Here is a 57,671-nt window from a genome sequence, read left to right on the forward strand (position 1 = left end):
CACGGCATGGCGGCTGGGCAGTGCTCGAGATCGTCGATCACGGGCCCGGGCTGCCGGAGGAGGCCATGGACAAGGCCTTCGACCGGTTCTGGCGCGCCGAAACATCGCGCGCGCGGCACAGCGGGGGCAGCGGCCTCGGCCTTTCGGTCGTTCGCGCCATTGCCGAGGCGCATGATGGAACCGCGACATTGGCGAACCATGATGGCGGCGGCGCGATCTTCACCTTGCGCCTGCCGGCAGGCATCGCGCCCGATACGGCCTGATCCGCAGGCGCTGGCCTCCTTGGGCAGAGGCTCGCGGAAAGCCGCCCCATGTTGCCGAAATCGAGTATCGCGACAATTCGTACAAATAATCGTACAATTTTCTCAAAACCGCAGCATTCGCGGCCTAGATCAGCGCATGGACGGGGCGATGCGGGGTTTCATGATCGCATGAAGAGATCGGCCACAGAACGCCGTGTGGATCATGGTGCAAAGTCGTGAGCGAAGGAGAGCGTAGCCGTGCGGTGGCACTTTCACTGATGCGAATGGCATTGGCGCTGCTCGATCGGTACGGCGATCCCGTCGCAGCCGCGCGATTGCAATATGCGATCGACACGGAAGAGGAAGTGCCGGACCACGCACCTTCCGCGGATCGAAACACTTGACCAACTTCCGGGCGGCACCGCCGGATATTGCGGCAGGCGCTTGGCAGGGAGACCCGCCCTTGCCTCATCTTCGCTGCAACATCTCCTGATCATGGTGCTCGTCGCGGCCTCTCTCTTCTGCGGCCTTCTGGCCGGCCTCACGATATTCCAGCTCTGCCTCATCGCCGGCGTGCCGATGGGTCGCTTCGCCTGGGGCGGGCAGTATCGGATACTCCCCGCGCGCCTTAGATTCGGCAGCGGGATGGCGATCCTAATCTATGGGCCGCTTGCACTCGTCATCCTCGACAGAGCCGGTCTGATCGCAATTCTGCCCAGCGCCTGGTCGGCTGGCTTCGCCTGGGCGACAGTCTTCTATCTCGCGCTCGCGCTGGCGCTGAACCGGATCTCGCCGAGCCGCGCCGAACGCCGGCTCATGACGCCCGTCGCCGCGCTTCTCCTCTGTTGCGGGCTGGTCGTGGCGGTGGGGCCTTTGGCAACCTGAGACGGCGACACGAGGCAGCGCTCCCGGCCCGGCGGCTTGACCCAGGCTTCGTGCGGCCAGCCTCCACAATGGAGGAAACCACGAGCCTACTCGTTTCATCACCCCGTCAAGTATAGCCCCACTCTCGACGAGGCTCACTCGATCGAATGCCGCGGTGACAACATGGAGCGGACAAACTCCCCGTATCGACCTGGGCAACGAGGATGCCAGTACTCCTTCCGACGGCGCTCGACATAATCACGACCCTGCCATGGCCATGATCCCTGCCCATGGAAATTCGTTACTTTCCGAGGAATCGTTATGGAGTCGCGCTCTATTTTACACCTCTCCTACGGTAGAATTCTTCAAATATATCACGAGTCGCCATCTTCAACATTATAACATCTATCTCAAATCGTGGATGAATCCGTCGCGTCAGCGCGCTGCCTTCATTTTTTTGAACGCATTAAATCTCTGGATTCAAAAAGATTTCATCGATGTCGATGAACAACACACCACAATGAACACAATAGCATTTTTACAAAAAATTGATTCTGATAGATTTGCGGCGACAATTTTAATCACGATCAAATCTCCGTGAGAGGAACTTGAGACAGAAATCTCGAGCAATCTCCCACGGACGAATCCGTTCGATATTTCATGACAATATATCGGGGGTGTCTCGTGAGCTACCTTGTTACTGCGGGTCCGCCAACACCTAATGGCGACCTTCATCTCGGCCATCTTTCCGGCCCCTATCTCGCAGGTGATATTCTGACGCGCTATTTGCGAATGATCGGCGAACGCGCGACTTACATCTCCGCCGGTGACGATCATCAAAGCTATGTCGCGCGAATGGCCAAGCAGGAGGGGCGCGATCCTGCAACCGTAGCCGCGGAGAATGGCGCGCGAATTCGCGAGTCGTTGGCGAGCGCCGGCATCTCGCTCGATCTGTTCGCCTCTCCGGCGCAATCGCCGCGCTATTCGGGATTCATCGAGCGCTTCTTCCGCACCCTGCTCGACCGCGACGCGCTGGAGGAGCGGACCACCGATCAGCCCTTCTGCATCACCTGCGACCGTTTCGCGTTCGAAGCGCATCTGCGTGGCCGTTGCTCCCATTGCGATGCCGAGAGCGACGGGGGGATCTGCGAGGCCTGCGGCAAACCGAATGCAGGCGCGGATCTGATCGATCCCGCCTGCGTCACTTGCGGCGGCACGCCCGAACGCCGCCCGCTACGCCAGCTCTGGTTTCCGCTCGAGCGCTATCGCAGCGCCGCCGAGTTTACGTTCGCCTGCGCCTGGCTGAACCCGCGGGCCCGCGCCCTGGTGGCCGAATTGCTGGCGCAGCCGCTGCCCGACGTGCCGGCCACCCAGCCTGCCGAATGGGGCATCGCGGTTCCCGCGAGCGGCTATGACGATCAGCGCATCTCCGCCTGGTTCGAGCTCGGCCCGCACTATCTGGCGCTTACCGACCTCCTGCCCGAGGCGAGGGGCAACCCCGGCGGCTGGCAGACGCCGTGGACGGGATTCGACAATGTCGTCCAATGCTTCGGATTCGACTCGATCTATTTCCACGTCGTGCTGTTCCCGGCCATCTTCCAGGCTTTCGATCCCCGGCTCCGCCCGCCGATCGGGTTCATCACCAACGAATTCTTCCGCCTCGACGGAAGCAAATTCTCCACCAGCCGCGGCCACGCCCTTTGGGCCGGCGCGTTCCTGCGCGAGCATGATGCCGATGCGTTGCGCTTCCATCTCGCGCGGGTCGCGCCCGAGATCGAGCAGACCAACTTCACGCTCGACGAGTTCGAGGCCACGCGGCGCGACGAGCTGATCGGCATCTGGGACGACTGGCTCAAGGACCTTGCGAAGCGCTGCGAGGCGGCGGGCGGGATGGTGCCGCTCGCGCCGGCGCCGCGCAGTGCGCCGCTCGCCCTCGCCCGCCTCGCCAGCCTGTTTGGCGACCTTTCGCACTGCTACTCGGTCCAGGGCTTCTCGCCCAGTCGCGCCGCACATCTGCTGAGCGAGATCGTGCGCGTCGCGCGCCGCTTCCGCGCCGAGCATGCGGTGTTCGACGGAAAGCCTGCCTCGGCGCTCGAGGCGGCCGGCGCACTGGCAGTCGAGCTGGCCTTTGCCAGGGGCCTGGCGCTCGCCGCCGCGCCCATCCTGCCCGGCTTCGCCGATCGCTTGTGGCGCGACCTTGGCGAGCGCGGCGCGGTGGCGGAGGCACGCTGGGAGCTGCTGCCGGCGATGCCGACGGCGGGCACCGCGATCTCGCTCTCGACCACGGGCTATTTCGAGCCCGCGCGGCCCGGCAGCGAGCCGGCCCCTCCCGAACCGACTTCCGAAGCGGAAACGACACCGCCCGCGGACGACATCGAAACCGCTCCGTCCGAGGCCGAAGGCGAACCGATCGACGCGAACGCCGAGGCCAGGGCCGAAGCGCCTTCCCCTGCGGAGCGCACCGAACCCGCACCGCGTGCCAATCGGAGGAGGGCTCGATGACGATGACGGCGGAACGGATCTATATCGACGAGGAGCGCGCTTCCTTCGCGCAAGAGCGGCTATGGTTGCTGCAGCAGCTCGATCCCTCCGACAGCGGCTATAACCTCGTCATTCCCATCCCGCTGCCGCCCGGCACCGATGCCACGCTGCTCACCGCGGCCATGGCCGACATGATCGAGCGTCACGACAGCCTGCGCACGCTGTTCGAGGACCGCGACGGCGTGCCATGGCAATGCGTGCTGGCACCCTATACGCCGGCGGTGACGGCCCATGACTTCGCGGAGCTCCCCTCGGAGGCACGCGAGGAGGCGCTGACCGGATTGATTGCCGGTGAGATCGCGACTCCCTTCGATCTTGCGGCAGCGCCGCCGCTGCGCTGCCACCACGCGGATCTCGGCGAGGCCGGGACGCTGGCGGTGATCGCGCTCCACCACATCATCGCCGATGGCTGGTCGATGCACCTGTTCGCACGGGACCTCGCCGAATTCTGCGCCGCGCACGTCGCCGGACGCGCGCCCGTGCTGCCGCCGCTCGACTATCAATATGTCCATTTCTCCACCTGGCAGCGCGACCAGGTCGAGCGTGGCGCCTATGCCGAACAGCTCGACCATTGGGTACGCACGCTTTCGGAAGCGCCGCCGGTGCTCGACCTGCCCCTCGATCGGCCGCGCACGCCGCAGCCCGAAGCGCGCGGCGGCACCTGGGTGGTCCATTTCCCCAACGCACTGCGCAACGGCCTCAACCAGCTCGCACGGGCGGAGAATGCCACGCTCTACATGGTGCTGATGGCAGGCTATCAGGCCTTGCTGTCGCGGCTGGGCGGGCAACACGACATCATCGTCGCCTCGCCGGTCGGCAGCCGGCCAAGGGCCGAGTTCGACGACATCTTCGGCTGTTTCCTCAACAATGTGCTCGTGCGGGGCCGGCCTGCCCGCACGCAGAGCTTCCGCGAATTCCTTGCCGCGACGCGCGTGGCGGTGCTCGACGCCTTCGCGCACCAGGACGTGCCGCTCGAAGTGGTGATCGAGGCAGTCAAGCCGCAGCGCAGCCGCACCCATACCCCGCTGTTCCAGACCATGCTGGTGCTGCAGAACGCCCCGCGCACGATGGCGGAGGCAACGCCGGAGAGCGAGCCCGTCGACGGCCCCGGCCTGTCGCTCAACGCCAAGTTCGAGCTTTCGGTCGCACTATGGGAGAGCGCCTCCGGCATCACCGCCGCGTTCGAATATCGCAGCGACCTGTTCGACGAAGCCACCATCGCGGCGATGGCCAGTGCCTATCGCGCGCTGCTGGCCGATGCCGTCGCCCGCCCGGATGCGCGACTGGGCAGTCTCGCGCTGCTCGATGCGTCGGCGCAGCGGACGATGCTGCACGACTGGAACGCCGTGCAGCTCGACTATCCCGACACGGCGACGATCCACGGCCTGTTCGAGGAACAGGCGGCGCGCGATCCCGACGCGGTCGCGGTGATCTTCGAGGACCTGACTCTCAGCTACGCCGCGCTCAATCGCGCCGCCAATCGCATCGCCCACCAGTTGATCGCACTGGGTGCGGGGCCGGAGACTTGCGTGCCGGTGGTCTGCGAGCAGAGCATCGAGATGATCGTCGCGCTGATGGGCGTGCTCAAGACCGGCGCCGCCTATGTGCCGATCGACCCGACATTGCCGCAGAAGCGCATCGAATATCTGATCGACAGCGTGGCACCCAAGGCAGTGCTGACGCTCGAGCGCTTCGCGGAGCTGGCCGGCGATCCGGGAGCCCCTGTGATCGCGATCGACGGGGCGCATGCCGCGGCCGGAGCCGATATCGGCAACCCCGAAGTCGCGGTCTCCGCCCGCACGCTCGCCTATGTGATCTTCACTTCGGGCACCACCGGCCTGCCCAAGGGCGTGGAGGTCGAGCATCGCAGCGTCATCCACCATCTCTGGGGCATGCGCGAGCAATATGCGGTGACCTCGGCCGACCGTTTCCTTCAGAAGCACCCGTTCAACTTCGACGTGTCGGTCTGGGAATTCTTCCTCCCGCTGGCAACCGGCGGCAGCACGGTGATGGTGCGCCCGGGCGGCCAGCGCGACCTCGACTATATGATCGACCGGATCGTCGCCGAGGGCGTCACCATCGTGTGCTTCCTCCCCTCGGCGCTCACGGTATTGCTCGAGCATCCCCGCATCGCGCTGCTCGACGCTTCGGTCCGCTGGATGCTGTGCGGCGCGGAGACCATGGCGCGCGACGTGCCGTCGCGCTTCTTCGAGCGGCTCCATGCCAGGCTGCACAATCTCTACGGCCCGACCGAGACGACCGTCCACAACAGCTGGTATGAATGCCTGGCCGGCGAACAGCCCGCGGTGATCCCGATCGGGCGACCGATGCCCGGCGTGCGCCTGTACGTCCTCGATCCCGACCTGCAACCCGTGCCGGTCGGCGTACCGGGGGAGATCCATATCGGCGGCGCCAGCGTCGCGCGCGGCTATCGCAACAGCCCGGAGATCAGCGAGGCCCGGTTCGTCGCCGACCCCTTCACCGACGGGCCTGATGCCCGGATGTATCGCACCGGCGACATCGGCCGCTTTCGCGCCGACGGCAATATCGAGTTCATCGGACGGCGCGACCGGCAGTTCAAGATCCGCGGCTTCCGCATCGAGCTGGGCGAGATCGCGCATGCGCTGCGCCAGCACGAGCAGGTCCGCGAAGCGCTGGTGATCGTCCGCGAGGACATGCCGGGCGATCTGCGCATCGTCGCCTATGTCGTCGCGAGCGAAGCCGGCCTGGGGGAGGCCGCGCTGCTCGATCATGCGGCGCAGCACCTCCCGCGGCACATGGTGCCGAGCGCGATCGTGATGATGGACAGCTTGCCGCTCACCGCGAACGACAAGGTGGACATGCGCGTGCTGCCGGCGCCCGGCCGGTATCAGCGCGATGCGGGCCGGGCGCCCGAGGGCCCGATCGAGACCGGGCTGGCGGCGATCTGGAACTCGCTGCTCGGCTCCGCGGTGGAAGGCGTCGAGGACGATTTCTTCGACCTTGGCGGCCATTCCCTGCTCGCCGCGCGGCTCGTCGCCCATGTCCGCGCGCGCCTGGGCCGGGTGCTGCCGGTGCGCGCGGTGTTCGAGACGCCGAAGCTGGGTGCGATGGCGGAAGCCGTCGCCGCGGCGCCGATCGCGGAAGACGATCTCAGTGCGATGCTGCGCCGGCCGCGGCGATCCCTTTGACCGAATCCAGTACGGGGCTCTGCCAGATGTACAACGAAACCGGATTGAAATCCGCCGAAGTCCTCGAAACCGTCGCCGAGCCGGCGGTCACTGCCATCGACCTTGCCTGTATCGGCTTCGGCCCCGGCGGAATAAGCCTCGCCGCCGCCTATAGCGATTGGCGCGACGTCCAGCCGCAGGGCGCCTCGGTACCCAGCCTGCGGTTCATCGAGCGGCGCCCCGGCCCTGCCTGGCAGCCCGGGCTGCTGATCCGCGGCGCCGACCTCAACCATCACTTCCTCCGCGACTTCGCCACGCCGCGCGACCCGCGCAGCCGCTTCACCTTCGCCTGCTATCTCAAGGAAACCGGCCGATTGTTCCAGTTCGGCCATCTCGGCGGGCGCGTGAGCCGGGTCGAATGGAACGACTATGTCGTCTGGACCGCCCGCCATTTCGATCCGCTGGTCCGCTACGGGCTGGCGGTGCGATCGATCGCCCCCGCGGCCATGCGCAACGGCGCGCCGAACCTGATCGAGCTCGAACTGGATGACGGCAGCCGGATGGCGGCGCGCAACCTGGTGGTGAGCACCGGCCAGTTCCCGCGCGTGCCCGAGCCGTTCCGCCCGCATCTGGGTCCCCGCATGTTCCACAGCGCGGGGTTTCTCGACCGGATCTCCGCCTTCGATCGCGCGGCGCCGCTCAAGATCTGCGTGCTGGGCTCGGGCCAGAGCGCGGGCGAGACGCTGCTCTGGCTCTACGACCATTTCCCCAACGCGCAGCTCACCTCGGTGCATCGCGGCCTGCCGTTCCGCCTCGTTGATATCGGCCATTTCAGCAACGAGGTCTTCTTTCCCGACCAGGTGCCCTATTTCCATGCCCTCTCCCCCGAGAAGCGGCGCATGGCCGCACAGGAATATCACCTGACCAACTTCTCGGCGGTGGACATCGACATCAGCCAGGGCCTCTACTGGCGGATGTACGAGGACCGCGTGCTCGGCACGACGCGCGCCGAAGTCATCGCCCGCCACGCCGCCAGCGAGATCGAACCCGTCGGCGAGGGATTCCGGATCCGCTTCGTCGACGGACTCAGCGGTGCCGAACGGATGGTGGACGCCGATATCGTGGTGCTCTGCACCGGCTATCACGAACCCGCCTTCCCGCCGCTGCTCGAGCCGCTGCGCGAATGGATCGTCACCGATTCCAGCGGAGGGCCCGAAGTCGCGCTCGACTATCGCGTCCGGACCGCGTCCGGCTTCGGCCCGGCGCTGTACCTGAACGGCGTCACCGAGCGCACCCACGGCGCCAGCGACGCCTCGTCGCTCAGCATGACCGCGCTGAAGGCCCAGACGATCCTCGAATCCTTCCTGACCAACCGGAACCGCTGAACGGAGCCGCGCGCATGTCCACCTGGCTGTTTACCTATGGCTCGAGCACCGATCCGGATCATTTCGCGGAGGATTTCGGCAAGCCCGAGGCCTTTGCCGCCGCGCGCGTGGCGGACTATCGGCTGGCCTTCGTCAACTATCGCGAGGCGTTCGGCGGCGGCACTTCGGCGATCGTGCCGGCGCCCGGCGCGGAGGCGATCGGCGTCGCCTATCGCATCACGCCCGAACAGCATGCGAAGCTCGCACAGGCCGATCCCGACTATGCGCTGCAGCCGATCCAGGCGCGGATCGGCGGGGAGACCGTCGAGGCGGAAGTGCTGCTGCCGCGCACGATCCATGGCTTCGCCTCGCCCACCGATGCCTATATGGCGCGCATCCGCTACGGCCTGACCGGCTTCTACCCGGTCGCGCAGGTCGACGCCGTGATCCGCGCCGCGCTGGACCGGCGCTGGCTGTTCGACGGGCTTCCCGCGCAATGGGCGGCCGATGCCCAGCCGCGCATGGAATATGGCACGCTGTTCCGGCGTCTGCTGCCGTGGAAGGGCGGGGTCCGCACGCCCTGGGGCGGCGCCGTCGCCACCATCGCGCCGGGCACGGCCAGCGAATTGTTCCCCCATGACGAGGAAGAGCTCGCCTTCGTGCTGTCGGGCAGCGGCAGCCTGCGGCTCAATGCGCACGAGCGCGCGATCGGCCAGGGCGACCTCATCTATTTCGAACCCGAATGCGAGCACGTCGTGACCAACGACCAGCCCGGGGAGCCGCTGGTCGTGCTGTTCCTCTGGTGGGGCGGTGCCGATGGCGTCGCGTGGGCGGGACACAAGATCTGACGCGATCCTTCGCGTTTCTGGCGGGAGCGGAGCAATGACGGACCTGAAGACGGCAACTCTAAACCGGCGCGGTTTCCTGGGCGCCCTGGGCTCGACCGTGGCGGCCGCCGGCACGGCATCCGCCCGTGCGGCGATCGCCGCGCAGGACACCGAATTCGACTATATCGTCATCGGCATGGGGTCGGCCGGCTGCGTCGTCGCCAACCAGCTGAGCGCAAAGGCGGGCCTTCGCGTGCTCGCGCTGGAAGCCGGCCCGACCGACTATACCCCGATCATCCAGAACCCCGACAATTACTACAAGGCCAAGGGCTCCCCGATCTACGACTGGAACTATCAGACGATCCCCCAGCCGCACATCGACGGCCGCATCATCCCCGCGCCGCGCGGCAGGGCCTATGGCGGATGCAGCTCGATCAACGCGATGATCTATATCCGCGGCAACCGGGCCGACTATGACAATTGGGCCTATCAGGGAAACAGGGGCTGGGCATATGAGGACGTGCTGCCGCTGTTCATCGCGGCGGAGGGCAATCGCAACATCCGCGGGCCGCTGACCGGCAACAAGGGGCCCCTCACCGTCCAGAACTATCCGCACAAGAGCCTGCCGGGCACGGCCTTCGTGCAGGCGGCGGTGCAGATGGGCTTCAAGGGGCCGGACTGGAACTTCAACGGCGCGATCCAGCAGGACGGCGCGGGCTTCTATCAGTTCACCATCCGCACCGAGCTGCGCGACGGCAAGCCAAGGCTGGAACGGTGCAGCCTGGCCAAGGCCTATCTCCATCCCGCGATGGGGCGCACCAACCTCACCGTCCGGCACGATGCGCCGGTCAAGCGGCTGATCGTCGAGGGCGGCCGCGCGGTGGGTGTGGAATATGTGCTCGACGGCCAGACGCTGCAGGCGCGCGCAAGCCGCGAGATCGTCCTGTGCGCCGGCGCGGTCACCTCTCCCGCGATCCTGATGCGTTCGGGGATCGGCCCGGCCGACGCGTTGCGCGCGCTCGGCATCCCCGTCGTCCTGGACCTGCCGGGCGTCGGCGAGAATCTGCAGGACCATCCGGTGCTGCCGGTCGCCTATCACGCCCTTCCCGCCTTGCCGCCGCTCTGGGCCAGCGGCGTCCAGGCCGGGCTGTTCGTCAAGACGCAGAGCCACGCGCCCTCGGCCGCGCCCGACCTCCAGTTCCATTTCTGGCAGGGCGACGACGACGACGCCAATTCCTTCTCCTTCTCGCCAACCGTCGTCCGGCCGTCGAGCCGCGGCCGGATCCGGCTCAAGTCGGCCGACTATACCGTCGCGCCCCTGATCGACCCGAACTACATGCAGACCCAGGCCGATATCGACGTGATGATCAAGGGCATGGAGCTGTCGCGCGAACTGGTGCGCCAGCGGGCGTTCAGGGGCATTGCGGGCGCGCCGCTGCACGACTTCGGATCGGCGAGAACGCCCAGGGAAATGGCCGACTATGTCCGCAAGAACGTGCGGACGATCTATCACCTCGCCAGCACCTGCAAGATGGGGCTCGGCGCCGATGCCGTGGTCGATCCGGAGCTCAAGGTCTACGGCATCGCCGGCCTGCGCGTCGCCGATGCCTCGATCATGCCCGAGGTCGTCAGCGGCAACACCAACGCCGCATGCGCGATGATCGGCCAGCGTGCCGCCGACATGATCCTCGGCAGGGGCAAGCGCCCGTGAGCCGGCGCGCCCGCGCCGACGCCGCGACTGGCGGGACCGCATCCTTCGCCCGGCTGGAATCGGAAGTGCGCGTCTATTGCCGCGACTTCCCCGCGGTATTCGCGCGGGCGCGGGGCGCCGAGCTCTTCGACGAGGAGGATCGGCGCTATCTCGACCTGCTGGCCGGCGCGGGGGTGCTCAACTATGGGCACAATCCGCCCGAGATCGTCGCGGCTGTCAGCGGCTATCTGGCCGATGGCGGGATCGTCCATGCGCTCGATCTGCACACGGTGGCGAAGCGCCGGTTCCTGGACGCGTTCGAACGCCATATCCTCGCGCCGCGAAACCTGGACTACAAGATCCAGTTCACCGGCCCGACCGGCACCAACGCCATCGAAGCGGCACTCAAGATCGCGCGGCGGGTCACCGGCCGCCACGCCGTGATCGCCTTCACCAACGGCTATCACGGCGTATCGCTCGGCGCGTTGGCGACGACGGGGAATGCCGCCAAGCGGCGCGCCGCCGGCATTCCCCTCGGCGGCGTCGACCGGCTGCCCTTCGACGGGTATTTCGGCGGCGAGATCGATACGGCCGCCTATCTCGCGCACATGCTCGCCGATCCCGGCAGCGGGATCGATCCTCCCGCGGCGATCCTGCTGGAAGTCGTCCAGGCAGAAGGCGGCATCAACGTCGCGTCGGACGCCTGGCTGCGCTCCATAGCCGAGATCGCCCGCGCCCATGACGCCCTGCTGATCGTGGACGACATCCAGGCGGGCTGCGGGCGTACCGGAAGCTTCTTCAGCTTCGAGAAATCCGGGATCCGGCCCGACATCGTCTGCCTGTCCAAGGCGATCGGCGGCATGGGACTGCCGATGTCGCTGGTGCTGATGGCGCCGGAACATGATTGCTGGCGGCCCGGCGAGCATAACGGCACCTTCCGTGGTCACAATCTCGCCTTCGTCGCCGCAACCGCCGCCATCGAGAACCATTGGTGCGACGAGCGGCTGGAACGGCGCATTGCGGCAAGCGCTGCGCAGCTCGATGCGCGGCTGCGCGCGTTGCCGGGCCATGGCAGGCCGGGCGGCTTCGAGCTGCGCGGCCGAGGCATGATCCGCGGCCTGGCCTGGCGCGACCCGCATGTCGCCGGACGAGTCTCGGCTGCCGCCTATGCGCGTGGCCTGATCGTCGAGACCTGCGGCCCGCACAGCGAAGTGCTGAAGCTGTTGCCGCCGCTCACGATCACCGCGGCGGAGATCGACGAAGCAGCCGATCTGCTGGGCGAGGCGATCGCCGAGGTCGTCCCCGCTCCCGCCACTGCGCTCGAGACGGCCTGACCGGCAATGCGCGGGCCCAGCCTTCTCGTGGTGGGGGCTGGCATCAACGGCCTGTGGACCGCGTGGCGCTTCCTTCGCGCCGGTTGGGACGTGACGCTGGCGGATGCCGGACCCTTGCCCAATCCGGCGGCGGCCTCCTGGGACCAGCACCGGCTGATCCATCCGCTGGGCGCGGAATCCGAAGCCGACGTCCATGCCATCGAACGGGCGCTGGGCGGCTGGGCGGAGCTCTGGTCGCGGCTCGGCCACAGCCATTACCGCCAGACCGGGGGCCTGCTCGGCAACCGCATGGAAGCGCGCTCGATCTTCCTGGGCGCCGCCGGCTGGCCCTGCCAGCGCGTGGGCAGCGCCAGCCTGGCGGCCCTGGTGCCGGGGCTGCGCCGCCACCCGGAGGGCGGCGGATTATGGACACCCCGCGCCGGCGTGCTGCTCGCCGATCGCATCGTCACCGACATGGTCCGCCTGATCGAGGGGCTCGGCTGCCGCCTCCTGCCCTATCGGCCCATCCTGGAGGAGGAGATCCGCGAGGGGCGCTTCCGCCTCGGCCCTGGCGAGGCGTTCGCGCCCGACCTGACCATCGTCGCGGCGGGTGCCGGAACCGGCGAGGTGATGCGGATGCTGGCGCCGCGCCTCACCGGTGTCGACCAGACGATGTTCTATTTCTCCGCCCCGCGCGCCTGGGAGCGCGCGCCCCTTCTCGTCGATTTCGGTCCGCATGACGACCTGTGGGCCGCGCCGCCGGTGGCCGGCACGATGCTCAAGCTCGCCGCCAGCGATCTTGCCGTCCCGGGGGGCCCGTTCGACAGCGACGCGCTGTCCGAGCGGATCGCCGAGACGTTCCGCACGATCGAATGGCGGTTCGTGCGCCAGGCGCGTTGCCGCTATGCCCGCACGGCCGACGGCGCCCGCATCCTGGAACCCGTAAGGGGCACCGACCAGCGGGTCTGGGTCGTAGCGGGCTGCAACGGTAGTGGCTTCAAGCTGGCGCCGCTGGTGGCGGAGTTGGTCTGGCAGCATGCCCGCGGCCAAGTGGAGGCTCTCGCATGACGGCGCCGGAGCCGGAATGGGCGGCCCTGCTCTCCCGATTGCCGGAGCCCGGGCCGGGGCGCACCACCATCGGCCTCGCGGTCGATACCGGTCCGCACGGCGCCGACCTGCTCCGGGCGGCGACAGTGTTGGCCGACGACTTTCCGGAGCTCGGCTATCTGTGGCTAGACGACGGAGCGAGCGCCGAGGGCGGCGCAGCAGCCGCACGGGCAATGGACGCGCGCGGCGTGCGGCTGGTCGTCGGGCACTTCAACAGCGCATCCGCGCTCGCCGCGGCGCCCCTCTATGCCCGGGCCGGCGCGGTGCTGCTGGCGCCCGGCGCGACGCATCCCGCATTGACCGGGACGATGCCGCATTGCTTCCGGCTATGCGCCCATGATCTGCGCCAGGCCAGGCTGTTCGCCGAGGAACTGGTCGTCACCGGGGAACGCCCGGTGCTGGTCACGCAGCGCATCGCCCATGGCAAGAGCCTTGGCGATGCGATCGAGGATCTGCTGCGCGCGGCCGGATGCACGCCCCTGCGCATCGATGCCGATCGCCCCGCGGAGATACCCCCGCTCCCGCCCGGGCCGGTGGCGGTGATCGGGCGCCATGCATTCGCGGCCGCGCTGTTGCCACGGCTGGCATCGCACCCGCGCGTGCTGCTGAGCGACGATTGCCGCACGCCGCATCTCCTCGACGCGATCCGTCCCGGCAGTTCGGACCTGCGAGTGGCGGCGCTGGGCGGCGCCGCCGACCCGGCGCCGAACGGCGGCGCCTATGCGCTGACCAGCCGCGCGGCCCTCGAGATATTGGCGGGAGCGGTGGAAATCGCGGGCCCCGGCCCGGCGGCCGTGGCCGAAGTGCTGCGCATTCGGCGTTGGCCCACCTGCCTCGGCACCATCGAGTTCGACGCGATGGGCGAACCCCTGGGTATCGACTGGCACTGGCTGCGGATCGCGCCTGCCTTTGCGGTGGAGGCGAACTGATGCGGACAACCCCGACGCCATCCGGCACCGTCACCCTCTGGCTGGTGCCGCGCGAAGGAGAACATCGCGATCCGGGGGCCGAGTTCGCGGAACTCGATGCCGCCGCGCGCGCGCGACTGGAGGAAATCCGCGCGCCCGAAGCGCGCGACACCCAGTTGCTCAGCCGCGCATGGCTGGCACGCCTGCTGCGCGCGCAATTCGGGCCGGCGAGCGCACGCTGGAGCGTCGGCATCGACTGCAACGGCCGAGCGACCCTGCGCGACGCGCCGCGGGAAATCACGATCGCATTCGCCCATGGACGCGACACCATCGCCCTCGCGATCGGCCATGATTGCGGCGGCGGCCTGGGCATCGATCTCGAGGATCGGCTCGGCGGCGACGACCCCCTGCTCGCGCCGGTGATGCTCTCGCCGGCCGAACTCGCCCAATATCATTGCCTGGGCACCGGAGAACGCCGACGACGCTATCTGCTGGCGCGCTGGGTGGCGAAGGAAGCCTATGCCAAGGCGCTGGGCAGAGGGTTGGCGCTGGGGTTCGACGCGATCGACACCATCGAGGTCGCGCCGGGGCATTTCGGCATCCGCGACCCCTATGCGCCGGACGACGCCGCCTGGCAGGTCAGGCTGATCGAACCCGACGACGGCACTGCCGTTGCCGTGGCATTGGCGCCGTCTGGCAACCGACCGGTCGCGATCGATCTCCACGATCCGGACGGGTTCAGAGGGTCCGTCACCACCGGAGAGGCAGAATACGCGGCGGAACCAAGTTTCGACTAGAACCCCAGCTCGCGCTCCCCGCCGCGCGCCCCACGGAATGCCAGTTGCGAAACGCCCCGCCCGTGCCGGACGGGCCTCGGGGCGACAAATCAGAGGAAGTCGGAACCGCGCGGCAGGGCGAGGACGAAGACGGCACCTTCGCCGGGTTCGGAGGGTTCGAGCGTCAGCGTGCCGCCATGCGCGTCGACGATGGTCTGCGAGATGGCGAGGCCGAGGCCGGTGCCCGCCGGCTTGGTGCTCACCATCGGCTCGAACAGATGCTCGCGGACGCGTGGAGGCACGCCGGGGCCGGTATCCGCCACACGGATGCGGACCCGGGGGCCTTCGGTCCAGCTCGAGATCGCGATCCGCCGGGCCGGGCTGTCCCCCATCGCCTGGGCCGCGTTGAGCAGGAGATTGGAGAGCACCATCTCGATCTGGATGCGATCCCCCAGCACGCAGGTCGATCCCGGCGCGAAGCTGCGCACCATGTCGACATCGTCCAGGCACGACAGGCGCGGGCGCACGGCGTCGAGCATTTCGATCAGGCATTCCGGCCGCGCGTCGATCCGGCCGGTCTTCACGAAGCTGCGCATGCGCAGCACGATGTCCGAGGCGCGCGCGGTCTGGGCCGCGGCATCCTCGATGAAGCCGAGCAGTTGCTCCAGCCCCTGGATCCGCTCGCGCAGTACCGCGGCGCAGCCCAGCATATAGTTGCTCGCGGCAGTCAGCGGCTGGCTCAGCTCATGCGCCATCGCCGCCGCCATCGCGCTCATCGCCGTCAGCCGCGCGCGCGCCGCGGGATCCCCCGGCGCACCGGGATCGCGCGGCGAATCATTCGCCGCAAACCGCACCGAATCGAGCGCCTCGCGCAATGCATATGCGTCGGCGCCGGCGCTGCGCCTGGCCATCGATGCCCCGTCGAACCCCATTTACTTCTCCGTTCTTCCGATTTCCTGCCCATGGAAACCAGTATTCGCGGATTCATTAGGACGAGTTGCGCCAGACTGCTTTGCATTTCACGCCAACCACTTGGCAGTTCACGTCACCCTGCATAAGAATTGGAACGTCCCGGATGCACGCCGGGCATGGGGAGGGTCCGGCATGACTTCGGGGCGTGCGGCCATGTTGATGGACTATGTCCCGGTCGCCCTGGAAGTTGGCCTCGATCCCTATCGCATTCTTGCCGACATCGGCGTCAGCCCGTCGCAGCTCCGCAACCCCGAGGAACGGCTTCCCCGCGGCGTGATCGCCTCGATCCTCGAGCGCTCGGCCATGGAAGCGAACTGCCCGCACTTCGCAATGCTGATCGCCGAGCGGCGCGACCTATCCTCGCTCGGCCCGTTGAGCCTCGTCCTCCAGCAGCAGGAGACGCTGGACGACGCCGTCCGCACGCTGATCCGCTACCAGCATCTGCTGAGCGACCTGCTCACCTTCAGCCTCGAGATCGAGGGCGACGCTGCGCTGGTGCGGACCCAGATCGTCAGCAACATCGATTTCGCGCCGCGCCAGGCCCATGAAGCGGTGGCCGCGATGCTCTCGCGCGTCTTCATCGAGATCGGGGGCAGCGCATGGAAGCCGGAATGCCTGCATTTCATGCATGCCGCTCCCCGCTCGCTGGACGTGCACCACCGGGTGCTCGGCTGCCCGGTGCGCTTCGGCAGCGACGCGAACGGCGTCGTCTATGGCCGCGAGACGCTGCGTGCCCGCAACCCGGGCTATCGCTCGAACCTTGCCGCCTATGCGAACCGCTATTTCGAGACGCAGCTGCCCGCAGCCCCCCCGCTCACCGAAGTGGAGCGGACGCGCCGGGCGCTCTTCATCCTGCTCGCGTCCGGCAACGCCTCCATCGAGAAGGTCGCGCGCCACATCGGCGTCTCGCCGCGCACGCTCCAGCGCAGGCTGGAGGCCGAAGGTGCCGGCTTCAGCGCGGTGCTGAACGGAATACGCCGCGAGCTGGTGGTCCGCCACCTGCTCAACAACGTCCAGCCGCTCGCCACGATCGGCGAGATGCTGGGCTATGCCTCGCCCGCCGCGTTCACGCGCTGGTTTACCTCCGAGTTCGGCATGTCGCCCAGCGCGTGGCGCCGTTCGGCGAGCGAGGATGCCCTGGCCGCCCCGGCCCCGGCCCCGGCGGAGGACAGGGACCCGGACCCGGCCGGGGCGCAGGCGATCGAGGTGCCGACGCCATGATGCGGCGGAATCGCGATTGCGCGCCATTCTCCGGTTGGGGAGCGAGCCGGGATCCCGCGGCGCCACGGCCGGACGCGTCGCAGGCCGCGCCCCTCCCCTTGCGACTCCTCGCCCCGCCTGCGATGTTCGCACGATGCACGACCTCGACACGTTCATCGCCGGACTACCCAAGGCGGAACTTCACCTGCACATCGAAGGCAGCCTGGAGCCCGAGCAGATGTTCGCCTTTGCCCGGCGCAACGGCGTCGCCATTCCCTTCGCTTCGGTGGAGGAAGTGCGGGCCGCCTATGCATTCTCGAACCTCCAGGATTTCCTCGACATCTATTATGCCGGTGCCGACGTGCTGCGCACCGAGGAGGATTTCCACGACCTCGCCCTCGCCTATTTCGAGCGGGTGGCGCAGGACGGGGTCGTCCATGCCGAGATCTTCTTCGATCCGCAGACGCACACCCATCGGGGCATTCCGTTCGGCGTGGTCGCCAACGGGCTGCTCGCCGGCATGGAGGCGGCCGAGGCGCGGCTCGGCATCACGTCCAAGCTGATCCTCTGCTTCCTGCGCCACCTGGACGAGGAGGATGCCTTCAAGACGCTGACCCAGGCCCAGCCCTGGCTCGACCGGATCGCCGGCGTCGGCCTGGATTCGTCGGAGCTCGGCCATCCCCCTGCCAAGTTCGAGCGCGTCTTCGCCGCCGCCGCCGCGATGGGGCTCAAGCGCGTCGCCCATGCCGGCGAGGAAGGGCCGCCCGAATATGTCGCCGAGGCACTCGACCTGCTGGCGATCGACCGGCTCGACCATGGCAATCGCAGCCTCGAGGATCCGGCCCTGGTCGCGCGCCTGGCCCGCTCCTCGATGACGCTCACCGTCTGCCCGCTTTCCAACGTCAAGCTGTGCAACGTCGCCTCGGTCGACGCGCATCCGATCGACCGGATGCTGCAACTGGGCCTGCGCGCCACGGTCAATTCGGACGATCCCGCCTATTTCGGCGGCTATGTCGCCGACAATTACCGGGCGATCGCGCAGGGCCGCGATCTCAGCCGCCGCGACCTGGTGACGCTGGCGCGGAACAGTTTCCTGGGTTCCTTTCTTTCCGACGACGAAGTCGCCGCGCACCTCGCCCGGGTCGACGCCTATGCGGAGGAACACGCTTGAGCATCGTCTTCACCCATTTCACGCATGAGGAGATGGTGGCGGGCGTCCACGCCATCGCCGCCGCCGCGGAAACCTGGAACCCGACGCTGCTGGTCGGCGTCGGCCGCGGCGGGCTGACGCCGGCGGTGTTCCTGTCGCACCGGATGGGCCTGCCGCTCGTTTCGATCGACCATTCGACCAGGATCGCCCAGTTCGGCGAGGAACTGGTCTCGGTGCTCGCGCGGCGGACGCGCGACGGCGATCGGCTGCTGTTCGTCGAGGACATCAACGACAGCGGCAAGACGATCGGCGAGATCCGCAACGCGCTTGCCGGCGAAGGCGCGATCGCCAGCCGCATCCGCTTCGCCGTGCTGCTCGACAATCTCCGCTCCTCGCAGCAGGTCGATTATCGCTCCCGCCGCATCGATCGCTCGGTCGACAAGGACTGGTTCGTCTTCCCCTGGGAAGCCATGGCGCCTCGCGACACGCTCGCCGAGGATGCGATGGAAGTTCCCGAACGCCTGGCGTGATCTGGCATGGGTTGTTCAGCCTCCGTCAATCGCGGATATGCCACGCTCCACCGTGGACACATCCCTGCCGGCGCGCGTTCGTTCCGTCATAGCAGTGCCCAGACTTTAACTTCGGAGGAACCATGTTGAGAACTCCCAAGCGCCCTCGGTTCGCAGCGCTTGCTCTCATCCTCGCCGGCAGCATCTCGCTGTCCGCCTGTATGACCGCGACCCCCTATCAGCCTGCCACCGGCAACGGCACCGCTGTCCGCAACGGCTATTCGGACACGCAGATCGAAAGCAACCGCTTCCGCATCAGCTTCTCCGGCAACAGCCTCACCTCGCGCGAGACGGTCGAGCGCTACCTGCTCTACCGTGCCGCCGAGCTGACGCTCCAGCAGGGTTTCGATCACTTCATCCTGTCCGATCGCGACACCGAGAAGAAGACCGATATCGTGCGCGAGCCGGGTGCCTGGGGCCCCGGGCCCTGGGGCTATTGGAGCCCGTCCTGGCGCTTCTATCGCGGTCCGCGCTGGGGCTGGCGCAGCTGGGATCCGTTCTTCGACGATCCCTTCTGGCGCGACCGCGACTGGGACTATCGCACCGTCACCCAATATGAGGCGATGGCCGAAGTGGTGATGGGCAAGGGCCCCAAGCCCTCCGACAACCTGCGCGCCTTCGACGCGCACGAGGTGGTCAGCCGCCTGGGCCCGTCGATCCAGATGCCGGCCACGAAGTAAGAACGCACGAAAAGCCCCTCCCGCAACCGGGAGGGGTTGGGGGCGGGCCTGCTGTGTCTGCCCTTTTGTGTTTGGGGATATCGGGACATCCCCTCTCCCAGGTCGAGGCCTCATATTCCTTCAATCGTCATCCCCGCCTGCGCGGGGATGACGGCAAAGAATCAGATACTTGTTCGGGTTCTCAACCTGGCCCCTCCCGCAAGCGGGAGGGGACCGCAGGAGAAGTTATGCCACCTGGCCGTGGCAGTGCTTGTACTTGCGGCCCGAGCCGCAGGGGCACGGCGCGTTGCGGCTGACCAGCCCTTCCCACTGCGCCGGATCGGTGCCGAGTTCCTCGGCCGAAGGCTGGGGAATGCCCATCTGCGGCAAGCGGGTGGTGATCAGCCCGGCCGCGCCGCCGTCATAATCATAGGTATCGTCCTCGCCGGTCAGCGGATCGATATGGGTGGTCAGGAAGTCGGGAAGCTCGGGCAACTGCGGCGCAGGCTCCATCCGGAACTGGGCGAAGGCGAGCGTGCGAGTCACATCCTCGCGGATCTGGCCCAGCATGCGCTCGAACATCGCGAACGCCTCGTGCTTGTACTCGTTGATCGGCGTCTTCTGGGCATAGGCGCGCAGGTGCACGACCTGGCGCAGCGCGTCGAGCATCGCGAGATGCTCCTTCCAGTGATGATCCAGATTCTGCAGCAGGATCGACTTCTCGATCTGGCTCCAGGTCTCGGGCTCCAGATCGACGGCCTTGGCCTCAACGAGCTTGTCCGCGGCCTCGCGGATGCGCTCCTCGACCATCTCCGGCTCGATCTGCGCCTCGTCCCTGATCCACTGCTCGACCGGCGCATCGACGTTGAGGGTGCTCAGCACCTTCTCCTTCAGCTCCTCGACCTTCCACTGCTCGGGATAGGAGCCGTGCGGGCAATATTCGCCGACGATGGCGTTCACCGTCTCGGCGCGCATGTCGGTGACGACGTCGCCCACCGTCTCGGCGTCCATGATGTCCGCGCGCTGCTCGTAGATCACCTTGCGCTGGTCGTTCATCACGTCATCATATTCGACGACCTGCTTGCGGATGTCGTAGTTGCGCGCCTCCACCTTGCGCTGCGCGGTCTCGATCGCCTTGCTCAGCCACTTCGAGCCGATCGCCTCGCCATCGGCGATGTTGTTGCGCATCATCTTGGCGAACAGCGTGTTCGAGCCGAAGATGCGCAGCAGGTCGTCATCCAGCGACAGGTAGAAGCGGCTCAGGCCCGGATCGCCCTGGCGGCCCGAGCGGCCGCGCAGCTGGTTGTCGATGCGGCGGCTCTCATGCCGCTCGGTACCGAGGACGAACAGGCCGCCGGCTTCCTTCACCTTCTGCTTCTCCGCCGCGATCTCCGCGCGGATCTGCTCGATCGCGGCATCCTTGGCGGGGCCATCCTCCATCTCGGCCAGTTCGTCATGGGTGCGGAACTCGAGGTTGCCGCCCAGCTGGATGTCGGTGCCGCGGCCGGCCATGTTCGTGGCAATGGTCACCGCGCCCAGCCGGCCCGCCTGGGCCACGATATGCGCTTCATGCTCGTGCTGGCGCGCATTGAGCACGCTGTGCTCCACGCCTTCCTTGGTCAGGAACTCGGATAGCATCTCGCTCTTCTCGATCGAGACGGTGCCGACCAGCACCGGCTGGCCCTTGACGGCGTGTTCCTTGATCTTCCTGGCGATCGCCGCGAACTTCTCGTCGAGCGTCTTGTAGAACTCGTCCTCCTCGTCGACGCGCTGCACCGGCAGATTGGTCGGGATGGTGACGACGTTCATCTTGTAGATATCGAAGAATTCGGGTGCCTCGGTCGCCGCGGTGCCGGTCATGCCCGAGAGCTTGGGATACATGCGGAAATAGTTCTGGAAGGTGATCGAGGCGAGCGTCTGGTTCTCCGGCTCGATCTGGACGCCTTCCTTGGCCTCCACCGCCTGGTGCAGGCCGTCCGACCAGCGCCGGCCGTCCATCATGCGGCCGGTGAACTCGTCGATGATGACGACCTTGTCGTCCTTCACGATATAGTCGATGTCGCGCTTGAACATCACGTTCGCGCGCAGCGCCTGGTTCAGGTGGTGGACGACCTGGGTATTCTCGAAATCGTAGAGATTGGCGCCCTGGAGCAGCCCGGCGGCCTCGAGCATGCGCTCCACCTTCTCGGTGCCGTCCTCGGTCAGCACGATGGTGCGCTGCTTCTCGTCCTTCTCATAGTCCTCCGGCGCCAATTGCTTCACCACCGCGTCGACGCCCATATAGAGCTCGGACTTGTCGTCGGTGGGGCCGGAGATGATCAGCGGCGTGCGGGCCTCGTCGATCAGGATCGAGTCGACCTCGTCGACGATCGCGAAGTTGAACGGGCGCTGCGTCATCGAGACGCGCTCGTACTTCATGTTGTCGCGCAGATAGTCGAAGCCGAACTCGTTGTTCGTGCCATAGGTGATGTCCGAACCATAGGCCTCGCGGCGTTCATGATCGGAGAGATTGGGCACGATCACGCCGACGGTGAGGCCGAGGAACTTGTAGACCTGGCCCATCCACTCCGCATCGCGCTTGGCGAGATAGTCGTTGACGGTGACGACATGGACGCCGTCGCCCGGCAGCGCGTTGAGATAGGTCGCCAGCGTCGCGACCAGCGTCTTGCCCTCGCCGGTGCGCATCTCGGCGATCTCGCCGCGGTGGAGCACGATGCCGCCCACCATCTGCACGTCATAGTGGCGCTGGCCGAGCACGCGCTTGGCCGCCTCGCGCACCGTGGCGAAGGCCTCCGGAAGCAGCGCGTCGAGCTTCTCGCCATTCGCGAGCCGCTCGCGGAACTTCACCGTCTGGCTCGAAAGCTCCTCGTCGTTCATCGCCGAGATCGCCGGCTCGAAGCCGTTGATCTTGTTCACGATGCTGCCGAGCGACTTCACATAGCGATCGTTCGAGGAGCCGAAGAGGGTCTTGGCAAAACCGCCGAGCATGGATTTTCCAGTCTATGTCTAGGGTGGTCGGACGGGCGCGCCGCTGCGGCCGGCGCCCGCTTGGATGCGAAAACAGGAAGAACGGCCGCCGGGTTCAGCGGGCCGCGAGGAAGCTCATTCGAGCCGGCGCTCGAAGGGCAGGCGCAGGGCGGCGGGCGCGTTCCGCACGGCCGCGAGCGGAAGAACCCTTTCAGGCCGCAGCAGCGGCACGGGGAGCGCAGCCACGGCGCGACGGGCCGGAAGCACCGCCGCCTGCGCCGCCTGGGCAGCCTGGACCACCGCCACGCCCTGCATCTGCCGAAGTCCGCCGCGATCGGCCGAACCGGCACCGGTCAGGCTCGCGAGAAAGGCAGTGAGGAGAAGCAGCAGTTCCAAGAAACGAAGCTCGCAAATGTTCCGGCGCCCCAACATCATGGGGCGCGCTTTCGGCGACATAGTAATTCCGATCGCCTTCGTCCAATCGAAAGCGAGTATCCGCCCGTCGCAGGTCGGAACGGGCCGGGGCAAAGCCTGCCCCGGCCCGCGCGGATCATTGCGCCGTGGCACCGCCCGCGACGAAATCCACCGAAGCCGAGCGCGATTCCGGCGCCTTGCCGCTTTCGGCCGGCAATTTGAGCGTCTGCACCTGCTGGCAGGCCACCTTGTCGATACCCGCACTCCCGCTCGACTGCTCGACGGTGCAGGCCGAGACCGCGCCCTGCTTGTCGAAGTCGAGATGGACTACCGGCGCCTTGGTATAGCTCGCGGGCAGCTTCTGCACGGTGATCGTCATGATGGGAGCCGGCGCGACCGGCGCCGTCTGTCCGGCAAGGGCCAGGAGGGTAGCGAGAATCATCGGATGCCTTTCATGTCTTCGGCGACTGACGCATTGCTATCACCGGCGGCGCTGATGTCCATCGCGCCACCATGGCCGGTCCGGCCCCGGGGCTATTTCGCCGCCTCGAACCCCACGATGACCATCCGGCTGTCCGGCCTCGGGCGGATCTGGGTGGAGAGATCCGGCATGGCGATCTTCGCCATCGTCTGCTCGCAGGCCACGGCATCGAGCGCGGCGTCGCCCGTGCCCAGTTCCACGTTGCAGCTCCGCGGCTTGGAGCCAAAGAACACAACCCGCAGGAGCGCCGGATGGGCGTAGCTCCCGGGAAGCTCCGGCCGCCCCACGATCAGCGGCAGCGGCCTGCCGACTTCGGCGGCCAGCTTGTTCAGATCCGCATGCCCGCCGCCCGGGATCAGCCAGAAGAAGCGGCCGTCGTAGAAGTCCGCCACGGGCTTCCCCGCGACATCGGTCGCCGGTGCGAAATGGGCACGCTTCATCAGCAGCGGACAGATGGCGAGATCAAGCATCTCATAGCCCGAGGTCCCCAGGATGTGGCAGGCGGCGGGCTCGCCCTTCGCATCCACGTCGACTCGAAACGCCACCGCGCCGACTTCGCGCCGCTGCCGCGAGCCCATCGGATAATCCCTGTCGGTGATCCAGTTCTGCGGCATCCCCCTTGGCACCGGCTTGCTCCCGCCCTCGGCGCTCCGCGCGTTCTTCGCATCCTGCACCGCCGGCGCGGGCTGCATCGCCAGCGCCGCCAACAATACCAAAAGCATTTGATCTTTCCCCCAGCTTCCCCGAAGCGGACGCCAGTTTAGCAACAGGTCCCCGCATGTCCATCGAATGCTCCCCGCTCGCGCTTCCCTTCCCCGCCCTGCCGGCCATTCCCGGCGTCACCGCGCGCGTCGCCCGGGCGCGATACAAGAGCTGGGATCGCTGCGACCTGACCTTCATCGAGCTGGCGCCGGGAACGGCGGTGGCGGGCGTGCTGACCGGCAGCAGATGCCCCTCGCCCGAGGTGGAATGGTGCCGCAAGGCGCTGCCGCTGGGCGAGGCGCGCGCGCTGGTGGTGAATGCGGGCAATTCCAACGCCTTCACCGGCAATCGCGGCCGTGCCGCGGTAGAGGCGATCGCTGCCCGCGCCGCCGCGCATCTTGGCTGCCGGCCTTCCGACATATTCGTCGCTTCCACCGGCGTGATCGGCGTGCCGCTGCCGATCGACAAGGCCGAGGCGGGCCTCGACAATGCCTTCGCTGCCCCGCCCTGCAGCTGGGAAGACGCCGCCGCCACGATCATGACCACCGACACTTTCGCCAAGGGCGCGGTCACGCGCGCGGTGGTCGGAGGCAAGACCGTCAGCCTGATCGGCATCATCAAGGGATCGGGCATGATCGCGCCGGACATGGCGACGATGCTCGGCTTCCTCTTCACCGATGCCGCAGTCGATCCGGCCTTCCTGCAGGCCGCGCTGGGCGATGCCAACCGCAAGAGCTTCTCGTGCATCACCGTGGACGGCGATACCTCGACCAGCGACACCGTGCTCGCCTTCGCCACCGGCAGCGCGGGCAATGCGGTGCTGGCAGGCGACGAGGATGACGGCGCCGACGCCTTTCGCGCCGCGCTTCAGGACCTCTGCCACCAGCTCGCCCAGCTCGTCGTCCGCGACGGCGAGGGCGCGCAGAAGCTGATCGAGATCACCGTCGAGAGCGCGGAGAGCGATGCCAGCGCGCACCGGATCGCCATGTCGATCGCCAATTCGCCGCTGGTGAAGACCGCGATCGCCGGCGAGGACGCCAATTGGGGCCGCGTGGTGATGGCAGTGGGCAAGGCCGGCGAACCCGCCGAACGCGACAGGCTCGCCATTCGCTTCGGCGCCACCCAGGTGGCGCGCGACGGCCTGGCGGTGGAAGGTTATGACGAAGCGCCCGTCGCCGCGCACCTGAAGGGCCGGGAGATCGAGATCGGCGTCGAGCTGGGTCTCGGCGAGGGTCGCGCCACCGTGTGGACCTGCGACCTGACGCACGGCTATATCTCGATCAACGCGGACTATCGCAGCTGAGCGTCGCGGGGCGGCGGGTGCCTCGCGCCGCCGCCGGCCAGGGCGGGGACGCAATCAGCAGCCCCCGCACTCCCTGTCCCGTATCCCCGCCTTCGCGGGGATGACGGGGAGAACGCGGGGAAGACGGGGAGAAATGGGCCCGCCTGCGCCGTTGCCGGGGCTTCAGGCCAGGTTCGACGCGCCCGCGGTCAGCGAGCGCTCGACCCACTGCTTGATCGCACTCTTCGGCATCGCGCCGACCTGAGTCGCCGCCGGCTGGCCGTCCTTGAACAGGATCATCGTCGGAATGCCGCGCACGCCATATTTGGTCGGCGCGTCGGGATTCTCGTCGATGTCGATCTTGATGATCTCCACCCTGTCGGCCAGCTCCTCCGCCAGTTCCTCGAGCGCCGGGGCGATGATCTTGCATGGCCCGCACCATTCCGCCCAGAAATCGACGAGCACGGGCTTGCCGGCCTCGAGAACGTCTGCGGAAAAGCTGGCGTCGGTGGTCGCCTTGGTGGCCATGATCAAACTCCTGATACGATATCGGCCGCTAATTTATGATGGCACCTCGCCGGGTCAAGCGCGCAAGCCCAAGCTTTGCTCCATATCCGTGAAGCCCGGCTTGTGCGCCGAGAGCAGATCGGCCGGCAGGAGGTGAAGCACCGGCCCCGCCGCATAGAGCAGTCCCGCCTCGATCGTGCGCCCCGGGAAGATCACCGCCAGCGCGGCGACATAGGCCGCCATCTGCCGGAGGTGATAGGGAGGAATGTCGTCCAGCGACGCGGGCGCGCGGCGGCCGGTCTTGAAGTCGATCACCCGGACATGGCCGGGCGCGACCACCAGCCGGTCGACCGTGCCCGAGACGACCAGCCCGTCCCCCACCACTGCGGCGATGGGCGCCTCGCCCAGCGAGGCTGGGCCGAACAGCTCGGCGAAGCGCGGATCCTCGGTGACTGCCAGGGCCGCGGCGACAAGCTCGGCACGCAGGGCCGGGTCGCCCACGCCCCCTGCCCCGGCCAGCCAGCGCTCCGCGGCGGCGGCGCGCTCGGCCGGCCCGACCGACGGCAGCCGCTCGAAAAGGGCATGCAGGAGCCGGCCGCGCTCGGCGGCGGCGCGCAGCGCTGGCGTGGGCGGCGGATCGGCGACGGCGTCGTCACCCAGCGCGGAGGGCGCGAGCGGACGCGGCGGGCGAGCCTCTTCGGGTGCCGGGCGGCGTGCCCATCCGGGAAGCGCCAAGGCCGCGACGGGCCCCTGTTCCGGTCGGGGCCGGGCGGGAAGCGGCGCCTGGGGCTGCAATCCCTTGAACTCGCGGATATCCCCCTCGGCCACGCCCAGGGCGTCGAGCGCGGCGGCGCTGGCGGCATACCAGCTCTTCTGCGGAGGGACGCCCTTGGCCTGAGGGCCCAGGGCACCGGCCACGACCAGCCGCTCCTCGGCCCGGGTGGCAGCCACGTAGAACAGGCGCCAATGCTCGCTGAGTTCGCGAGCATCGGCAAGTTCGAGGACTTGCCCTAGCACGCCACGCTCAGCGGCGCGGGGCCGGAAGATCGGCAGCTTTCCGGGCGCCGCGGACGGTTCCCAATGCAGGAAGTCGCGCGGGGACCGCGTCGGGTCGACCGTGGCGTCGGCAAGGATGACCAGGGGCGCCTGGAGGCCCTTGGCACCATGCGCGGTCATCACCCGCACCGCCGCCTGGGGCTGGGCCGCGTCGCGGACGATCTCGACATCGCCGCGATCGAACCAGTCCAGGAAGCGCTGCAGCGAAGGCGTCGCCAGCTTCTCGAAGTTGAGCGCCGCGTTGAGCAGCTCCTCGATCGGATCGCGCGCTTCCTCGCCCAGCCGGCGAAGCAGCTTGCGGCGGCCGTCAAGGGGCCCGGAAAGCAGTTCCTCCAGAAAGCGATAGGGGGTCGCGATGTCGGCGCGGGCAAGCAGCGCGTATAGCGGCGCGAGGCGCTCCGCAGGCTGGGTGTTGCGCAGGTGCCGCCAGAGACCGCCACGCTCGCGGACCGCCGCGTCCATCAGCGCTTCCTGGCTCCAGCCGATCAGCGGCGAGACCAGCAGCGACGCCAGCGACAGATCGTCCTCGGGCTGGAGCGCGAAACGGATGGCGGCAAGCAGGTCCTGCACCGCCAGCGGCGCGTTCAGCCGCAGCCGATCGACGCCCGCCACCGGCACTCCCTCTGCGTAAAGGCGCGCGACGATCAGCGAGGCCAGCTCGCCGCGGCGCTTGACCAGGATCATCACGTCCTCGGGCGCCAGCTTGCGGCCCTTGCTCTCCAGGTCGAGCGTGCCGATCCAGCCCTTGATCGCCCGGGCGATGTCGCCGGCGAGCTTGCGGGTGGCATCGCTCACCCACGCCTCTTCGTCGGCCTCGCTGCCGCCTTCGATGACCGGCGGCCACAACGTCACGGTGCCCGGTCCGGGCACTTCGCTGGCATGCGGCTCGACATCGGAAAGCTCGCCCATGCCCGGCATCGGCAGCGCGCCGATCGCGGCATCGACGAATTCCAGCACCGGCCGGGTCGAGCGGAAGCTGTGGGTGAGCGACAGCTCCTCCACTTCGCGCGGCGCCATGTCGAAGTCCGGATCGGGATGGATGCGCGACTTTGCCAGGAAGCGCTCGAAGGCGGCGCGGAAGAAGATCGGGTCGGTACCCTGGAAGCCGAAGATCGCCTGCTTGTAGTCGCCCACGGTGAACAGGGTGCGGACCGTCTCCGCGCGCGCGCCTTCGCCGACGAAGAACTCGTCCGCGATCGCGCTGACGATCGCCCATTGCTGGGGATTGGTGTCCTGCGCCTCATCGATCAGGACATGCTCGGTCGCGGAATCGAGCTTGAAGCGCACCCATTCGCCCATGCCGGGCTCGGCGAGCAGGGCGACGGTGCGGTGGATCAGGTCGTTGAAATCGACCGCGCCGAGCCGGCGCTTGGCCCGTGCGTAGGTCTCGGCATAGACCCGGCCGGCTTCGAGGCCGGAAGCGAGCAGGTCCGCATAGGCGGCCTGGGTCTTCATGCCGAGCAGTTCGGCGCAGGTGTCGAACAGCCGCATCGCATAGTCGGCGTAACTTGGCTCTTGCGGGGCCTGTCCACTCTTGAAGGAACGGGGATCGCCCTTGGCAGTGGCCCATATGCTGTGAAGATCGGCGAGGCTGGCAGCACGAGCTTCTGGTCTCTTCCCTAGCCACGCAGCAGCTATATCAGCGCGTTGGAGACCCGACTTAGTGCCCCAATCGGCGTTCATCACGGTGAGCGCACGCAGGCTGCCGAGGTCGAAGCTGTCATCGGCACAGCGCCGGGCGATCTCGGCATCCACGTCGCCCTCGGGCAGGCCGAGCGCCTCGCGCAGGAAAGGCTGGATCAGGATCGGCAACCCGGCCAGCGCCTCGCCTTCCCTGGCACAGGCCTTGAGGAAATCCTCGGCCTTGCCCTCGCCCAGCCGCAACGACAGCGCGCCCACCGCGTCGACGATCCAGCCGCGCCCATCGCGCTCGGCATCGACCAGCATCTCGGCCAGCGCCTCGCGCGCCAGCACCGCTTCCTCACGCTGGTCGAGCGGGCGGAAGCCGGGAACCAGCCCCGCCTCCATCGGAAAGGCAGCGAGCAGCGACTGGCAGAAGCTGTGGATCGTCTGGATGCGGATACCGCCGCCGGGCGCATCGAGCACCTTGGCGAAGAGCTGGCGGGCCTTGCCGATCATCTGCGGCGTCGCAGTCTCGCCAAGCGCGGCGAGATCGGCACGCAGGCTCCCCTCGTCGATGCGCACCCATCGCGCCAGGCGGCTCGTGATGCGCTCCGACATTTCGGCGGCGCCGGCCTTGGTGAAGGTGAGGCAGAGGATCGCACCCGGATCGGTGCCGTGCAGCAGCAGGCGCCAGACACGGGCAGCGAGCACCTGGGTCTTGCCCGTGCCGGCCGAGGCGGACAGCCAGACATGCCGCTCCGGGTCGCTCGCCCGGCTCTGGTTGCCCTTCAGCGGGTGGAGGGGACGGGCTTCAGTCACGCCGGCCATACCATTCGTCGCGGCGCATCAGCTGGTCATATTCGGCATAGGGCGCATATTCCGGCACCAGCTTGGCGGTGAAGGGCTGGTCGCCGGTCAGCCAGGCGCGCACCGCATCGGCGAAGTGATGCGCGGCGATGTCGACGAACTCCTCGGCGGGGATCGGCTCCTTCTTCTTCGGGTCGACGGGGCTGTCGACATAGCCGAAGCCGCCGGTGCGCGGCGAACGGGCGAGCGACCAATATTCGAAGGCACGCGCGACGCCCTCGATATCGGCGAACCCGCCCCGCTCGGCGATCAGCCCGAGCAGGCCGAGCTGAAGGCTGAACCCGGCGCGGACGGCCCGGGTGCTGGGCGGCTGGCCGGTCTTGTAGTCGACGATCGCCAGGCCGCCATCGGGCAGGCGATCGATCCGGTCGAACTTTCCGCGCAGCTTCACGCCGGCGAATTCGATGTCGCCGTCGAGCTCGACCGCGAGCACCTTGCGCTCCGGGTCCTCGGCGATCTGCCGGGCGATCCAGTCGATCGCTTCCATCAGCCGCGGCTGCCAGAGCGCGCGCATCATCGGATGGGTGCGCGCGTCCACCAGCATCGCCTCGGCGCGCGCGCGCAGCTTCGCCGGATCGCAGCCGTCGAGTTCGAACCATTTCTGAAGAACATCGTGCACCGCCGTGCCTCGCCACGCCGCGCTGGGATCGGCATCGACCGGATCGAGCGGCATGAGCTTCAGCATGCGGCGCGCGTAGAAGGCGTAGGGATCGGCCTTCAGGCGATCGACTTCAGTGACCGAGATCGCCTTGGGGCGGTCCTCGACCGGGGGCGACGGCTCGGGGCGCTCGGCAGGCTCATGGGCGCCCGGCCGATCGATCGCATGGAGCCAGGCGGCGAGATCCTGGGCCCGGTCGAGACCGCCGGCGAGCGCCTCGAGGCGCAGCCAGAAGCGCGAGGCGATGGTCGGCGCGGTGGCGTCGCGTCGCGCGCGCGTGAGCAGCACCTCCGGCGCGCCCAGCGCACCGGCAAGGTCGTGCGCCGCCAGGCCGATGCGGCGCTCCAGGCCGGGCAGGCCCAGTTCGGCGCGGATGCGCGGGGCGAGCCAGGGATCGGGCGCGGGCAGGCCCGGCCAGACGCCTTCGTTGAGGCCCGACAGGATCATCAGGTCGGCAGTCTGCAGCCGCGCTTCCAGCTGGCCCAGGATGGCGAGGCGCGGATGGCCGCCCTGGGGCGGGCGTACGGCGATCTGGTCCATCAGCGTGCGCAGCATCGGCGCAAGCGTGTCCGGATCGGCGCGGCGCGGGCCGTCCCCGGCCTCGCGCTCGAGATCGTCGAGCAGAGTCGCGGCGGCGCGGCCCTCGGCGCGGCTCCACAGGCCGTCGCCGCCCAGCGCCTGGGCGACTTCGCGCAGCGCCGCGAGCAGCTCCGGGATCGGCTGTGCGCCCCCGCCAAAGGCGGTCTCGAGCGGGGCGAGCAGCGCGCGGGCCGCCGGCCACCAGCGCAGGGCGGCCTGGCGGAGCGGCCCGTCCCTGCCCTCCTGCTCCGCCAGATAGCGATCGATGCCGGCAAGATCGGGCGCCGGGCGCGGCCCCCGCAGCGCGCGATCCAGCAGGCGAGCGCCCTCCAGCCATTCGGGCCGCGTTCCGGGCATCACCAGCGGGTGCTTGAGGAGCGTGAGCAGCGGCAATGGGGCAAAGCGCTGGGCGGCGGCATCGGCGAGCGCGAGCAGCAGGGTTCCCGGCGGCAGGATCGAGAGCGGCTGGCCGGCGGAATCGTCGATCGCGATGCCCCAGCGCGCGCAATGCGCGGCGACGCGGCGGGCGAGTGCGCGGTCGGGCGTGACCAGCGCGGCGGTGCGGCCCGGAGTCTCCAGCGTCTGGCGCAGCGCCAGGGCGATGGCCTGGGCCTCCTCCGCAGGCGTGGCGACTTCGAGGGCGCGGACCCCGTCGAGCCGCCGCTCGCGCTCGGGAAGCGTGGTCCAGCCATGAGTCAGCTCGGGCGGCTGCATCGCCGAGGCGATCGCCTTGCTGCGCGAGGGCGCCGCATCATGCTCGCTGGCGGCACGCCAGGGATCGAACTCGCTGCGGTGGACGCCCATGCGCTCGAGCAGGAGCTTGAGATGGAATTGGGGGTGGGTCTCCAGGTTGCGCCGGCGCCGGCTGGTGACGGGATCGGGCGCATGGGGTCCGAGCATGTCCCATTCGGCATCGGAGATCGCGATGGCGAGGTCGGGAAGCACCACCATCCCCTTGGGCAACCCCGCCACCACCCGTTGGAGCCGGGCAATGGCCGGCGCGCTGGCGGTGATGCCGGCGGCGCAGACGAAGCCCGCCGGCGGATCGGCCTTCCAGCGCTTCGCCACCTTGTCGATCAGCAGGCGGCGACGGTCGGCGAGATCGATGCGGCCCAGGCGGGCGAGTTCCTTCGGCCAATGTTCGAGGACGATCTCGAACAGCTTGAGCGAACGCTCCCAATGGGCGGAAAGCTCGGGCCCCAGGTCCAGCTCCTTGAGCCGGCGGGGCGGCACTTCCTCGATGAGCAGCTGGTCGAGCGTGGCGGCGAGATCGCCGGCGAGGCGGACGGCTTCGGCGGCGTCGTGGCGGGGCTCGGCCTGCTGGATGAGCCGGGCGAGGATCAACTGGCGCTGGAGCGGCTGGACGGCGGGCGGCACGGGATCGGGATCGCCGGCGGCATCGAACACCGCCTCGTCCAGCTCGGGATCGCCGACCGCGACGAGCCGCGGCAGGAGGAGGCCGCCGCCGCTGGCGCGGACGAACGCGTCCTGGATGGCCTTCTTGGCACGGTTGTTGGGAAGCAGGACCAGCCCGCGGGCCAGGCCCATCGGGTCGCTGCCGAAGCGCTTGATCAGCCCGTTCGCGAGCGCATCCGCAAAGGCGCGGTGCGGCGGGATGGCGTAGAGGCGAAGGGCGGTGGGCATGGGCTGGGCGACCCTAATCCCCCTCTCCCCTTCAGGGGAGGGGGCCGGGGAGCGGGGGCTGTGGATAACTCCCCCTTCCGGCTTCGGCTACGCCCCGCCCCCTCTCCCCGTAAACGGAGAGCGGGAGAATCACACCGTCGCCAGCACCTCTTCGGCTTCCTTCACCGCAGACGGCGTGCCGACGTCGAACCACAGTCCCTGATGGACCACGCCCCACAGGCGCCCCTGTTCCATCGCGCGATTCCAGAACAGGTTCGTGGAGAACGGCCCCTCCGGCCAGTCGCGGATCGCGCGCGGATGGAGGATCTGGGCGCCGGCATAGACGAAGGGCGCGAGGCGGCCCGGCTTGCGGCGCTCGGTGATGCGGCCGAGCGGATCGAGGCGGAAATCGCCCTGCCCCCGATGGCTGAACGCGCGCGCCAGCGGCACCAGCAGCAGCAGCGCGTCCATCTTCTCGTCGTTCCAGGCCGCCGCCAGCGCATGGAGCGCGTCGATCGGCCCATCGACCCAGAGCGTGTCGCTGTTCACCGTGAAGAAGGGCTTGTCGCCCAGGATCGCCCGCGCCTGGACGATGCCGCCGCCGGTCTCCATCAGCTGGGCGCGCTCGTCCGAGATCAGCACTTCGATATCGCCGGCACGGGCCTTCAGATGCGCCTCGACCTGGTCGGCGAGGTAATGGACGTTGACCACCGCGCGCTTGATGCCGGCGTCGCGCAGATGGTCCATCGTATGGTCGAGCAGCGGCTTGCCGGCGACTTCCACCAGCGGCTTGGGGCGCGTCACGGTGAGCGGGCGCATGCGCTTGCCCAGGCCCGCAGCCATCACCATCGCCGTCTCCGGCATGGCCACGTCCGGATTGGGGCGCAGCGAATAGGTGGCGGACTGTTTCATGCGCCGGCGATGGTGAGCGGATCGCCGCGCATGTCGGCGGGGATATTGGCGTCGAACCAGTCGGCGACGGGCTTCAGCGCCGGGTGCCGCAGGTCGCGGTTGAGATAGGTCCACACGCGCGGGCACAGGCCTGGATAGCGCGGCTTGCCGTCGCGCCTCCAAAGGCGCGTGAAGATGCCTACGATCTTGGCGTTCCGCTGCGCGCCGAGCACGTGATAGGCCACGTCGAACGCATCGCCCGCGCCGGTGATGCGCTTGTAGCGATCGAGCATCGCGGTCTCCAGCGTCTCGGGCACGTCGCGGCGCGCGTCCTGCAGCAGCGAGACGAGGTCATAGGCGGGATGGCCCGCCAGCGCGTCCTGAAAGTCGAGAAGGCCCAAGGTTTCCGCGCTACCGTCGATCAGCATGATGTTCTCGACATGATAGTCGCGCAGCACCGTGACAGGCGTGTGACCCGCAAGGACGGGCGCGAGCGCCTGATCCCAGGCGGCGCGGTATCCGTCCAGATCGACGTCGAGGCCGATCGCGGGGCAATACCATTCGGGAAGCAGGGCGGCTTCGCGCTGATATTCGGCATGGCTGTAGGGCCGCAGCTCGGCCGCCGCCGGATATGCGGCGAGGCGGATGAGCAGGTCGATCGCTTCCTCGTAGAGGCGCAGTTCGCTTTCGGGCGCGGCGTCGACCGTCTCGCGCATGCGGGCGTCGCCGAAGTCCTGGATCAGGACCAGCCCCTCGGCCAGGTCCTCGTGCAGGATCTCGGGCGCGGCAAAGCCGTTGCCGGTCAGCCAGCGCGCGACATTGATGAACGGGCGCGGATCCTCGTGCGGCGGCGGCGCGTCCATCAGGATCGCGGTGCGGTCATGTTCCACCACGCGGAAATAGCGGCGGAACGAGGCGTCGCCGGCGAGCGGGCGGATCTCGGCGCCACCCCAACCGGCGGCTGTGAGGAAGTCGGGCGCCGCGGCGGGCGGATTCATGTCGGGAACCATCGGTCCTTCCATGCCGCCGGCACTTTCGCTGTCAAGGCGCGCGCGCCGTCCGGTGCCACATCCAGGGACAGCCACAGCGCATCGTGCCACGCCGCCGCCCCCAGCCGCTCGGGCCATTCGACGATCAGCAGCGAATCGATTCGGGCATCGTCGAGGCCCAGCTCCGCCGCTTCGGACGGATCGTCGAGCCGGTAGAGATCGACATGGAGCACCGGGAAGCGCACTTCGGGCGGGTCGTAAGGCTGGACGATGGCGAAGCTGGGCGACGGCGCCTCGCCCTCCAGCCCGAGCGCGGCGAGCAGCCCGCGCGCGATGCTGGTCTTGCCCGCGCCCAGCGGGCCGGACAGCGCGATCACGTCGCCGGGGCGCGCCAGCCCAGCGAGGCGGCGGCCCAGTTCGAGCGATTCTTCCGGCGAGCGCAACAACATGGCGTTCCTTTATCACCCGCACCGGGCTTGAACACTTCCTTGAGGAATACCTGCGAGAATCGGCAACAATGGACGAGGAAGCGCGATCGCCCGCCGCCCGCTGGATCGACCGGATCATCGTACCGCTATTCTTCGTCTTCTATTTCTTCAGCCAGGATTTCATGGGCGATGTCTCGCTCGAAGGGCTCGACGCCTATGTGCTCTCCGCGCCGGCGGGCAGCACGCGCGAGCAGCTCGGCGCCCGTATCGCGCATTTCAAGCATTGCTATTACCGCTCGCCCAGCTGGACGGATACGGGCGACGCGGTGGACTTCACCTATCGCGGCACGACCAGCGATGTCGGCTATTTCGTCTCGGTGAAGGTCCATTGCCCGTTCGGGGCGAACGGCACGCTGTCGAAGCAGTGCACGCGCAGCGAATGGGCGCTGATCCCGTCGGACGTCGAGGCGCAGGAGAAGCGGAGCGGCTGGCTCGTGAACAGCGCCCCGGAATATTCGAACGCCGGCGCGCCGGAGTGCCCGGTGCGGGACTAGGCCTGTGCGCTCCCCTCCCTCCCAGGGAAGGGGCGCGGCTATTTCCGAGGCAGCTCCACCGTCACCAGCGTCCCCTCGCCCGGCTCCGAGATCAGCTCGATCCGGCCGCGATGCGCCTCGACGAACTGCCGGGCGAGCGGCAGGCCGAGCCCGGTAGCCCGCTCGCCGCCCCGGGCATTGCCGAACTGGGCGAACCGATCGAACGCGCCTGCCGCCGCCTCGTGGCTCATCCCCGGGCCATTGTCGGAAACGATCACCCGCGCCACCCGCTGGTTGCCGTCGAGGTGCAGCAGGACGCGCCCCTGCTCGGGCGTCGCCGCCACGGCATGGCGCAGGAGATGCTCGATCACCTGCCGGATCCGCCGGGCATCGCCGGTGATGCTGCCCGCGCTGCCCGCATCCTCGACCACCAGTTCGATCCCCTTGGCCTTGGCGAGCGGCGCCACCGCCTCGGCCGCGTTCTGCGCGGCGATCTCGATATCGACCGGAGCCCTTTCCAGCGGCGCCCCCTCGCTCTGGGTAAGGTCGAGCACATCGTCGATCAGCAGGCCCAGCCGCTCGACCGAGACCAGGATCGCCTCGGCATATTCCCCGCCGCTCGCGCTCAGCGGGCCGGCAAAGCCACCGTGCAGCATCTCGGCGAAGCCCTTGATCGACGTGAGCGGGGTGCGCAGTTCGTAGCTCATGTTCGCGACGAAGGCGGTCTTCACCCGATCGGCCGCCTCCAGTGCCTCGTTACGATCGCGCAGCGCGCGCTCGGCGCGGTGGTGATCGGTGGTGTCGAGCATCGTCACCAGGGCATTGCCGTCGGGCAAGGGCACCGCGGTGATGTCGAAATGCCTGCCATCGGCAAAGGCGATGCTGGATCCGCGCGACTGGCGATCCTGCGCGGCCATGCGGATCAGGTCGCCGATCACTTCGGCACGCGCCGACTTGGCGAGCCGGGGGCCGGCGGCGCGGACCAGCTGCTGCACCTGCGGATGGCCGTCGAGGAAAGCGTCCTCGAAGTCCCAGACCTGACGGAACTTGCGGTTCCACAGCTGGAGCCGCCCCTTGCCGAACACCGCGACCGCTTCGGCCAGGCTCTCCAGCGTGGCGGTTCGCACCTGCTGCATCTCGCCATGCTCGCGCTGCAGCTCGAATTGCTGCGTCCGGTCCTCGAACAGCAGCAGCAGCCCGCCCTCGGGCAGCGGCTGGGCGACGACGCGCAGGTGCGTCGCCCCCAGGCTCCACGTCTCCTCGACCGCATCGGGCGCGACGAACCATTCGCGCCGCTCCGCCTTCCAGGCGGGATAGTCGCGCACCTCGGGCAGGCGATTGGCCTCGCGCATCCGATCGAGCACGCGATCGAATTCGGGCCGGTCCGCGAGCCATTCGTTCTTCACCGCGAACATGCGGCGGAAGGGCTGGTTCGAAAAGATGAGGCTGCGATCCGGGCCGAACTGGGCCACGCCGGCCGAGATCCGGTCGAGCATCGCGCGCTGGGCGGCGGCGAACCGCTTCAGGCCACCCCGCGCCTGCTCCAGTTCCTCGATGTCCACCGCGAAGCCGGCGACGCCGCCGGTGGGCAGCGGCACGTCGTGGAGGCGCAGCATCCGGCGCTTGCCGCCGATCGTCGCCGGCATCGCCGCGGTCTGCGGTTCGCCGGTATCCCGCGCGATCGCGGCATTGGCGAGCGGCCCGCCCAGCCCCACCCCCTCGACCAGCTCCAGCCCGCGCGCCACCACGTCCTCGGCGTCCTTGCCCTCGACTGCCTCGACATAGGCCGAGTTGACCATGAGCAGGCGCAGGTCGCCGCCGCGGTACCACATCGGCATCGGCGCGGCCTCGATCAGTGCGGTAAGCGCGTCGAAGGCGGCGCGCAGGCGCGTGGCCTCGCGCTGGAGACGGTTGATCTCGGCCTGGCTCTCGGTCGCGTCGAGGAACCAGAGCACCACGCCGCCCGGCGCGTTGACTGCCTGGGGCGCCCGCTCGCCGATCACCAGCAGCGCGCGCTCCGAGCCGCATGCCCGCACGGAAAGGCTGAACGGCTTGCCCGCCTTCTGCGCGGCGGCGACGCGCACGCCGAGCGCCTCGGCATCCTCGGGCAGCAGCCCTGCCCCGTCTCCGCTCAGTTCGGCCAGTTCGCGCGGCAATTGCTGGAAGCCGAGCCAGTCGCCCAGCCGGCGCGGCAGCTCGAGCCGGCCGTCGGCGCGGACCAGCATCGCCTGGGCCGGCGATCCGCTCACCAGCGCGGAGAGACGCGCATTGGCATCGGCGATCGCGACGGCCTCGGCACGTGCGCGCAGGCCCAGATACAGCGCCCAGACGGCACCGATCAACAGCAGCGCGAGGACCGCTCCCGCGACGACCGCGGATGCCTGGGAAATATGAATCAAGCCGCGTCCCCGCGCCCTTTGCGCACTGTCATGGCGCAACCATTAGGCAATGCATCGCCGGTCGGGAAGGCCGCATGCCGCCCGGGCGCGAACGAAAAGGGGCCCGGCAAGCCGGACCCCCTCGTTCTCGCGTCAAAGCGAATTGACGATCAGAACTTCACGCTCGCCGCGATGCGCGCATAGCGGCCGAGAATTCCCGAATAATAGGTCACGGTGCCGCCGCCGGCCGGCGCCGGATAGGGCGGCTTCACGTTGAACACGTTGTCGACGATCAGCTTCAGGCTGAACTGGTCGTTCACCCGGGTGCCGACCGTGGCGTTGAACAGCCACCAGTCACCCACGCCCATGATGTTGCGGGCGTTGGGAGCCTCGTCCACGTCATACTTGCCCTTGCCGAAATACTGGGCCTGGACGAGCGCGTTGAAGCCCTTGCTCTCATAGGTGAAATTGGCCGTGCCCGAATGGTGCGGATAGCCGATCTCGCCCGCAAGGTGGTTGACGTCGCCGGTGCCGACGCGCTGCTCCAGCTTGTCGCGGTAGAAATAGTTCACCGAGAGGCCGAGCACGCCCGCATTGTTGACCCCGACACGCTCCAGCGGCAGGCGATAGGCCGCGGTGACCGTGAGGCCCGAGGTCTTGTACGACGCCGCGTTGTAATAGCCCTCGCGGATCATCGTGATCTGGCCGGTGGAGTCGCGATCGATAAGGCCGCAGAAGCTGTTCGGATAGCTGGGCGAGTCATAGCAGGCGTTGAGGATGTCATCGCCGCCGAGCGAGGTGATCGCATCGGTCAGCTTGATGTCCACCCAGTCCACCGCCAGCGTGAAGCTGCGCGCGAAGCTCGGCTGGATCACCGCGCCCACCGTCCAGCTATTCGCCTTCTCGTTGCTGAGGCCCGGATTGCCCGAGACCGTCACCGGCACCGTGAAGTCGCTGTAGTTCGACGTGAAGTTGGTGGTGTCGATGCCTGCCGCCGTGCAGTTCGCCTTGCGGACGGACGGGTTCGGGCCGCTGCCGACATAGCGGGTGTCACACGGATCGCTGCCCACGTCGAAGGCCCGCGAGGTCGGGTTGAACGCCTCGGTGATGGCCGGCGAGCGGATCGACCGGGTGAAGTTGCCGCGGAAGGTGATGTCGCGGACGAAGCCGATGCGGCCGCCCGCGGTCCAGGTGAGATCGCCGCCCGAGAGCGAGTTGTGCACCCAGCGCGCCGCGCCGTCGAACTCGACCGTCTTCAGCCAGCTCAGGCCGTTTTCCGGCGTGACGAGCGGCACGCGAAGTTCGCCGAACACTTCGTTGGTGTTGAACGAGCCGCTGATCGGATCGATCGGAATGATGCGGCCATATTGGGTACGCGTGCCGTCACCATTGTCATGGCCGTAATAATAGGAGCCCGGATCGAACTTGGTCGATTCACGGCGATGCTCATAACCGAGCGAAACGCTGACGTCGTTGCCGAACAGCGAGAACACCGGGCCGGTGACGTTCGCGTTGAACACCAGCTGATCGTTGGTCGAGACCGGGCGGGCGATCGCGAAGATATAGTCCTTCGCGGCCTGGCTCGCCTGGCCGACACCGAAGATGTTCAGCGGCGCGCAGGTGTTGCTGATCGTCTGGGCCGGCGAGTTGGTGTAGCCCGGGCGGCACACGATGTTGCCATTGACGTCCTGCACCGCGTCGAGCGCGTTGAAGAAGTTGTCGTTGACGATCTCGTAGTTCTTGCCGACGGTCTGCGAACGGCCGTAGTTCGCCGACACTTCCCACTGGAACTGGCGGCTGCCGAGCGAGAAGTCGCCCGCGAAGCCGCCGACGAAGCGATAGGTCTCGACATTCGCCTCGGCGCGGCCGGTGGTCAGGTCGGAAAGCGCACGCCCGACATAGAATTGGGTGGCGCCCGCCGGCAGGTTCGCCGCGATGGTCGCGCGGTCGGCAGGGTTCAGGAACGGGTTGTTGATCGACAGCAGCAGATTGCCGTCAGGCGTGCCGGCGGCATCGAACAGCGCGGTGTTGTAGTTGGGCTGGTCGATCAGGTTGACGCCCTTGTTGTGCGAATACCAGGCCTCGCCGAAGGCGCGGATATGGTCGGTCAGCTCATAGTTGACCTGCGCATTGACCAGGTAGCGCTCCGAGCTCGTAAGCAGGTTGCTCTGCGCCGGCAGGTCGAAGCCGTTGCCGCCGCTGCTGATATAGCCCTGGCGCATCACGGTGCCGAGATTGAGCGGGACGAGGCGGCCATTGGGACCGAACTGGAGCAGCTGGCCATTGCCGTCGCGGATGCCCGAGCGCGAGGCGAGATAGTCGTCATCGCTGAACGGCACGCCGCCCGCGGTGAAGGCGGTGTAGCGCTGCGACGGATAGAGCAGGCGCTGATACGGCGAACCCAGCGAGGCCGGCGGCGTGCCGAAGAAATTGCCCGCCGCGGTGATCGCCCGGTCGGCCGAGGTGAAGCCGGTGGTCTTGTTGTACTCGGCTGCGATCACGATGTTGCCGCGGCCGCCGGCGAAGTTCTTGCCGGCCAGGACGTTGATGCGCGCCTCGGGAGCATCGCCTTCCTGCGAGATGCCGTACTGGCCGCCGATCTCCAGGCCCTCATAATCCTTCTTGAGGATGATGTTGACGGTGCCCGCGATCGCGTCCGAGCCGTAGATCGGCGCACCGCCGATGGCGACGGTCTCGATACGCTGGACCAGCGTGGTCGGGATGTTGTTCAGGTCGACCTGGCTGCCCGGCGAGACCGGGCCGAAGATGCTCGCGGTGTTCGACGAGACGAAGCGGCGGCCGTTGACCAGCACGAGCGTGCGCTGCGTGCCGAGGCCGAAAAAGTCGACAAAGGTCTGCGCCGGGCCGAACGACGACTGCGCGCCGACCGCGCTGTTGCCCGGAGGTCCGAAGGACGGAATTTCACGCAGCGCCTGGCCGACATTGGTGTAGCCGCGGGATTCGATCTGGGCAGCGCCGACCACCTGGGTCGGCTGCACGGTGTCGAACTCCGGGCGCGCGATGCGCGAGCCGGTCACCACGATCGTGCCCTCGGAAGCGGCAGGCTGATCGTCCTGCGTATCGGCGGGCGCCGGGGTCTGGTCGGCAGTCTGCGCGACCGCAGGCGTGGCGACCAAAGCGAGAGCAAGAACCGCGGCAGACGCGGTCAGCGAAAGGCGGTCGTACTGGGGGGAGAGAAAACGACGCATGCTACATCCCTTTAGCAAAAGACTTTCCCGTCCTCGGAATCGATTGTTGCTAGCCTTTGTCCGAAGCAGGAGCAGGACGTAGGAAACCGTGGGTTAGTTGCGGGTCCACAACGCTTTCTCTCGGCGCGTTGCATAATTACAACAATGTTACAGTAACGGAGATGTTAACGAAACGGGCCGCGCTCCCCCAATGGGGAACGCGGCCCGTTCCGGCTCCTGCGCGATCGCGCGGCGGGATCAGTAGCGATAGTGATCCGGCTTGAACGGCCCCTCGACCGGCACGCCGATGTAATCGGCCTGCTTCTTCGAGAGCTTGGTGAGCTTCACGCCCAGCTTCTCGAGGTGCAGTTCGGCCACCTTCTCGTCGAGATGCTTAGGCAGGACGTACACGTCGTTCTTGTAGGTGTCCGACTTGGTCCACAGCTCGATCTGGGCCAGCGTCTGGTTGGTGAACGACGACGACATCACGAACGACGGGTGGCCGGTCGCGTTGCCCAGGTTCACCAGGCGGCCCTTCGACAGGATGATGATCTGCTTGCCGTCCGGGAACTCGACCAGGTCGACCTGCGGCTTCACTTCGGTCCACTTGTAGTTCGACAGGCCCGAGATCTGGATCTCGCTGTCGAAATGGCCGATGTTGCAGACGATCGCCATGTTCTTCATGCCGGCCATGTGCTCGGCGGTGATCACGTCGGCATTGCCGGTGGCGGTGACGAAGATGTCCGAGCGGGTGACCGCCTCTTCCATCGTGACGACTTCATAGCCTTCCATCGCCGCCTGCAGCGCGCAGATCGGATCGATCTCGGTGACGAGCACGCGCGCCCCGCCGTTGCGCAGCGACGCGGCCGAGCCCTTGCCCACGTCGCCGAAGCCGGCGACGGTGGCGACCTTGCCGGCCAGCATCACGTCGGTGCCGCGGCGGATCGCGTCGACCAGCGATTCCTTGCAGCCATAGAGGTTGTCGAACTTCGACTTGGTGACGCTGTCGTTGACGTTGATCGCCGGGAACGGCAGCTCGCCCTTCTTGGCGATGTGATAGAGGCGGTGCACGCCGGTGGTGGTCTCTTCCGAGACGCCCTTGATGTTCTTCACCGTCTCGGTGAGGTAGCCCGGCTTGCGCTTGATGAATTCCTTCACCGCGCGCTGCATCTCGACTTCCTCGTCATTCTCCGGCTCGCCGAACGACTGGCCCGCCTCGAGCTTGGCGCCCCACAGCGCGAACATCGTCGCGTCGCCGCCGTCGTCGAGGATCATGTTGCAGGTCTCGTCGCCCCAGTCGAAGATCGAGCCGACATAGTCCCAATATTCGGCCAGGCTCTCGCCCTTCACAGCGAACACCGGCACGCCGGTGGCGGCGATGGCGGCGGCGGCATGGTCCTGCGTCGAGAAGATGTTGCAGGTCGCCCAGCGGACCTGCGCGCCGAGCGCGGTCAGCGTCTCGATCAGCACGGCGGTCTGGATGGTCATGTGGAGCGAGCCGGTGATGCGCGCGCCCTTGAGCGGCTGCGACGCGCCGAACTCCGCGCGGAGCGCCATCAGGCCGGGCATCTCGGTCTCGGCGATGTTGATCTCGGCGCGGCCGAAATCCGCCAGAGTGATGTCCTTAACGACGTAATCCTTGTCGAGCACGGTAGCCACGAGCTGTCTCCAGATGTGAATCGATTGCGCGCCGGGAATCGCCGGCCGCGATGGGGGCGCCCTAGCCGCTTCGCCGGGCAGGTGCAATTCCAAATATAAAGATATCTTTATATGATGCTTGACGCGGAGCTTCGACAAGCGGATGCTTGGGGCGTCGAGGTTCTTCCGGCTTGCCCGGAAGCTAAGACGGGAAGCCGGTGCAAGTCCGGCGCTGCCCCCGCAACTGTAAGCGGCGAGCGGCGATCCAAGCGAGTCACTGGGGCCTCACCGCCCTGGGAAGACGGATCGTCCGCGCTGACCCGCGAGCCAGGAGACCTGCCTTTGACGCGATAACGTCCACCGGCGGGGTGCCCGGTCTGGCCGCTTGCATGCCGCGGCCGGGCGACCGTCCGCGCATGCCTGTGTCCAAGCCGGTCTCCCCCGTCCTTCATCGGGGTATGAAGACCATGACCGTCACTGTTGCCACGCTCGGCTTTCCGCGGATCGGCCCGCGGCGCGAGCTCAAGTTCGCGCTCGAGAAATTCTGGAGCGGCAAGTCCACCGAGGCGGAGCTTCTCGAAGCCGCCGCGGGCCTGCGTGCCGCGGCCTGGGCCCGCCAGGCCGCGCTCGGTGCCGATTGGCTGCCGAGCAACGATTTCTCCTTCTACGATCACGTGCTCGACACCAGCCTGATGCTGGGCGCCATTCCCGAGCGCTACGGCGTCGCGGCGGGCACGGCCGACCTCGCCACCTATTTCGCGATGGCGCGCGGGACGACGGGCGAGAGCGCGGGCTGCGCGCACGGCCATGGCCATACCGCGCAGGAAATGACCAAGTGGTTCGACACCAACTATCATTATATGGTGCCCGAACTGGCGGCGGGACAGAAGCTCGCCCTCTCCTCCTCCAAGATCGTCGACGAATATCGCGAGGCCAAGGCGCTCGGCTACGAGACACGGCCGGTGTTGCTCGGCCCCGTCACCTGGCTCAGCCTCGCCAAGGGCCGCGACGTCGATCCCTTCGATTTTCTCGACGAAGTGCTCGGCCTCTATTCGGCGGTGCTCACCCAGCTCGCCCATGCCGGCGCCGAATGGGTGCAGATCGACGAGCCGATCCTCGCGCTCGACCTGGACGAGCGCCAGCGCGCCGCGATCACCCGCGTCTATGCCAAGCTGCCGCGCCTCGGCCTCAAGATCATGCTCGCCACCTATTTCGGCGCGCTGGAGGACAATCTCACGCTGGCGGTGAACCTGCCCGTCGCGGGATTGCACGTCGATCTGGTGCGCGCGTCGGACCAGTTCGACAAGGTCCTCGTCGCCGCGCCCAAGGGGTTGCTGCTCTCGCTGGGAGTGATCGACGGCCGCAACATCTGGCGCGCCGACCTGGAGAAGCTGCTCGACCGGATCGAGCCGGTCGCGGCCACGCGCGACATCGTCCTCGCGCCCTCCTGCTCGCTGCTCCACGTGCCCGTCGACCTCGCGCTCGAGCCGAAGCTCGACGACGAGATCAAGCAATGGCTCGCCTTCGCGGCGCAGAAGATCGACGAACTGGTGACGCTGAAGGACGCGCTGAACGGCGGCCGCGACTGGGTGGCGGAGAAGCTCGCCGCTTCCGGCCGGGCCGCGGCAGCGCGCAAGGTCTCGCCGCGCATCCACGATCCGCTGGTCGCCGCCCGCACCGCATCGATCACCGAGGCGATGCGCAGCCGCCAATCGCCCTATGCGGCGCGCGCCGCGGTGCAGGCCGGGATCCTCGCGCTGCCGCCCTTTCCCACCACGACGATCGGCTCCTTCCCGCAGACCGCCGAGGTGCGCCATGCCCGCGCGGAGCATAATCGCGGCAACCTCGGCGATGCCGCGTACGAACGGTTCCTGCGCGAAGAGACCGAACGCACCGTCCGCTGGCAGGAGGAAGCGGGGCTCGACATGCTCGTGCACGGCGAGTTCGAGCGCAACGACATGGTCCAGTATTTCGGCGAGCAGCTCGCGGGCTTCGCCTTCACGGTGAACGGCTGGGTCCAGAGCTATGGCTCGCGCTGCGTGCGCCCGCCGATCCTGTTCGGCGACGTCTCGCGGCCGAAGCCGATGACCGTCGAGTGGTGGCGCTATGCCCAGGGCCTCACCGCCAGGCCGATGAAGGGCATGCTCACCGGCCCCGTCACGATCCTCAACTGGAGCTTCGTGCGCGACGACCAGCCGCGCTCGGCCTCCTGCGCCCAGATCGCGCTGGCGATCCGCGACGAGGTAGTCGATCTCGAAAGAGCCGGCTGCAAGGCGATCCAGATCGACGAGGCGGCGCTGCGCGAAGGCCTGCCGCTGCGCAAGCGCGACTGGCAGGCCTATCTCGACTGGGCGGTGGATTGCTTCCGCCTCTCGGCCGCGGGCGTGGGCGATGCAACCCAGATCCATACGCACATGTGCTATTCGGAGTTCAACGACATCCTGCCGGCGATCGGTGCGATGGATACCGACGTGATCTCGATCGAGACCGCGCGCTCGCAGATGGAGCTGCTCGAAGGCTTCGCCGCCTATCGCTATCCGAGTGCGATCGGGCCCGGCGTCTACGACATCCATGCGCCGCGCGTGCCCTCGGTCGACGAGATCGTCCGGCTGATGCAGCTGGCCCAGGCGCACCTCGCGCCCGAGCAGCTGTGGGTGAACCCCGATTGCGGCCTGAAGACCCGCAAATGGGAGGAAGTGAAGCCGGCGATCGACGCCATGGTCTCCGCGGCGCGGGAGCTTCGCGTGCGCGTGGCGGAGCCGGCCTGATGGCGGGTGTCGTCCGCCTCATCGACATGGTGTTCCCGGGCGACACCAACCACCATGGCACGCTGTTCGGCGGCGTGGCGCTCGCGCACATGGACAAGGTGGCGTTCCTCGCCGCCTCGCGCCATGGCCGGGCGCCCTTCGTCACCGCCGCCTCCGAGAGGATCGACTTCGCCGCCCCCGCGCTGAAGGGCGAGCTGATCGAGGCGGCGGGCCGCGTGGTCCGCGTCGGCACCCGCTCGCTCGATATCGAGGTCGAGCTGGTCGCCGAGGCGCTGCTCAGCGGGGAGCGGCGGCTGTGCACGCGCGGCCGCTTCACGCTGGTGGCGCGCGGGGGAGCGGCAACCCGCTTGCCGCCCCTCGCCCCGTCCCCGACCGGCTCCGAAGCCGAACCGGAGGGCGTGCTGGTGATGGCCGACATGGTGTTCCCGCCCCAGACCAACCATTACGGCACGCTGTTCGGCGGCGACGCGCTGCGCATGCTCGGCAAGGCCGCCTTCATCGCCTCCACGCGCGACACGCGGAAAGTGATGGTGATGGCCGCCTCCGACCGCGTCGACTTCGCGACGCCGATCCACGAGGGCGAAATGGTGGAGCTTGCCGCCCGCATCATCATGCGCGGCAATCGGTCGCGGCGCGTGCGGGTGGAGCTATGGGCCGAGGACCTGCTCAGCGCCGCGCGGCGCCGCGCGGCTTCGGCCGAATTCGTGATGGTCGCCACGGCTCCCGCGCATTTTGGCAAGTGACGAAGCGCCCGGGGCAAGGCAGAATGCGCCGGCGTCCAACCATCATGCGAGCCAAGCCCATGTTCCGGTTCATCGCCTTCGCGTCGCTGCTCGCCATTGCCGTTGCCCAGCCCGCCGCCGCCCAGGACGGTGGCGTCGCCCAGGATGTGGACAGCGCCGGCGCGATCCCGCCGCGCGGCATGTCCTTCGAGGCCGCCCAGTCGATGATGACGATCATGCGCGGCGCCAGCACGCAAGTCCGGGACAATTGCTGGAACCTTGGCTGCGTGCTGATCGTCAACGATACCAGCGGCTATGACGTGATCGGCTTCTACCTCGACTCGGCCAAGCCGGGGCAGAGCGTGCACTGGAGCCACAACCAGTTCGCCCAGCCGCTCTGGCCGAGCAAGGCGACGCTGCGCTTCAAGACGGGCAACGCCGATACCTGCACCCTGCCCGTGCGCTTCGTGCTCCGGCATCGCGAGACGCATGAGAAGACCGAGATCAGCGGCACCTCCAGCTTCTGCACCGCGCCGCACAAGGACACGCTGATCCGCATCAAGATGCTGGAGGGCAAGGTCTACGTTCGTGGCGACGACGAGCCGGAACCCGGCCCGACGCACTGATCCCGGCACGCCGTCTTCAGCTCGTCCCCTGCCCCGTGTCTCAGGCCGTGCCCGCGCTGTTCGCCAGCAGCCGCGGATCGATGCCCGCCCCGGCAAAGGCAACCGTCCAGCGGTCCTCGGCATCGATGTCGTAGATCAGGTCGGGCGTACCGACGGTGTTGAACCAGCCATGACGCGCCATCTCGCTGTCGAGCTGGCCCTCGCCCCAGCCGGCATAGCCCAGCGCGACCAGCCACCGGGACGGCCCCGTCCCCTCCGCGATCGCGCGCAGCACATCGATCGTGCCGGAAAGCGACCAGCGGCCGCCCACGTCGATCGTGTCCTGCCCGCCCCAGTCGGGCGAGTGGAGCACGAAGCCGCGGCGCGGCTCGACCGGGCCGCCGAAATGCACCGGCGTGTCGGGCGCGACGCCGGGCTCGATCTCGAACTGATCCAGCAGATCGTGCAGCGTCAGCCCGTCGATCGTGTCGCCGATGCCGATGCCGAGGGCGCCCTCCACATCGTGCGCGCACACCGCGATCACCGCGCGTTCGAAGCGGGGGTCGCCGATGCCGGGCATCGCGAGGAGAAACTGGCCAGTGAGGAAGCGCGTCGAGTCCATGGCCGATCAACGTAGCCGCACCGTTTCGGCTCCGCCACGCTTGAAAATCATGGCCGGGGAGCCGATTGGGACATGCGACTCATCATTCCCGAGGAGAGTAGAATGACCATCCAGGTTGGCGACCGCATTCCCAGCGTAAATTTCGTCAAGGTTACCGAGGGCGGCCCCGAGCAGACCAGCTCGGACGATTTCTTCGCCGGCCGCAAGGTCGCGCTCTTCTCGGTGCCGGGTGCCTTCACGCCCACCTGCTCGGCCAAGCACCTGCCCGGCTTCGTGGAGAAGGCCGAGGAGATCAAGGCGAAGGGCGTGGACGAGATCGCCTGCACCGCCGTCAACGACGCGTTCGTGATGGGCGCCTGGGGCCAGGCGAGCGGCGTGGCCGGCAAGGTGACGATGCTCGCCGACGGCAATGGCGACTTCCCCAAGGCGCTGGATCTCACCATGGACGGCGCGAAGTTCGGCATGGGCACGCGCGGCCAGCGCTTCTCGATGCTGGTGAACGACGGCGTGGTCGAGCAGCTCCATGTCGAGGCGCCGGGCCAGTTCGAGGTCAGCTCGGCCGAATATCTGCTCGGAAGGCTGTGATCCGGACATGACGGCGTAACGGAACCGCGAAGGGCTCGCCGGAGTTGATCCGGCGAGCTTTTCAGAAAGGGACCGACATGGCCGATACCGAAACTGCCAACGCACTTCCCGAGACGATCGAGGAAGCCAAGCAAGAAGCGAAGAGCTTCCTTGCCCAGGCGCAGGAAGCGATCGGCGATGCGGTGGACGCCACTGTCGCCGCGGTGAAGGAACATCCGATCGCCGCGGCCGGCATCGCCGCCGGAGTCGCCGCCGCGGTGGGCGGCGCCGCCTATGCCGCCACCCAGCTGGGCGGCGACAAGGAACCGGCGCCCGCCAAGGCGAAGGAATAGGAAAAATTTCCCTCCCCTATGGGGAGGGCCGGGCCCGGGCCGGGACTTGTTCCGGCCCATGGTCTTGCCAGCGTCATCTTTGCGCTCTAGCCCTCGAAGATGACTCAAGCTTCCGATATCGTCGCCGATCTCGAGCGCCTCTACAACGCCTCGGTCGATCGCCTCAAGGCTGCCCTGAACCGCTACATCAACGACGGCACGCCGCCGAATCCGGAGGACCGGACCGATGGCAGCTTCGCCTATCCCGAGCTGCGCCTCGTCTATCGCGGCGGCGAGGAGCGCGGCCGCCCTGCCCCGCGCCGCTCGTTCGGCCGGCTGGTCGAGGAAGGCGAGTATCGCATCTCGGTCACCCGCCCGGCGATGTTCAGCCGCTACCTTACCGAGCAGCTGACCCTGCTGATCGAGGATTATGACGTCGAGGTCCATGCCGTCACCGGGCGGCAGGAGATCCCCTTCCCCTATGTCCTCGATCCCGGCCACATCGCCAACATGGACCAGATCTCGGTCACCGAGCTGGGCCGCCACTTCCCCGCGACCGAACTGGCGCATATCGGCGACGAGATCGCCGACGGGCTGTGGCTGTCGACCGACGACACCCGCCCGCTCGCGCTGTTCGACGCGCTGCGCACAGATTTCTCGCTGGCCCGGCTGCGCCACTATACCGGCACCCCGGTCGAGCATTTCCAGCAGTACATCCTGTTCACCAACTATCACCGCTATGTCGACGAGTTCGTCCGCTGGGCCGTGGACCAGCTGGGCGAGGGGAGCCGCTTCACCGGCGTCTCGGGCGCGGGCGGCATCCTGGTCGAGGCCGGGGACGATACCGACCGGCTGCTGAACGACACCTCGGCCTGGCGGCGCCACCAGATGCCCGCCTATCACCTGATGGCCGCGGACGGATCGGGCATCACCCTGGTCAACATCGGCGTCGGCCCGTCCAACGCCAAGACAATCACCGACCATCTGGCGGTGCTGCGCCCCGAGGCGTGGCTGATGATCGGCCATTGCGGCGGCCTGCGCCCCAGTCAGCGGATCGGCGACTATGTCCTCGCCCATGCCTATCTGCGCGACGACCACATCATGGACGACGTGCTGCCGCCCGAAATCCCGATCCCGGCGATCGCCGAAGTGCAGCTGGCCCTCGCCCGCGCCGCCGAGACGGTCTCGGGCCAATCCGGCGAGGAGCTCAAGCAGCGGCTGCGCACCGGCACCATCGTCACCACCGACGACCGCAACTGGGAACTGCGCTATTCCAAGTCGGCGCTGCGCTTCTCGCTGAGCCGCGCGGTGGGCATCGACATGGAATCGGCGACCCTGGCGGCGCAGGGTTACCGGTTCCGCGTGCCCTATGGCACGCTCCTCTGCGTCTCGGACAAGCCGCTGCACGGCGAGCTGAAGCTGCCCGGCCAGGCCAATCGCTTCTACGAGCGCGCCATCGCGGAGCATCTGAAGATCGGCATCGAGACTTGCGAGGAGTTGCGCCGCGAGGGGCCCCGCCTCCACTCGCGCAAGCTGCGCGCGTTCAACGAGCCGCCGTTCCGATGAGCCGCGCCCATCGTCCCGGCGCAGGCCGGGATGACGGATAGGGAAGCGACCTGTGCTATTGTCGGTGCGTTGAGCCTTTTGAGGAGACGCGCGATGATCGATCCCGAGGAAACGCAGGAAGAACCGCCCCGCGCGCACCAGCCCGACGGCACCGACAGCTCGGCCGAATGGGACGCGCAGATCGCCGACGAGAGCATGATCCCCGACAGCGATCCGCCGGGCTGAGCTTTCAGCGGTCAGGTCACGGCGGCACGAAAGGGTCAGCGGCTCAGCTGGAACTCCACCGACAGGTTGGCGTTCACCGTCACCGTGTCCGACGCCGCGCCCTGCTTGCCGGCGAACATGCCGATGAGCTGCAGGAAGAAGCTCATCGAGCCGGCGACCATGTCCTGCTTCTCGCTGATCCGTGCGATCGTGGAGCGGCGCAGGCCCAGCGTGGTGGCATAGGCGGCCGCTTCGGCACGGGCCTTGGCGAGGGCATCGGCCTTGGCCTGGCGCGTCGGCCCTACATAATCGTCGAGCAGCGCAATCACTTCATCGGCCATCTTCCCGCCATTGGCCTCGGCGACGGGGCTTGCAGCGGTCGCCGCGGCACGAGTGGGCGCATCGAAGAAGACCGTCTCGGTCGCCGTCGACTGCGGCTTTTCATTCCCATCGGCAGTGTCGAGCGCAAAGCTGGGCTTGCCATGCCCGGTAAAGGCGCCGACGAGGCTGGCGAGCGGATTGGCGCCGGCGCCCTCCAGCGGCTGCCCCTCGCGAATGCCCTTCGCGGCGAGCGCCTGGACCAGCCTGGCGCGGTTCGCGGCGAGCGCCGCTTCCGCCGCCTTGTCGTCCGCCCCCTTCCCCGCGACCTTCACCGAGAAGCGAAAGCGATTGGCGGGCACCTTGGCCTCGCCCGCGGCGACGATCTCCACTGTCACCGGCCCGTCCGCCGGCGCCGACTGGGCCATTGCCGCCTGGGGCAGCGCGATCATGGCGAGAGCAACTGCATATCTGAGCATTTACGGACCTCCCTATGCAAAGGGGGCAGGCCCTGCGGCCCGCCCCCGAAGATCACCACCCCTGCGGCTGGCCCTTGTTCTGCTGATCGAGCCACTTCTTCAGCGGCGCGAAATATTCCGCCATCGCCTTGCCCGAGATCTCGCGCGTGCCGGTGAATTCCTGCAGCGCGTCCGGCCAGGGCTTGGAGGCGCCCATCTGGAGCATCTTGTCGAGCTTCGCGCCCACTTCCTTGTTCCCGTAGAAGGAGCAGCGATGGAGCGGGCCCTTCCAGCCCGCCTGGTCGCACGCCGCCTTGTAGAACTGGAACTGCAGCACCCGCGCCAGGAAATAGCGGGTATAGGGGGTGGTCGCCGGGATGTGGAACTTGGCGCCCGGATCGAACCTGGTCTCGTCGCGCGCCACCGGCGGCACGATGCCCTGATATTGCAGGCGCAGCTTGTCCCAGCCGGCCTGATAGCCATTCGTCGGGATCTGGCCCGAGAACACGCCCCAGCGCCACTTGTCGACCAGCAGGCCGAAGGGCAGGAACGCCACCTTGTCCATCGCCTGGCGGAGCAGCAGGCCGGTGTCCTTGTCGGCGCTCGGCACCTGGCCCTTGTCGAGCAGGCCGATCTGCACAAGGTAATCGGGCGTGATCGACAGCGCGATGAAGTCGCCGATCGCTTCGTGGAAGCCGTCGTTCGCGCCGTCGAGATACAGCGCCGGCTGCTGGTTGTAGGCGCGCTGATAATAATTGTGGCCGAGTTCGTGATGGATGGTCACGAAGTCGTCGGCATTGACCTTGATGCACATCTTGATGCGCAGGTCGTCGACATTGTCGATGTCCCAGGCCGAGGCATGGCACACCACTTCGCGATCCGCCGGCTTCACGAACTGCGAGCGTTCCCAGAAGCTTGCGGGCAGTTCCTTGAAACCGAGCGAGGAGTAGAAGCCCTCGCCCGCCTTCACCATCTTGTGCGAGTCATAGCCCTTGGCCTTGAGCAGCTCGCCCACGTCATAGCCGACGCTGCCCGATCCCGCCGGGGCGACGATGTCGTAGATATTGCCCCATTCCTGGGCCCACATGTTGCCGAGCAGATCGGCGCGGATCGGGCCCTTGGCGGGCTGGACCGCTTCACCATATTTCTCGTTGAGCTTGTGGCGCACATAGGTGTGCAGCGCGACGTAGAGCGGCTTGAGGTCGTTCCAGATCTTGTCGGTCATCGCCGCGAAGGCGTCGGGATCCATGTCGTAGCCCGAGCGCCACATCGCCCCGACATCGGCATAGCCCAGGCCCTTGGCGCCTTCATTGGCGATGCCGACCAGCTTGGCGTAATCGGGGCGCATCGGCGCGCCGACATTGTCGTTCCAGCTGACCCACATCTCCTTGAGCCTGGCGGGATCGCGCTCCTCGCCCATCGCGGCCTCGATGTCGGAGCCGTTGATCGGCTTGCCGTTCAGCATGCCCTTGCCCGCCCCGTACATGCCGGTGATCTTGGCCGAGAGCGCCGCCAGCTCGTCCGCCGCGCCGGCACGGACCGGGGCGGGCAGCACGATCTTGTTGCGGAGCATGCCGAGCTTGCGGCTGGTGTCATAGTCGAGCCCGGCGACATTGGCGAACTTCGCCGCGCCCAGCGCCAGATCGACCTGCAGCTTGGTGAGCGCCGCGCCTTCGCGCGCGGTCAGCGCCTCGGTGTCGGGGGTGATATAGGTCTCGTAGACCCATTCGGCGCGCGAGGCGACGACGCCCTGGGCAAAGAGCTTGGCCTCGGCATCGGCGACGAAGGCCTTGGCGTCGGCGGCGGTGGGCGCGGCCTGGGCGGCTTCGCCGTCGCGGTCGCGCGCGCCCAGCGGCGCGGCGGCGAGCAGCGAGGCGAGCGCGAGCATCGAGATGCCGGTGCGGATCATGTACGGAATTCCCCTCGGATTTTCTGGATGGCGGAGACGATGCGCGCGCCCCGCCAGCCGGTCAAGCCGCGAAGAAATCGGCGATCGCGCGCCCCAGCTCGGGCCGGGTGACCGCGCTCATATGATTGCCGGGGATCTCCACGAAGGTGGCGTGCGGCAGCATGTCCGCCAGTTCGTGCGCCGAGCCGTTGTGATCGTCCTCGGCGCCGGCGACGACCAGCGTCTCCTCGGTGAGCCGCGCCAGATGCTCCTCCTGCGTGTCGACGAAGGTGTCGAGGATCGGCAGCAGCGCGGCGGGATCGGCCTTGGTGGTCTTGAGGAAGGCCTCGGTCAGCCACTCGCTCGAGCCGCGTTCGAAGCCGCCGAGATTGGTGAGCACGCGGCGGAAATAGGTGCCGGTGCGCGAAGCGGCGACGATGCCCGCCAGCCCCATGCCGGCCAGCATCACCCTGCGCGGCGTGGCGCCGCCGTCGACGATCATCCGCACCGTGGTGCGCGCGCCGAGCGAATAGCCGCCCAGATCGTAATCGACGAGACCCAGATGCGCGACCAGCGCGAGCGCGTCGCGCATCGTCACGTCGGGCGGATAGCTGGCCGCGTCGTGCGGCGCCGCGCTCAGTCCATGGCCGCGCAGATCGGGCATGATCACCCGGAAGCCCTTCTCCGCCAGCTTCGCGGCATGGCCATATTTGATCCAGTTGACTTCCGCCGTGGAGGCATAGCCATGGATCAGCATCGCATCCCGCCCCTGCCCCATTTCGGTCCAGGCGAGCTCGACGCCGTCGAAGCTCGGGAAGCGGTGCGTTTCAGTCGGGAAGTTTGCCAACGGAGTCCATCCAGCGCTTGACGAGTTGGGGATTGTCGTCGGTCCGGTATCGAGTGAGGCCGGTCGTGTCGAGCCACTGCTCGTGCATGCTCTCCACGCCGAAATGATGGACCGGGCGGAAGCGGTGCGGCGCGTCGAAGCTGCCCACCGTCAGGTCCATATTGGCGCTGTCGGGGAATTCGAAGCTGAGCGGCGTGCCGCACGTAGCGCAGAAACCGCGCACGGCGATCGGCGACGAGGCGTAGCGATCGGGTGCCCGCTCCCAGCGCACATCGGCCTTTTTCAGGTTCTTGAACGCGATCGAGACGCCGCCGGTGGCGCGCTGGCACATCCGGCAATGGCAGAGATAGGCCTCGTCGTCCGCCACCCGCGCCACATAGCGTACCCGCCCGCACTGGCATCCGCCGGTCATTTCCTCTGCCATGGCTCGCCCTCCTGTTTCGTTCGTTGCAATGGGTGCGCCGCACAATGCAATCGCGTTGCCGATTGAAATCTATGAGTATGCTTATTATGTGCCGCGCATGACCGAGAGTCTGGGTTTCCTTCTTAGCGATGTCTCGCGCCTGTTGCGCCGCCGTTTCGACGAGCGGGCGCGCACGAGCGGTGCGAGCGTGGCGCAGTGGCGCGTGCTCAAGATCCTCTCGCGCAGCCCCGGCCTCAACCAGGGCCAGCTCGCCGAGGCGCTCGAGGTCGAGCCGATCACCGCCTGCCGGATGATCGACCGGCTCGAGGAGGCCGGCTTTGTCGAGCGCCGCCGCGATCCCGCCGATCGCCGCGCCTGGCGTATCCACCTGACCGACAAGGCCGCGCCGGTGCTCGACGAGCTCCATGTGCTCGCGGCCGATCTGATCGAAGAGACGCTCCAGGGGTTCAGCACCCGGCAGCGCGAGGAACTGATTGCGGCGCTCGAGGGGCTCCGCGCGAACCTGACCACCGTTCAAGAGGGCAACGAGGCCGCAAATGGCTGATGCAGATCCGAAGATCGAAAAGTCCGAAGAGACCAAGATCACCATCCCGACCGAAGGCACGACCGTGCCCGAGGCGCCCGCGGCCAGGCCGAAGCGCAGCCTGCTGCGCCCGCTGCTGATGTTCGGCGTGCCGGCCATCCTGCTGGCGATCATGGGTTATTTCTACTTCACCGGCGGCAACAGCGTCTCGACCGACAATGCCTATGTCCAGCAGGACAAGAGCTCGGTCTCGACCGATGTGGCGGGCCGCATCGTCGAAGTGGGCGTGAAGGAGAACCAGACGGTCAAGGCCGGCGACCTGCTCTTCCGGATCGACCCCGAGCCCTATCGGATCGCCGTGTCCCAGGCCCAGGCCGCGATCGCCGCCGCGCAGGTGCAGCTCAATACCGACGAGGTGAGCTACCAGGGCAAGGGCGCGGACATCCAGGCCGCGCACGATGCGATCCAGAACGCCCAGGAGAATTACGACCGCCAGAACGCGCTGATGAAGCAGGGCTTCACCACCCGCGCCAATTTCCAGTCGGCCCAGCATGCGCTGGAACAGGCCCGCGCCCAGTTGCAGAACGCCCAGGCCAGCGCCGCCGAAGCGCGCGCCAAGATCGCCACCGGCGCGGCGGTGCCCGGCGAGAACCCGGCGATCGCGGCCGCCCGCGTCCAGCTCGCCAAGGCGCTGCTCGACCTGCAGCGCACCGAAGTGCGCGCGCCGGTGAGCGGCATCGTCAGCCAGACCAAGAGCCTGCAGGTGGGCCAGCAGATGATCACCGGCCTCGCCGCGGTGACCATCGTGTCGAACCGGCCGGCCTGGGTCGATGCGAACTTCAAGGAGACCGACCTCAACAAGATGCGGGTCGGCCAATGCTCGATCGTGACTCTCGACGCCTATCCGGGCCTGAAGCTGAAGGGCCATGTCGAATCCATGGGCGCCGGAACCGGATCGGAATTCTCGGTGCTCCCCGCCCAGAACGCCAATGGCAACTGGGTAAAGGTCACCCAGCGCGTGCCGGTGCGCATCGCGATCGACGACAAGAGCCCGCGCGCGCTGATCGCCGGCCTCTCCGCCGATGTGAAGGTGGTGTTCAAGGGCGCGTGCAACTGAAATGGCGACGGCAGCCCCCGGCCGCGCCACCAGGGCGGGTGAGGCGTCTCCCCCCACGCCTCCCCGCCCGCAAGCCGCCCCTCCGGGCGGTGGCGGGGCCGCCCTCCCCGTAAGGTACAAGGGCCTGCTCACGCTCGGCGTGATGATGGCGACGATCATGCAGATCCTCGACACGACGATCGCCAATGTCGCCATCCCGCACATGCAGGCCTCGCTCGGCGCCACCCGCGACACGATCAACTGGGTGCTGACCAGCTACATCGTCGCCTCGGCCATCGCGATCCCGATCACCGGCTGGCTCTCCGATCGGATCGGCTCGCGCAACCTGTTCCTGATCGCCACCGTCGGCTTCGTCATCGCCTCCGCCATGTGCGGCGCGGCGCAGACGCTGGAGGAGATGGTCGCCTTCCGCATCCTCCAGGGGATCACCGCGGCGTTCCTCAATCCGCTGAGCCAGACGGTGATGCTCGACATCAACGCGCCGAAGGACCAGCCCAAGGCGATGTCGATCTGGGGCATGGGCATCATGGTCGGCCCGATCATGGGCCCGCTGATCGGCGGCTATCTTACCGACAATTTCAACTGGCGCTGGGTGTTCTACGTGAACCTGCCCGTCGGCGTCGTCTGCTTCGCCATCCTGTGGTGGCTGCTGCCCTCGCGCCCGATCCGCAGGCGCTCGTTCGACATCTTCGGCTTCACCCTGCTCTCGCTGGGCATCGCCTCGCTCCAGCTGATGCTCGATCGCGGGCAGGACCAGGACTGGTTCTCCTCTACCGAGATCTGGATCGAGATGCTCGTCGCCGTGATCGCGCTGTGGATGTTCGCCGTCCACCTGTTCACCGCGAAGAACCCGATGTTCGAGCGCGAGCTGTGGAGGCATCGCAACCTGGTGACCGGCATCTTCTTCATGCTGGTGATCGGCCTGGTGATGATGGCGACGATGGCGCTGCTGCCGCCGATGCTGCAGAATCTCTACGGCTATTCGGTGTTCCAGACCGGCATGCTGCTGATGCCGCGCGGCTTCGGCGTGGTGATCACCATGTTCGTCGGCGCGCAGCTGATCCAGCGCGGCTGGCTCGATCCGCGCTGGTCGGTAGGGATCGGCCTCACCATCGCGGCCCTTTCGCTGTGGGAAATGTCGGGCTGGACGCTCGAGATGGGCAGCACGCCCTTCATCGTCTCCGGCTTCGTCCAGGGCCTGGGCCTGGGCCTGGTGTTCATGCCGCTGAACGGCCTCGCCTTTGCCGGCCTGCCCCCGCATTTCCGCACCGAGGGATCGAGCCTGCTCAACCTGACCCGCAACATCGGCGCGTCGGTGGGCATATCGGCCGTGAGCGCGATTCTCGCGCAGAACATCCAGCGCAGCCACCAATATCTGGGCGAGCACGTCACCGCGACGACGATGAACGGCCTGGGTTCGCTGGTGCAGGGCATGGGCCAGCAGGGCGCGATGATCACCGGGCTGATCGACGCCGAAGTGAACCGGCAGGCGGCGATGATCGCCTATCTCAACGATTTCTGGCTGATGGCGATCGTCACCGCGGTCAGCGTGCCGCTGGTGGTGCTGCTCCAGAAGCCGGGCGGGAAAGTGGAGAACGATCCGGCTGCGGCGGGGCACTAGGCTCCGCCCGCAACATCGGCTGCCACCGCACATAGGCGAGGCTGCGCCAGGCCCATTCGAGCGGACCGCTGACGAAATGGCGCATCCAGAGATTGGCGAAGGCGACCAGCAGGACGATGCCGACCGTCGAGATCAGCGCCGATTCCGCCCAGCCATATCGGCCCCAGGGCAGCAGGCCCCAGGGCGCGAACAGGATGTACATCCCCACGATCTGCTGGAGGAAATAGAGCGAGAAGGCCATGCGGCCGGGCGCCTTGAACACGCCCAGCGCGGCGGCGCCGGCGCGGCTCTTCACCAGCAGGTTGACCAGCGCGAGATGGCCGAGCCCGATCGCGATGCGCGCGAACTCGCCGGTGACCCACAGGCTCCGCGGGCCCGGCGCGAAGCTCAGCGTCTCCGCCAGCCCGATCGCGCGGGCGGTGAGGCCGAAGCCGTAGCCGGCGACCAGCAGCCACAGATAGAAGCGCGCGCTCCTGAGCCCTTGGATAACGCCCCATTTCCACAGCGCGACGCCGATCAGCATCGTGCAGAACGCCTCGAACACGTCCCAGAGCAGCCATTCGTCGGCGAGATAGCTCCAATAGCTCCACGCATTCTTCGCATAGGGCAGCCAGCCGCCCTGATGCGCGGCCTGCTCGCGGGCGACGCGCACGGGATCGGGGACATGGACGGAGAGCTTGCGCCATTCGGCGAGCGCGGCGGGCTCGCCCCGCTCCACCTGCTGCACGAGTTCCGTCCGCGCGGCATATTCGCGCGCGCCATATTCGGGGATGCCGAGCCCGGTGAGCACCGCCCAGCCCAGCCCCAGCGCGACCAGCGTCTTCGGACCCAAGGTGCGGAACGGAAACAGGAACAGCGCGGCGAGCGCATAGATGTGCAGGATGTCGCCGGGCCAGAGCAGCACGAACACGTCGAACAGGCCGAAAGCGAGCAGCCACAGGTTGCGCCGGTAATAGA

At 67.9% G+C, this 57,671-nt stretch carries 48 protein-coding genes and 1 riboswitch (2 of these 49 cut by a window edge); of the genes, 28 read left to right on the forward strand and 20 right to left on the reverse strand.

Annotation, left to right across the window (positions count from 1 at the left end; genetic code table 11):
* The 12 genes from BGP17_RS16880 to BGP17_RS16935 all read left to right on the forward strand — a co-directional run.
* On the forward strand, positions 1-263 hold the 3' end of the coding sequence (locus BGP17_RS16880; RefSeq protein ID WP_167298453.1) for an ATP-binding protein. Its footprint begins 931 nt before the window's first position; 263 of the gene's 1,194 nt are visible here — the last part of the coding sequence; the start codon falls outside the window, past its left edge; it ends in the stop codon at positions 261-263.
* 474 nt (positions 264-737) lie between these two features.
* Positions 738-1,127: a hypothetical protein gene (locus BGP17_RS16885; protein ID WP_286712827.1), complete on the forward strand. Its 390-nt coding sequence runs from the start codon at positions 738-740 to the stop codon at positions 1,125-1,127.
* Positions 1,128-1,281: 154 nt separating this feature from the next.
* Positions 1,282-1,707 carry a hypothetical protein gene (locus BGP17_RS16890; RefSeq protein WP_286712828.1) on the forward strand — a complete coding sequence of 142 codons (426 nt, stop codon included), beginning with the start codon at positions 1,282-1,284 and terminating at the stop codon, positions 1,705-1,707.
* Between the two features lie 59 nt (positions 1,708-1,766).
* The gene (locus tag BGP17_RS16895) at positions 1,767-3,608 is read left to right on the forward strand and encodes a methionine--tRNA ligase (protein WP_286712829.1); all 1,842 of its coding nucleotides are present in this window, start codon (positions 1,767-1,769) and stop codon (positions 3,606-3,608) included.
* On the forward strand, positions 3,605-6,817 hold the full coding sequence (locus BGP17_RS16900) for a non-ribosomal peptide synthetase (RefSeq protein ID WP_286712830.1): 3,213 nt from the start codon (positions 3,605-3,607) through the stop codon (positions 6,815-6,817). The genes BGP17_RS16895 and BGP17_RS16900 overlap by 4 nt, the downstream gene beginning before the upstream one ends.
* On the forward strand, positions 6,814-8,181 hold the full coding sequence (locus BGP17_RS16905) for a SidA/IucD/PvdA family monooxygenase (RefSeq protein ID WP_286712831.1): 1,368 nt from the start codon (positions 6,814-6,816) through the stop codon (positions 8,179-8,181). Before BGP17_RS16900 ends, BGP17_RS16905 begins: the two co-directional genes overlap by 4 nt.
* A gap of 14 nt (positions 8,182-8,195) precedes the next feature.
* Complete coding sequence (locus BGP17_RS16910; protein ID WP_286712832.1) at positions 8,196-9,008, forward strand: cupin domain-containing protein; 813 nt, start codon at positions 8,196-8,198, stop codon at positions 9,006-9,008.
* A gap of 34 nt (positions 9,009-9,042) precedes the next feature.
* A complete protein-coding gene (locus tag BGP17_RS16915) occupies positions 9,043-10,698 on the forward strand; it encodes a GMC family oxidoreductase (RefSeq protein ID WP_286712833.1) in 1,656 nt (551 codons plus the stop codon).
* The gene (gene ectB, locus BGP17_RS16920; protein ID WP_286712834.1) at positions 10,695-12,011 is read left to right on the forward strand and encodes a diaminobutyrate--2-oxoglutarate transaminase; all 1,317 of its coding nucleotides are present in this window, start codon (positions 10,695-10,697) and stop codon (positions 12,009-12,011) included. Before BGP17_RS16915 ends, ectB begins: the two co-directional genes overlap by 4 nt.
* Positions 12,012-12,041: 30 nt before the next feature.
* Positions 12,042-13,058 carry an NAD(P)/FAD-dependent oxidoreductase gene (locus BGP17_RS16925; protein WP_286712835.1) on the forward strand — a complete coding sequence of 339 codons (1,017 nt, stop codon included), beginning with the start codon at positions 12,042-12,044 and terminating at the stop codon, positions 13,056-13,058.
* A complete protein-coding gene (locus BGP17_RS16930) occupies positions 13,055-14,026 on the forward strand; it encodes an ABC transporter substrate-binding protein (protein ID WP_286712836.1) in 972 nt (323 codons plus the stop codon). The genes BGP17_RS16925 and BGP17_RS16930 overlap by 4 nt, the downstream gene beginning before the upstream one ends.
* Positions 14,026-14,802 (forward strand): 4'-phosphopantetheinyl transferase family protein, encoded by a 777-nt coding sequence (locus tag BGP17_RS16935; protein WP_286712837.1) that lies wholly within the window; start codon positions 14,026-14,028, stop codon positions 14,800-14,802. The genes BGP17_RS16930 and BGP17_RS16935 overlap by 1 nt, the downstream gene beginning before the upstream one ends.
* A gap of 89 nt (positions 14,803-14,891) precedes the next feature.
* Here the strand turns inward: BGP17_RS16935 and BGP17_RS16940 are convergent, their stop codons facing one another.
* The gene (locus BGP17_RS16940) at positions 14,892-15,713 is read right to left on the reverse strand and encodes a sensor histidine kinase (protein WP_286712838.1); all 822 of its coding nucleotides are present in this window, start codon (positions 15,711-15,713) and stop codon (positions 14,892-14,894) included.
* Positions 15,714-15,885: 172 nt separating this feature from the next.
* Between BGP17_RS16940 and BGP17_RS16945 the strand changes: the two genes are divergently transcribed.
* From BGP17_RS16945 to BGP17_RS16960, 4 genes are all read left to right on the forward strand, one after another.
* Entirely contained in the window at positions 15,886-16,974 is a 1,089-nt protein-coding gene (locus BGP17_RS16945) for an AraC family transcriptional regulator (protein ID WP_167298440.1), read from the forward strand.
* 133 nt (positions 16,975-17,107) lie between these two features.
* Positions 17,108-18,124, forward strand: coding sequence for an adenosine deaminase (locus BGP17_RS16950; protein WP_167298439.1), 1,017 nt, complete (start codon positions 17,108-17,110; stop codon positions 18,122-18,124).
* Entirely contained in the window at positions 18,121-18,633 is a 513-nt protein-coding gene (locus BGP17_RS16955; protein WP_353681881.1) for a phosphoribosyltransferase, read from the forward strand. Before BGP17_RS16950 ends, BGP17_RS16955 begins: the two co-directional genes overlap by 4 nt.
* Before the next feature lie 122 nt (positions 18,634-18,755).
* Positions 18,756-19,352: a CC0125/CC1285 family lipoprotein gene (locus tag BGP17_RS16960; RefSeq protein ID WP_167298438.1), complete on the forward strand. Its 597-nt coding sequence runs from the start codon at positions 18,756-18,758 to the stop codon at positions 19,350-19,352.
* Between the two features lie 225 nt (positions 19,353-19,577).
* On the opposite strand, the gene secA is transcribed toward BGP17_RS16960, so the two are convergent.
* The 4 genes from secA to BGP17_RS16980 form a co-directional block, all read right to left on the reverse strand.
* Positions 19,578-22,319: a preprotein translocase subunit SecA gene (gene secA / locus BGP17_RS16965; RefSeq protein WP_167298437.1), complete on the reverse strand. Its 2,742-nt coding sequence runs from the start codon at positions 22,317-22,319 to the stop codon at positions 19,578-19,580.
* A 114-nt stretch (positions 22,320-22,433) separates the two neighbouring features.
* Positions 22,434-22,694 (reverse strand): hypothetical protein, encoded by a 261-nt coding sequence (locus tag BGP17_RS16970; RefSeq protein ID WP_167298436.1) that lies wholly within the window; start codon positions 22,692-22,694, stop codon positions 22,434-22,436.
* Between the two features lie 154 nt (positions 22,695-22,848).
* Positions 22,849-23,154, reverse strand: coding sequence for an energy transducer TonB (locus BGP17_RS16975; protein WP_086129187.1), 306 nt, complete (start codon positions 23,152-23,154; stop codon positions 22,849-22,851).
* 92 nt (positions 23,155-23,246) lie between these two features.
* The gene (locus tag BGP17_RS16980) at positions 23,247-23,915 is read right to left on the reverse strand and encodes a TonB family protein (RefSeq protein ID WP_286712839.1); all 669 of its coding nucleotides are present in this window, start codon (positions 23,913-23,915) and stop codon (positions 23,247-23,249) included.
* A 56-nt stretch (positions 23,916-23,971) separates the two neighbouring features.
* Here BGP17_RS16980 and argJ point away from each other — a divergent pair, with 56 nt between their 5' ends.
* A complete protein-coding gene (gene argJ / locus BGP17_RS16985; protein ID WP_286712840.1) occupies positions 23,972-25,198 on the forward strand; it encodes a bifunctional glutamate N-acetyltransferase/amino-acid acetyltransferase ArgJ in 1,227 nt (408 codons plus the stop codon).
* A gap of 162 nt (positions 25,199-25,360) precedes the next feature.
* Here the strand turns inward: argJ and trxA are convergent, their stop codons facing one another.
* The 6 genes from trxA to tsaE all read right to left on the reverse strand — a co-directional run bounded on the left by trxA (position 25,361) and on the right by tsaE (position 34,419).
* Entirely contained in the window at positions 25,361-25,705 is a 345-nt protein-coding gene (trxA, locus tag BGP17_RS16990; RefSeq protein WP_167298433.1) for a thioredoxin, read from the reverse strand.
* Between the two features lie 54 nt (positions 25,706-25,759).
* Positions 25,760-29,191, reverse strand: coding sequence for a double-strand break repair helicase AddA (gene addA, locus BGP17_RS16995; protein ID WP_286712841.1), 3,432 nt, complete (start codon positions 29,189-29,191; stop codon positions 25,760-25,762).
* Positions 29,175-32,111 (reverse strand): double-strand break repair protein AddB, encoded by a 2,937-nt coding sequence (gene addB / locus BGP17_RS17000; RefSeq protein ID WP_286712842.1) that lies wholly within the window; start codon positions 32,109-32,111, stop codon positions 29,175-29,177. Before addB ends, addA begins: the two co-directional genes overlap by 17 nt.
* A 129-nt stretch (positions 32,112-32,240) precedes the next feature.
* Positions 32,241-33,002: a nucleotidyltransferase family protein gene (locus BGP17_RS17005; RefSeq protein ID WP_167298430.1), complete on the reverse strand. Its 762-nt coding sequence runs from the start codon at positions 33,000-33,002 to the stop codon at positions 32,241-32,243.
* Positions 32,999-33,979 carry an aminoglycoside phosphotransferase family protein gene (locus BGP17_RS17010; RefSeq protein ID WP_286713021.1) on the reverse strand — a complete coding sequence of 327 codons (981 nt, stop codon included), beginning with the start codon at positions 33,977-33,979 and terminating at the stop codon, positions 32,999-33,001. The genes BGP17_RS17005 and BGP17_RS17010 overlap by 4 nt, the downstream gene beginning before the upstream one ends.
* Positions 33,976-34,419 carry a tRNA (adenosine(37)-N6)-threonylcarbamoyltransferase complex ATPase subunit type 1 TsaE gene (gene tsaE / locus BGP17_RS17015; protein ID WP_086129177.1) on the reverse strand — a complete coding sequence of 148 codons (444 nt, stop codon included), beginning with the start codon at positions 34,417-34,419 and terminating at the stop codon, positions 33,976-33,978. The genes BGP17_RS17010 and tsaE overlap by 4 nt, the downstream gene beginning before the upstream one ends.
* Before the next feature lie 68 nt (positions 34,420-34,487).
* Here tsaE and BGP17_RS17020 point away from each other — a divergent pair, with 68 nt between their 5' ends.
* On the forward strand, positions 34,488-34,952 hold the full coding sequence (locus tag BGP17_RS17020; protein ID WP_286712843.1) for a hypothetical protein: 465 nt from the start codon (positions 34,488-34,490) through the stop codon (positions 34,950-34,952).
* A 38-nt stretch (positions 34,953-34,990) separates the two neighbouring features.
* On the opposite strand, the gene BGP17_RS17025 is transcribed toward BGP17_RS17020, so the two are convergent.
* The 3 genes from BGP17_RS17025 to ahcY form a co-directional block, all read right to left on the reverse strand.
* A complete protein-coding gene (locus tag BGP17_RS17025) occupies positions 34,991-37,330 on the reverse strand; it encodes a PAS domain-containing sensor histidine kinase (RefSeq protein WP_167298427.1) in 2,340 nt (779 codons plus the stop codon).
* Positions 37,331-37,479: 149 nt separating this feature from the next.
* The gene (locus BGP17_RS17030) at positions 37,480-40,518 is read right to left on the reverse strand and encodes a TonB-dependent receptor plug domain-containing protein (RefSeq protein WP_286712844.1); all 3,039 of its coding nucleotides are present in this window, start codon (positions 40,516-40,518) and stop codon (positions 37,480-37,482) included.
* A 237-nt stretch (positions 40,519-40,755) separates the two neighbouring features.
* Complete coding sequence (ahcY, locus tag BGP17_RS17035; RefSeq protein WP_167298425.1) at positions 40,756-42,156, reverse strand: adenosylhomocysteinase; 1,401 nt, start codon at positions 42,154-42,156, stop codon at positions 40,756-40,758.
* 141 nt (positions 42,157-42,297) lie between these two features.
* A riboswitch (cobalamin riboswitch) is annotated at positions 42,298-42,493 on the forward strand.
* Between the two features lie 109 nt (positions 42,494-42,602).
* On the opposite strand from ahcY, the gene metE reads away from it, so the two are divergent.
* Genes metE through BGP17_RS17050 form a run of 3 tightly spaced genes read left to right on the forward strand, consistent with a single transcriptional unit; the run spans position 42,603 to position 46,251 of the window.
* Complete coding sequence (metE, locus tag BGP17_RS17040) at positions 42,603-44,903, forward strand: 5-methyltetrahydropteroyltriglutamate--homocysteine S-methyltransferase (RefSeq protein ID WP_286712845.1); 2,301 nt, start codon at positions 42,603-42,605, stop codon at positions 44,901-44,903.
* Positions 44,903-45,646, forward strand: coding sequence for an acyl-CoA thioesterase (locus BGP17_RS17045; protein ID WP_286712846.1), 744 nt, complete (start codon positions 44,903-44,905; stop codon positions 45,644-45,646). Before metE ends, BGP17_RS17045 begins: the two co-directional genes overlap by 1 nt.
* A 59-nt stretch (positions 45,647-45,705) precedes the next feature.
* Positions 45,706-46,251: a hypothetical protein gene (locus BGP17_RS17050; protein ID WP_167298423.1), complete on the forward strand. Its 546-nt coding sequence runs from the start codon at positions 45,706-45,708 to the stop codon at positions 46,249-46,251.
* Positions 46,252-46,291: 40 nt separating this feature from the next.
* Here the strand turns inward: BGP17_RS17050 and BGP17_RS17055 are convergent, their stop codons facing one another.
* Entirely contained in the window at positions 46,292-46,852 is a 561-nt protein-coding gene (locus BGP17_RS17055; RefSeq protein WP_286712847.1) for a YqgE/AlgH family protein, read from the reverse strand.
* Positions 46,853-46,954: 102 nt separating this feature from the next.
* Between BGP17_RS17055 and BGP17_RS17060 the strand changes: the two genes are divergently transcribed.
* The 4 genes from BGP17_RS17060 (at position 46,955) to BGP17_RS17075 (ending at position 49,539) form a co-directional block, all read left to right on the forward strand.
* Positions 46,955-47,437: a peroxiredoxin gene (locus BGP17_RS17060; protein ID WP_086129161.1), complete on the forward strand. Its 483-nt coding sequence runs from the start codon at positions 46,955-46,957 to the stop codon at positions 47,435-47,437.
* 77 nt (positions 47,438-47,514) lie between these two features.
* Positions 47,515-47,769, forward strand: a complete 255-nt coding sequence (locus tag BGP17_RS17065; RefSeq protein WP_167298421.1) for a hypothetical protein — start codon at positions 47,515-47,517, stop codon at positions 47,767-47,769.
* 99 nt (positions 47,770-47,868) lie between these two features.
* Entirely contained in the window at positions 47,869-49,314 is a 1,446-nt protein-coding gene (locus BGP17_RS17070) for an AMP nucleosidase (RefSeq protein ID WP_167298420.1), read from the forward strand.
* A 93-nt stretch (positions 49,315-49,407) separates the two neighbouring features.
* Positions 49,408-49,539, forward strand: coding sequence for a hypothetical protein (locus BGP17_RS17075; protein ID WP_279589387.1), 132 nt, complete (start codon positions 49,408-49,410; stop codon positions 49,537-49,539).
* A gap of 35 nt (positions 49,540-49,574) precedes the next feature.
* Here the strand turns inward: BGP17_RS17075 and BGP17_RS17080 are convergent, their stop codons facing one another.
* The 4 genes from BGP17_RS17080 to BGP17_RS17095 all read right to left on the reverse strand — a co-directional run bounded on the left by BGP17_RS17080 (position 49,575) and on the right by BGP17_RS17095 (position 53,453).
* Positions 49,575-50,315 carry an SIMPL domain-containing protein gene (locus BGP17_RS17080; protein WP_286712848.1) on the reverse strand — a complete coding sequence of 247 codons (741 nt, stop codon included), beginning with the start codon at positions 50,313-50,315 and terminating at the stop codon, positions 49,575-49,577.
* A 52-nt stretch (positions 50,316-50,367) separates the two neighbouring features.
* Positions 50,368-52,203, reverse strand: a complete 1,836-nt coding sequence (locus BGP17_RS17085) for a M2 family metallopeptidase (RefSeq protein ID WP_286712849.1) — start codon at positions 52,201-52,203, stop codon at positions 50,368-50,370.
* A gap of 61 nt (positions 52,204-52,264) precedes the next feature.
* Complete coding sequence (locus tag BGP17_RS17090; RefSeq protein WP_286712850.1) at positions 52,265-53,029, reverse strand: alpha/beta fold hydrolase; 765 nt, start codon at positions 53,027-53,029, stop codon at positions 52,265-52,267.
* A complete protein-coding gene (locus BGP17_RS17095) occupies positions 53,010-53,453 on the reverse strand; it encodes a GFA family protein (protein WP_286712851.1) in 444 nt (147 codons plus the stop codon). The genes BGP17_RS17090 and BGP17_RS17095 overlap by 20 nt, the downstream gene beginning before the upstream one ends.
* A 97-nt stretch (positions 53,454-53,550) precedes the next feature.
* On the opposite strand from BGP17_RS17095, the gene BGP17_RS17100 reads away from it, so the two are divergent.
* From BGP17_RS17100 to BGP17_RS17110, 3 genes are read left to right on the forward strand one after another with little or no spacing between them, the layout of a single operon-like run.
* Positions 53,551-53,997: a MarR family winged helix-turn-helix transcriptional regulator gene (locus tag BGP17_RS17100; protein ID WP_167298416.1), complete on the forward strand. Its 447-nt coding sequence runs from the start codon at positions 53,551-53,553 to the stop codon at positions 53,995-53,997.
* Positions 53,990-55,093 (forward strand): HlyD family secretion protein, encoded by a 1,104-nt coding sequence (locus BGP17_RS17105; RefSeq protein WP_286712852.1) that lies wholly within the window; start codon positions 53,990-53,992, stop codon positions 55,091-55,093. The genes BGP17_RS17100 and BGP17_RS17105 overlap by 8 nt, the downstream gene beginning before the upstream one ends.
* 1 nt (position 55,094) lies before the next feature.
* A complete protein-coding gene (locus BGP17_RS17110; RefSeq protein ID WP_167298414.1) occupies positions 55,095-56,714 on the forward strand; it encodes a DHA2 family efflux MFS transporter permease subunit in 1,620 nt (539 codons plus the stop codon).
* Here the strand turns inward: BGP17_RS17110 and BGP17_RS17115 are convergent.
* Positions 56,638-57,671, reverse strand: partial view of a DUF418 domain-containing protein gene (locus BGP17_RS17115; RefSeq protein ID WP_286712853.1) — the 3' portion only. The gene runs 328 nt beyond the window's last position; 1,034 of the gene's 1,362 nt are visible here — the last part of the coding sequence; its start codon lies beyond the right edge, outside the window; its stop codon occupies positions 56,638-56,640. The genes BGP17_RS17110 and BGP17_RS17115 overlap by 77 nt on opposite strands.

Origin of the sequence: Sphingomonas sp. 67-41, from assembly GCF_001899725.1 — a bacterium.
GTDB lineage: Bacteria > Pseudomonadota > Alphaproteobacteria > Sphingomonadales > Sphingomonadaceae > Sphingomonas > Sphingomonas leidyi.

Coding starts and splice junctions, on each gene's coding strand:
- BGP17_RS16915 (WP_286712833.1), top strand. CDS start 9,043: ATGACGGACCTGAAGACGGCAACTCTAAACCGGCGCGGTTTCCTGGGC.
- BGP17_RS17080 (WP_286712848.1), bottom strand. CDS start 50,315: ATGCTCAGATATGCAGTTGCTCTCGCCATGATCGCGCTGCCCCAGGCG.
- BGP17_RS17005 (WP_167298430.1), bottom strand. CDS start 33,002: ATGAAACAGTCCGCCACCTATTCGCTGCGCCCCAATCCGGACGTGGCC.
- BGP17_RS16945 (WP_167298440.1), top strand. CDS start 15,886: ATGACTTCGGGGCGTGCGGCCATGTTGATGGACTATGTCCCGGTCGCC.
- BGP17_RS16900 (WP_286712830.1), top strand. CDS start 3,605: ATGACGATGACGGCGGAACGGATCTATATCGACGAGGAGCGCGCTTCC.
- BGP17_RS17100 (WP_167298416.1), top strand. CDS start 53,551: ATGACCGAGAGTCTGGGTTTCCTTCTTAGCGATGTCTCGCGCCTGTTG.
- BGP17_RS17075 (WP_279589387.1), top strand. CDS start 49,408: ATGATCGATCCCGAGGAAACGCAGGAAGAACCGCCCCGCGCGCACCAG.
- BGP17_RS17065 (WP_167298421.1), top strand. CDS start 47,515: ATGGCCGATACCGAAACTGCCAACGCACTTCCCGAGACGATCGAGGAA.
- BGP17_RS17105 (WP_286712852.1), top strand. CDS start 53,990: ATGGCTGATGCAGATCCGAAGATCGAAAAGTCCGAAGAGACCAAGATC.
- BGP17_RS16975 (WP_086129187.1), bottom strand. CDS start 23,154: ATGATTCTCGCTACCCTCCTGGCCCTTGCCGGACAGACGGCGCCGGTC.
- BGP17_RS17030 (WP_286712844.1), bottom strand. CDS start 40,518: ATGCGTCGTTTTCTCTCCCCCCAGTACGACCGCCTTTCGCTGACCGCG.
- BGP17_RS16940 (WP_286712838.1), bottom strand. CDS start 15,713: ATGGGGTTCGACGGGGCATCGATGGCCAGGCGCAGCGCCGGCGCCGAC.
- addA (WP_286712841.1), bottom strand. CDS start 29,191: ATGGCCGGCGTGACTGAAGCCCGTCCCCTCCACCCGCTGAAGGGCAAC.
- argJ (WP_286712840.1), top strand. CDS start 23,972: ATGTCCATCGAATGCTCCCCGCTCGCGCTTCCCTTCCCCGCCCTGCCG.
- addB (WP_286712842.1), bottom strand. CDS start 32,111: ATGCCCACCGCCCTTCGCCTCTACGCCATCCCGCCGCACCGCGCCTTT.
- BGP17_RS16960 (WP_167298438.1), top strand. CDS start 18,756: ATGTTGAGAACTCCCAAGCGCCCTCGGTTCGCAGCGCTTGCTCTCATC.
- BGP17_RS16950 (WP_167298439.1), top strand. CDS start 17,108: ATGCACGACCTCGACACGTTCATCGCCGGACTACCCAAGGCGGAACTT.
- BGP17_RS17110 (WP_167298414.1), top strand. CDS start 55,095: ATGGCGACGGCAGCCCCCGGCCGCGCCACCAGGGCGGGTGAGGCGTCT.
- BGP17_RS17070 (WP_167298420.1), top strand. CDS start 47,869: ATGACTCAAGCTTCCGATATCGTCGCCGATCTCGAGCGCCTCTACAAC.
- BGP17_RS16885 (WP_286712827.1), top strand. CDS start 738: ATGGTGCTCGTCGCGGCCTCTCTCTTCTGCGGCCTTCTGGCCGGCCTC.
- metE (WP_286712845.1), top strand. CDS start 42,603: ATGACCGTCACTGTTGCCACGCTCGGCTTTCCGCGGATCGGCCCGCGG.
- BGP17_RS16895 (WP_286712829.1), top strand. CDS start 1,767: ATGACAATATATCGGGGGTGTCTCGTGAGCTACCTTGTTACTGCGGGT.
- BGP17_RS17055 (WP_286712847.1), bottom strand. CDS start 46,852: ATGGACTCGACGCGCTTCCTCACTGGCCAGTTTCTCCTCGCGATGCCC.
- BGP17_RS17050 (WP_167298423.1), top strand. CDS start 45,706: ATGTTCCGGTTCATCGCCTTCGCGTCGCTGCTCGCCATTGCCGTTGCC.
- secA (WP_167298437.1), bottom strand. CDS start 22,319: ATGCTCGGCGGTTTTGCCAAGACCCTCTTCGGCTCCTCGAACGATCGC.
- tsaE (WP_086129177.1), bottom strand. CDS start 34,419: ATGTTGTTGCGCTCGCCGGAAGAATCGCTCGAACTGGGCCGCCGCCTC.
- BGP17_RS17085 (WP_286712849.1), bottom strand. CDS start 52,203: ATGATCCGCACCGGCATCTCGATGCTCGCGCTCGCCTCGCTGCTCGCC.
- BGP17_RS16910 (WP_286712832.1), top strand. CDS start 8,196: ATGTCCACCTGGCTGTTTACCTATGGCTCGAGCACCGATCCGGATCAT.
- BGP17_RS16980 (WP_286712839.1), bottom strand. CDS start 23,915: ATGCTTTTGGTATTGTTGGCGGCGCTGGCGATGCAGCCCGCGCCGGCG.
- BGP17_RS17060 (WP_086129161.1), top strand. CDS start 46,955: ATGACCATCCAGGTTGGCGACCGCATTCCCAGCGTAAATTTCGTCAAG.
- BGP17_RS17010 (WP_286713021.1), bottom strand. CDS start 33,979: ATGAATCCGCCCGCCGCGGCGCCCGACTTCCTCACAGCCGCCGGTTGG.
- BGP17_RS17095 (WP_286712851.1), bottom strand. CDS start 53,453: ATGGCAGAGGAAATGACCGGCGGATGCCAGTGCGGGCGGGTACGCTAT.
- BGP17_RS17045 (WP_286712846.1), top strand. CDS start 44,903: ATGGCGGGTGTCGTCCGCCTCATCGACATGGTGTTCCCGGGCGACACC.
- trxA (WP_167298433.1), bottom strand. CDS start 25,705: ATGGCCACCAAGGCGACCACCGACGCCAGCTTTTCCGCAGACGTTCTC.
- BGP17_RS16935 (WP_286712837.1), top strand. CDS start 14,026: ATGCGGACAACCCCGACGCCATCCGGCACCGTCACCCTCTGGCTGGTG.
- BGP17_RS16930 (WP_286712836.1), top strand. CDS start 13,055: ATGACGGCGCCGGAGCCGGAATGGGCGGCCCTGCTCTCCCGATTGCCG.
- BGP17_RS17020 (WP_286712843.1), top strand. CDS start 34,488: ATGGACGAGGAAGCGCGATCGCCCGCCGCCCGCTGGATCGACCGGATC.